This window comes from Calyptranema fuscum S582 (genome assembly GCF_055793305.1).
In genome coordinates this window covers 1-57,671 of the sequence record NZ_JBSLYH010000045.1, presented here as the reverse complement: position 1 = coordinate 57,671, position 57,671 = coordinate 1, and the positions used below count along the sequence as shown (strand labels likewise).

At 48.4% G+C, this 57,671-nt stretch carries 44 protein-coding genes (1 of these 44 running past the window's edge); 26 read left to right on the top strand and 18 right to left on the bottom strand.

What is annotated here, in order from left to right:
* The 3 genes from ACR6Z4_RS24720 to ACR6Z4_RS24710 all read left to right on the top strand — a co-directional run.
* Nucleotides 1-129, top strand: partial view of a hypothetical protein gene (locus tag ACR6Z4_RS24720; RefSeq protein WP_479720002.1) — the 3' portion only. It extends 282 nt beyond the left edge of the window; the window shows 129 of its 411 coding nt (coding positions 283-411); its start codon lies off the left edge, out of view; the stop codon is at nt 127-129.
* Between the two features lie 482 nt (nt 130-611).
* Nucleotides 612-1,400 (top strand): pentapeptide repeat-containing protein, encoded by a 789-nt coding sequence (locus tag ACR6Z4_RS24715; RefSeq protein ID WP_479720001.1) that lies wholly within the window; start codon nt 612-614, stop codon nt 1,398-1,400.
* Nucleotides 1,401-1,576: 176 nt separating this feature from the next.
* Nucleotides 1,577-3,028 (top strand): RecQ family ATP-dependent DNA helicase, encoded by a 1,452-nt coding sequence (locus ACR6Z4_RS24710; RefSeq protein ID WP_479720000.1) that lies wholly within the window; start codon nt 1,577-1,579, stop codon nt 3,026-3,028.
* A 9-nt stretch (nt 3,029-3,037) separates the two neighbouring features.
* Here ACR6Z4_RS24710 and ACR6Z4_RS24705 read toward each other — a convergent pair whose 3' ends face one another.
* Nucleotides 3,038-3,616: a DUF3611 family protein gene (locus ACR6Z4_RS24705; RefSeq protein ID WP_479719999.1), complete on the bottom strand. Its 579-nt coding sequence runs from the start codon at nt 3,614-3,616 to the stop codon at nt 3,038-3,040.
* 520 nt (nt 3,617-4,136) lie between these two features.
* Between ACR6Z4_RS24705 and ACR6Z4_RS24700 the strand changes: the two genes are divergently transcribed.
* The 4 genes from ACR6Z4_RS24700 to ACR6Z4_RS24685 all read left to right on the top strand — a co-directional run bounded on the left by ACR6Z4_RS24700 (nt 4,137) and on the right by ACR6Z4_RS24685 (nt 8,206).
* Nucleotides 4,137-4,898, top strand: coding sequence for a winged helix-turn-helix domain-containing protein (locus tag ACR6Z4_RS24700; RefSeq protein ID WP_479719998.1), 762 nt, complete (start codon nt 4,137-4,139; stop codon nt 4,896-4,898).
* A 95-nt stretch (nt 4,899-4,993) separates the two neighbouring features.
* Nucleotides 4,994-6,436 (top strand): ATP-binding protein, encoded by a 1,443-nt coding sequence (locus ACR6Z4_RS24695; RefSeq protein WP_479719997.1) that lies wholly within the window; start codon nt 4,994-4,996, stop codon nt 6,434-6,436.
* A 141-nt stretch (nt 6,437-6,577) separates the two neighbouring features.
* Complete coding sequence (locus tag ACR6Z4_RS24690) at nt 6,578-7,333, top strand: pseudouridine synthase (RefSeq protein WP_479719996.1); 756 nt, start codon at nt 6,578-6,580, stop codon at nt 7,331-7,333.
* A gap of 45 nt (nt 7,334-7,378) precedes the next feature.
* On the top strand, nt 7,379-8,206 hold the full coding sequence (locus tag ACR6Z4_RS24685) for a helix-turn-helix domain-containing protein (protein WP_479719995.1): 828 nt from the start codon (nt 7,379-7,381) through the stop codon (nt 8,204-8,206).
* A gap of 239 nt (nt 8,207-8,445) precedes the next feature.
* Here ACR6Z4_RS24685 and ACR6Z4_RS24680 read toward each other — a convergent pair whose 3' ends face one another.
* Nucleotides 8,446-9,492: an alcohol dehydrogenase catalytic domain-containing protein gene (locus tag ACR6Z4_RS24680; RefSeq protein WP_479719994.1), complete on the bottom strand. Its 1,047-nt coding sequence runs from the start codon at nt 9,490-9,492 to the stop codon at nt 8,446-8,448.
* 43 nt (nt 9,493-9,535) lie between these two features.
* Between ACR6Z4_RS24680 and ACR6Z4_RS24675 the strand changes: the two genes are divergently transcribed.
* A complete protein-coding gene (locus tag ACR6Z4_RS24675) occupies nt 9,536-10,219 on the top strand; it encodes an SAM-dependent methyltransferase (protein WP_479719993.1) in 684 nt (227 codons plus the stop codon).
* Between the two features lie 63 nt (nt 10,220-10,282).
* A complete protein-coding gene (locus ACR6Z4_RS24670; RefSeq protein WP_479719992.1) occupies nt 10,283-12,097 on the top strand; it encodes an FAD-dependent oxidoreductase in 1,815 nt (604 codons plus the stop codon).
* On the opposite strand, the gene ACR6Z4_RS24665 is transcribed toward ACR6Z4_RS24670, so the two are convergent.
* From ACR6Z4_RS24665 to ACR6Z4_RS24655, 3 genes are all read right to left on the bottom strand, one after another.
* The gene (locus ACR6Z4_RS24665; protein ID WP_479719991.1) at nt 12,033-14,660 is read right to left on the bottom strand and encodes a hypothetical protein; all 2,628 of its coding nucleotides are present in this window, start codon (nt 14,658-14,660) and stop codon (nt 12,033-12,035) included. The two genes, ACR6Z4_RS24670 and ACR6Z4_RS24665, sit on opposite strands and share 65 nt — an antisense overlap.
* 3 nt (nt 14,661-14,663) lie before the next feature.
* Nucleotides 14,664-15,890, bottom strand: a complete 1,227-nt coding sequence (locus ACR6Z4_RS24660; protein WP_479719990.1) for a glycosyltransferase family 4 protein — start codon at nt 15,888-15,890, stop codon at nt 14,664-14,666.
* 192 nt (nt 15,891-16,082) lie between these two features.
* Nucleotides 16,083-19,724, bottom strand: a complete 3,642-nt coding sequence (locus tag ACR6Z4_RS24655; protein ID WP_479719989.1) for a tetratricopeptide repeat protein — start codon at nt 19,722-19,724, stop codon at nt 16,083-16,085.
* Nucleotides 19,725-20,536: 812 nt separating this feature from the next.
* On the opposite strand from ACR6Z4_RS24655, the gene ACR6Z4_RS24650 reads away from it, so the two are divergent.
* From ACR6Z4_RS24650 to ACR6Z4_RS24635, 4 genes are all read left to right on the top strand, one after another.
* On the top strand, nt 20,537-20,827 hold the full coding sequence (locus ACR6Z4_RS24650; RefSeq protein ID WP_479719988.1) for a hypothetical protein: 291 nt from the start codon (nt 20,537-20,539) through the stop codon (nt 20,825-20,827).
* Between the two features lie 561 nt (nt 20,828-21,388).
* Nucleotides 21,389-22,231, top strand: a complete 843-nt coding sequence (locus ACR6Z4_RS24645) for a sulfotransferase family protein (protein ID WP_479719987.1) — start codon at nt 21,389-21,391, stop codon at nt 22,229-22,231.
* Between the two features lie 5 nt (nt 22,232-22,236).
* The gene (locus ACR6Z4_RS24640) at nt 22,237-23,661 is read left to right on the top strand and encodes a sulfotransferase family protein (protein ID WP_479719986.1); all 1,425 of its coding nucleotides are present in this window, start codon (nt 22,237-22,239) and stop codon (nt 23,659-23,661) included.
* Nucleotides 23,662-23,996: 335 nt separating this feature from the next.
* On the top strand, nt 23,997-24,416 hold the full coding sequence (locus ACR6Z4_RS24635; RefSeq protein WP_479719985.1) for a hypothetical protein: 420 nt from the start codon (nt 23,997-23,999) through the stop codon (nt 24,414-24,416).
* A gap of 98 nt (nt 24,417-24,514) precedes the next feature.
* Here ACR6Z4_RS24635 and argF read toward each other — a convergent pair whose 3' ends face one another.
* From argF to ACR6Z4_RS24610, 5 genes are all read right to left on the bottom strand, one after another.
* Entirely contained in the window at nt 24,515-25,438 is a 924-nt protein-coding gene (gene argF, locus ACR6Z4_RS24630) for an ornithine carbamoyltransferase (protein WP_479719984.1), read from the bottom strand.
* Between the two features lie 167 nt (nt 25,439-25,605).
* Entirely contained in the window at nt 25,606-26,568 is a 963-nt protein-coding gene (locus ACR6Z4_RS24625; RefSeq protein WP_479719983.1) for a hypothetical protein, read from the bottom strand.
* Between the two features lie 852 nt (nt 26,569-27,420).
* The gene (locus tag ACR6Z4_RS24620) at nt 27,421-29,097 is read right to left on the bottom strand and encodes a CocE/NonD family hydrolase (protein ID WP_479719982.1); all 1,677 of its coding nucleotides are present in this window, start codon (nt 29,095-29,097) and stop codon (nt 27,421-27,423) included.
* Nucleotides 29,098-29,456: 359 nt separating this feature from the next.
* Complete coding sequence (locus ACR6Z4_RS24615; protein ID WP_479719981.1) at nt 29,457-29,912, bottom strand: cupin domain-containing protein; 456 nt, start codon at nt 29,910-29,912, stop codon at nt 29,457-29,459.
* A gap of 121 nt (nt 29,913-30,033) precedes the next feature.
* Nucleotides 30,034-30,798 carry a cysteine hydrolase family protein gene (locus ACR6Z4_RS24610; protein WP_479720007.1) on the bottom strand — a complete coding sequence of 255 codons (765 nt, stop codon included), beginning with the start codon at nt 30,796-30,798 and terminating at the stop codon, nt 30,034-30,036.
* Nucleotides 30,799-31,461: 663 nt separating this feature from the next.
* On the opposite strand from ACR6Z4_RS24610, the gene ACR6Z4_RS24605 reads away from it, so the two are divergent.
* From ACR6Z4_RS24605 to ACR6Z4_RS24585, 5 genes are all read left to right on the top strand, one after another.
* Complete coding sequence (locus tag ACR6Z4_RS24605; protein WP_479719980.1) at nt 31,462-32,865, top strand: amidohydrolase; 1,404 nt, start codon at nt 31,462-31,464, stop codon at nt 32,863-32,865.
* A gap of 873 nt (nt 32,866-33,738) precedes the next feature.
* Nucleotides 33,739-34,905, top strand: a complete 1,167-nt coding sequence (locus ACR6Z4_RS24600; RefSeq protein WP_479719979.1) for a hypothetical protein — start codon at nt 33,739-33,741, stop codon at nt 34,903-34,905.
* Between the two features lie 244 nt (nt 34,906-35,149).
* Complete coding sequence (locus ACR6Z4_RS24595; RefSeq protein WP_479720006.1) at nt 35,150-35,893, top strand: cytochrome c biogenesis protein CcdA; 744 nt, start codon at nt 35,150-35,152, stop codon at nt 35,891-35,893.
* A 9-nt stretch (nt 35,894-35,902) separates the two neighbouring features.
* Nucleotides 35,903-37,348, top strand: coding sequence for a cytochrome c biogenesis protein (locus ACR6Z4_RS24590; RefSeq protein WP_479719978.1), 1,446 nt, complete (start codon nt 35,903-35,905; stop codon nt 37,346-37,348).
* Nucleotides 37,349-37,996: 648 nt separating this feature from the next.
* Nucleotides 37,997-38,191 carry a hypothetical protein gene (locus ACR6Z4_RS24585; RefSeq protein WP_479719977.1) on the top strand — a complete coding sequence of 65 codons (195 nt, stop codon included), beginning with the start codon at nt 37,997-37,999 and terminating at the stop codon, nt 38,189-38,191.
* A 520-nt stretch (nt 38,192-38,711) separates the two neighbouring features.
* On the opposite strand, the gene ACR6Z4_RS24580 is transcribed toward ACR6Z4_RS24585, so the two are convergent.
* Nucleotides 38,712-39,950 (bottom strand): urease accessory protein UreH domain-containing protein, encoded by a 1,239-nt coding sequence (locus tag ACR6Z4_RS24580; protein ID WP_479719976.1) that lies wholly within the window; start codon nt 39,948-39,950, stop codon nt 38,712-38,714.
* Between the two features lie 774 nt (nt 39,951-40,724).
* Here ACR6Z4_RS24580 and ACR6Z4_RS24575 point away from each other — a divergent pair.
* Together ACR6Z4_RS24575 and ACR6Z4_RS24570 are read left to right on the top strand one after the other, a co-directional pair.
* Complete coding sequence (locus ACR6Z4_RS24575) at nt 40,725-41,144, top strand: BlaI/MecI/CopY family transcriptional regulator (protein ID WP_479720005.1); 420 nt, start codon at nt 40,725-40,727, stop codon at nt 41,142-41,144.
* On the top strand, nt 41,144-41,989 hold the full coding sequence (locus ACR6Z4_RS24570; protein WP_479719975.1) for a M56 family metallopeptidase: 846 nt from the start codon (nt 41,144-41,146) through the stop codon (nt 41,987-41,989). The genes ACR6Z4_RS24575 and ACR6Z4_RS24570 overlap by 1 nt, the downstream gene beginning before the upstream one ends.
* On the opposite strand, the gene ACR6Z4_RS24565 is transcribed toward ACR6Z4_RS24570, so the two are convergent.
* From ACR6Z4_RS24565 to ACR6Z4_RS24555, 3 genes are read right to left on the bottom strand one after another with little or no spacing between them, the layout of a single operon-like run.
* A complete protein-coding gene (locus tag ACR6Z4_RS24565) occupies nt 41,986-42,807 on the bottom strand; it encodes a cobalt-precorrin-6A reductase (RefSeq protein WP_479719974.1) in 822 nt (273 codons plus the stop codon). The two genes, ACR6Z4_RS24570 and ACR6Z4_RS24565, sit on opposite strands and share 4 nt — an antisense overlap.
* Nucleotides 42,808-42,838: 31 nt before the next feature.
* Entirely contained in the window at nt 42,839-43,570 is a 732-nt protein-coding gene (locus tag ACR6Z4_RS24560) for a class I SAM-dependent methyltransferase (protein ID WP_479719973.1), read from the bottom strand.
* Nucleotides 43,571-43,585: 15 nt separating this feature from the next.
* Nucleotides 43,586-43,765, bottom strand: coding sequence for a hypothetical protein (locus ACR6Z4_RS24555; RefSeq protein WP_479719972.1), 180 nt, complete (start codon nt 43,763-43,765; stop codon nt 43,586-43,588).
* A gap of 891 nt (nt 43,766-44,656) precedes the next feature.
* Here ACR6Z4_RS24555 and ACR6Z4_RS24550 point away from each other — a divergent pair.
* The 3 genes from ACR6Z4_RS24550 to ACR6Z4_RS24540 all read left to right on the top strand — a co-directional run bounded on the left by ACR6Z4_RS24550 (nt 44,657) and on the right by ACR6Z4_RS24540 (nt 48,399).
* The gene (locus ACR6Z4_RS24550) at nt 44,657-47,227 is read left to right on the top strand and encodes a sugar phosphate nucleotidyltransferase (RefSeq protein WP_479719971.1); all 2,571 of its coding nucleotides are present in this window, start codon (nt 44,657-44,659) and stop codon (nt 47,225-47,227) included.
* 67 nt (nt 47,228-47,294) lie between these two features.
* The gene (locus ACR6Z4_RS24545; RefSeq protein WP_479719970.1) at nt 47,295-47,744 is read left to right on the top strand and encodes a DUF3531 family protein; all 450 of its coding nucleotides are present in this window, start codon (nt 47,295-47,297) and stop codon (nt 47,742-47,744) included.
* Nucleotides 47,745-47,973: 229 nt separating this feature from the next.
* Entirely contained in the window at nt 47,974-48,399 is a 426-nt protein-coding gene (locus tag ACR6Z4_RS24540) for an NUDIX hydrolase (protein ID WP_479719969.1), read from the top strand.
* Nucleotides 48,400-48,424: 25 nt separating this feature from the next.
* On the opposite strand, the gene ACR6Z4_RS24535 is transcribed toward ACR6Z4_RS24540, so the two are convergent.
* A complete protein-coding gene (locus tag ACR6Z4_RS24535) occupies nt 48,425-48,907 on the bottom strand; it encodes a type IV pilin-like G/H family protein (RefSeq protein WP_479719968.1) in 483 nt (160 codons plus the stop codon).
* A gap of 47 nt (nt 48,908-48,954) precedes the next feature.
* On the opposite strand from ACR6Z4_RS24535, the gene ACR6Z4_RS24530 reads away from it, so the two are divergent.
* Both ACR6Z4_RS24530 and ACR6Z4_RS24525 read left to right on the top strand, forming a co-directional pair.
* Entirely contained in the window at nt 48,955-49,182 is a 228-nt protein-coding gene (locus tag ACR6Z4_RS24530; protein ID WP_479719967.1) for a hypothetical protein, read from the top strand.
* A 128-nt stretch (nt 49,183-49,310) separates the two neighbouring features.
* Complete coding sequence (locus ACR6Z4_RS24525) at nt 49,311-51,212, top strand: tetratricopeptide repeat protein (RefSeq protein ID WP_479719966.1); 1,902 nt, start codon at nt 49,311-49,313, stop codon at nt 51,210-51,212.
* A gap of 235 nt (nt 51,213-51,447) precedes the next feature.
* On the opposite strand, the gene ACR6Z4_RS24520 is transcribed toward ACR6Z4_RS24525, so the two are convergent.
* The gene (locus ACR6Z4_RS24520; RefSeq protein ID WP_479719965.1) at nt 51,448-51,675 is read right to left on the bottom strand and encodes a hypothetical protein; all 228 of its coding nucleotides are present in this window, start codon (nt 51,673-51,675) and stop codon (nt 51,448-51,450) included.
* A gap of 964 nt (nt 51,676-52,639) precedes the next feature.
* Complete coding sequence (locus ACR6Z4_RS24515; protein WP_479719964.1) at nt 52,640-53,746, bottom strand: protein kinase domain-containing protein; 1,107 nt, start codon at nt 53,744-53,746, stop codon at nt 52,640-52,642.
* 880 nt (nt 53,747-54,626) lie between these two features.
* On the opposite strand from ACR6Z4_RS24515, the gene fba reads away from it, so the two are divergent.
* A complete protein-coding gene (gene fba, locus ACR6Z4_RS24510; RefSeq protein ID WP_479719963.1) occupies nt 54,627-55,706 on the top strand; it encodes a class II fructose-bisphosphate aldolase in 1,080 nt (359 codons plus the stop codon).
* A gap of 269 nt (nt 55,707-55,975) precedes the next feature.
* On the opposite strand, the gene ACR6Z4_RS24505 is transcribed toward fba, so the two are convergent.
* The coding region (locus ACR6Z4_RS24505; protein ID WP_479719962.1) for a hypothetical protein at nt 55,976-57,671 on the bottom strand (1,696 nt) is incomplete at its 5' end.

The following is a 57,671-nucleotide window of genomic DNA, read 5'->3' as shown; positions in this document are numbered from 1 at the left end:
CCCCAAATTTCGAATGAAGCTGAACTCGATCAATATATTCACCAAATTTTGTACGATCGCACAGGCTACGTGGGTGAAGCTTACCGGGTCAACTCTGACAACAAACTAGAGCTAAGGATTGCAGATTAAATAGCATCAGAGAGCGATATTCCAAAACTGACTCGCAAACGTTCTGAATAAATAGCCATCTTTTTTGATTTGTGAACGTGATCAGCTGTGAAAGCGCCCACCTATTCATGCAGGCACTTTCACAACCCACCTGGGGGTTGCTATAGCGATCTCAAACGGGCGATGAGAAATGCGGTTTCTCTAGTTGTGAAGATTTTCACGAAACACCCCTGTTTTTTTTAATATTTTCAGTACACTTTGATAGATAATTTCAATCCAACTTTAAAAAAACTGCCTCCAAACAATTTCTCTCCAGAATCAAAGATCAATTAACCTGTCTTTTTTTTTGAGAGAGCCATGGCAGAGCCATGGCTCTCTCAAAAAATTAGGTTTTATAGAAATCCCCGATCCTCAGGAGTTGAAGGAACATTCAGCCATCAACCGCATCATAAAACTTCGATATATTTAAGTTATTTCATTCAACTGCACCACTGGAGTATGGTATGAAGTCCAGCATTCTTGCCGCTCTCACCTTCATTACAGTCTCGGCTATAGCCATCCCTGTTCGGGCGGAAAACTTAGTCCACACCCAGCAATTGATTAACACTCGCGCCTGCCCACAATGCGACTTGAGTGAAGGTGGCTTTGTTCTCACTAACCTGGCAAATGTTGACCTCAGTGGTGCCAACCTAACTCGGGCAAACCTCAACCGAGCCAATTTACAAAATGCCAATCTCAGAGGCGCAAATTTAGTCGGTGCCGTCATGTTTAGTACCGATCTGAGTGGTGCTGACCTGAGTGGTGCCGATTTACGGGGTGCCGATCTGCGCGAAGCCAATCTCTCGGGCGCAAATCTGGAAGGAACCAACTTCGACGGGGCTAACTTGCTCGGAGCCATTGGTTTGCCGACCCAAATTGCCACACCCGAACAACTTTATCTCTGGGGCTTAGCTGAAACCCAGCGCGGCAACTTTCGTGGAGCGATCGACTACTACAACCAGGCACTTAGCTTAAAACCCGACTTTGCCCATGCCCTTTTAGCCCGTGGGGTGGCACGGTTCCAGATCAGTGACCCCAATGGAGCCATTCGAGACGGACAACAAGCGGAACAACTTTACATTACCCAGGGCAATGAGCAGGGCTTCCAGACCGCCGTTCAATTTTATGAAGGCGTAGAAGCGATTCAAGAAGGTCGAGAAGCGGCTGCCCGACGAGCTGCCAATGGCGGGGGTGGAAATTTTGTCAATTTCCTGGGCGGTATAACTTCTCTGCTGTTGCGCATGATGCTCTAATTCAAACCCGGCTAAATCCCCGCAGGACATTGACCGTGAAACCGAGGGTTTCACGGTCAATGTTTTATTCAAACATCATCTGTCCATCGCGCAGGCAAAATTTCTCTATCCCAATAACACTGGGTTATTTGATATTTCTCCTGGGAACTCTATAACCAGAGTATTAGGATGCACGGATGGATGGTTCAGCACAAATCGCCTGGGAGCATGTTCGGTCTGAATTCCGAAAGATCTGGGGATATGACGACTTTCGCTCTCCTCAAGGTGAGATTGTTAGTAGTTTATTGGATCACAAAGATGCCCTGGTAATGATGCCGACCGGGGGTGGAAAGTCAATCTGTTTTCAGCTTCCAGCTCTTTTGCGGAGTGGATTAACGTTAGTTGTTTCGCCCCTGGTCGCGTTGATGGAAAACCAGGTGCAGGAATTACAGCGGCGAAATTTGCCAGTTGCCTTATTGCATGGTGAAATTCCGGCATACCAACGCCGACAAACCCTGTTAGCGTTAGAGCGGCAGCAGTTACGGTTGTTGTATTTGTCGCCCGAAACGTTGTTGAGTGAACCTGTATGGAAAAAGTTGTGTTTACCCTGGCTAAAAATTAATGGGCTGATCTTAGATGAAGCCCATTGTTTAGTTCAATGGGGCGATAGCTTTCGTCCAGCGTATCGACGCTTAGGGGCGGTTCGTCCGGCATTGCTAAAAACCAAAGCACCCAATACCAAAATTGCGATCGCCGCTTTTACAGCTACAGCCGATCCCTATGCTCAACAGGTAATTCATCAATCCCTTCAACTGCAAACTCCCGATACATTTTTAGTCAATCCCTATCGATCGAACCTTCACCTCTCTGTGCAGATTGCCTGGACGCCCAGAGGGCGACGGCAACAGTTGGTCAAATTTATCCGCCAGAAAAAAGGGGAGACAGGGCTGGTCTACGTGCGGACTCGTAGCGATAGTGAAACACTGGCGGCATGGCTGAGAGATCAAGGACTGGCAGCCTCGGCTTATCATGCTGGTCTCAGCCCCGATGAGCGCCGCGCCATCGAAACGGCGTGGTTAAACGATCGCCTGCAATTTGTTGTCTGTACGTCAGCCTTTGGCATGGGCATCAACAAGCCCGATGTTCGTTGGGTGGTGCATTTTCATGCCCCGGCGCTGTTGTCTGAATATGTGCAAGAGGTGGGTCGTGCGGGTCGCGATGGCAAACCTGCCGAAGCCCTGACGTTGATCAGTGAACCGACCGGATGGCTGGATGCAGACGATCGGCAGCGACTGCAATATTTTGACAATCGGATGCGATCGCAACGTCAGACGGCACAAAAGCTAGTCCATCAACTGCCTCAATCAGGAGAGGTCAGTTCTGTCTCTAAACAATTTAAAGATGGTGCGATCGCCCTGGCACTTCTAAACAGTAGTGGGCAACTGGAGTGGAAAGATCCATTTCACTATATTATTCATCCAGATATTGAACCCGACCGTTCGGCAAATGACTCTGGAACCTTGCAAATGGCACAATATCTCCGGATTAAAACCTGTCGCTGGCAATTTCTGTTAGAAGCGTTTGGCTTTCACCATGACGCATCGCAAATGCACTGTGGTCATTGCGATCGCTGTTTGCAACGACCCTGACATCATCCCCTATTGCCGACTCATCGACCGAATCAGCCAGAGCGAAGCAACGACACCGATAAAGTGCGCCAGGATGGTATTGATATTGGCTTGTACCAAAAAAATATCTAAGGGTTGAACAAACTGCGTCACCCGCTCTGCAAATATTGCCCCCCCTTGAGGTTGCGACAGCGATTTCGCCAGCAATGCCCCCACAATCGCTTGCCCACCCAATAGGGTCGATAACATCCCAACCAGATTAATCAACAACCCAACACGCAAGGCTTGAATGGCATCTCGTGGCGTCGGTCGTACTTTTGGATCGGGCGATTTCAACCGTCTGGATAACTGAATATAAGAAAATGCCCAATAGGCTCCGGCATAAATGAGCAGTAAACCTGCGATCGCAAAAAACAGCCCAAAGCCCGCCCCAGGATTTCCGGCATTGCTACGCGTATTTAAGCTAAAAACGGCAAAAATAATCACTAATGTAGACACAACTCCTAGAACCAGCTGTGCCCAAAAACTAATTGCCCCAGTCAAACGAAAGGCAACCGAAACTCGTTTTACGGCGGGCGGTAAAGAATAAGGCTCTAGCTTACTCGACATGCTGTTTAATCCACACTCAAGGCAAAAATATAGCAATTCTTAATGGCGTGAGGTACTGGCTGTTGCGTGAGAGCCGCGCTCCGCACAGCTCTCACGCAACAGCCGTACTTTCTAGGTGCGAAGCCGTAAACTACGCCAGATGATCCGTTTTATAGGGTTTATATGTATCTGCTAGTGAACTGGTATTGCAAACACTAAATGTCGCAATGTGGGAGATTAAGGCTGCGCCCCCAGAAGCGGGCTTCACCCCCTTCAAAGCTTCTAGTTTTGGTGTATTCGTGATCCTGAAACAGGGACGGAGCACCCATCCGACTGGTGATTGCAGAGTGGATTGTGAGCACCCTACCAACAGTCAAAAAACGGCTCCAGATCAACTCTAAATGACTACGCCCTGTATCATAGATAACAGAAATTCGTTTGTCAGTTAATTCTGAAGCTTCAGAGTCGGTATTGCTTCAGTTTGGTACTATGGGCTTAGATTGCTGTACGCTCACCGCTTAATCCAATTCATTCACTCATTATGTCAGCGACACTCGCATTAGAACCTACCAGATCCTCGCAAACAGTCAAACTCGGTCATGTTTTGATTGTAGAAGACGAGGAGCTGATTCGAGAGACGGTTGCGCTAGCGCTTAGAGAAGAAGGATACGAAGTTTTTGCAGTCGAAGATGGTCGCCTTGCACTGGAACTGGTGCATAGTGTGGGTAACGGGCGCTACCCTGAGTTTTCCGCGTTTGATTTAATTATTCTTGATTTAATGCTGCCCTATGTCAGTGGGCTTGATTTATGCCGATTAATTCGCCATGAAGGCAATAGCATTCCCATTCTCATGCTCAGTGCCAAGGGCAGTGAAACAGATCGGGTCGTGGGTCTAGAAGTGGGAGCAGACGATTATTTAACCAAGCCCTTTGGCATGAGAGAGTTGGTAGCCCGTTGTCGTGCCCTCCTGCGCCGACATCGCCATGCTCAACCCCAGGCACAAGACGAAGCGCTTAAGTTTCAAGATATTACGCTCTATCCCCAAGAATGTAGAGTCATGGTTCGGGGAGAAGAGATTAATCTATCGCCCAAAGAGTTCCGTATTCTCGAACTGTTTATTAGCCATCCTCGGCGAGTGTGGTCACGCGAACAGTTGATCGAGCGAGTGTGGGGTCCTGACTTTATGGGAGATAGCAAAACCGTAGATGTTCACATCCGCTGGTTGCGTGAAAAATTAGAAACCGATCCCAGCCATCCCAAATATCTGCTGACCGTCAGAGGATTTGGTTATCGGTTCGGTTAGTTTGGTAGAGTTGAGTGGCAGATTGATTGGTTCTCCTGAATCGGTGTTCCAATCTGCTTTTTGCAACTCAAACCTCATGCTGCTAACTGTAAACCGTGGGATTGCTAAGCTTCTTGCTGGGATTAGGAATCGGACTACTTCTGCTATGGCGGCAGCGATTAGAGTCGAGCGAAAAAATTGAGACTATTTTACGTAGTCTGCGGCAAGAGGCTGATTCGTCGTCGTTGTCTTTGACGTCTCAGCTGAGTCTGGCGATCGCTCGTCACCAGCAAATTCAACATCAGCTAGAGCAGCAACTAGAAAGCTATCGGCAAATCCTACATAAGTCGCCGATGGGTTTTCTGCAAGTCGATGACGAAAATCGGCTCATTTGGTTTAACGCCCAAGCTCAAAAACTATTGGGAATTACCCCAGACCATGCCTCGCGTTTACCTCGGCTGCTGTTGGAGTTAGTTCGATCCTATGAACTTGATCACTTAATCGAGGAAACCCGCAACTCCGATCAGCCTCGGCAAACTGACTGGACATTGTACCCGGTCAGCTTAAACCCCTCCGACCCTTCCCAACAAAACCCCTATGCCCTGAGAGGATACGGGTTTCCCTTGCTTGATGGTCACGTTGGTATTTTTTTAGAAAATCGCCAAGAAGCAGTGACGTTAATGCAACAGCGCGATCGCTGGGCATCTGATGTCGCTCATGAACTCAAAACACCGCTCACCTCAATCCGGCTGGTCGCCGAAACCCTTCACTCACGAGTCGATCCACCGCTACAAGGTTGGCTAGAACGACTCATTGGCGAAGCAACCCGACTGAGCAATCTGGTTCAGGATCTACTCGACTTAAGCCAAATCGATCGCGGCTCTTTTAAATCGCTACACCTGAAAACGATCGATCTACCGGATCTGATCCAAGCTGCCTGGCTGAGTCTAGAACCTCTGGCACGCAAAAAGCAGTTGCAACTGGACTATATTGGGTCTTCACAATTGCACCTCCAGGCAGACGAATCTCTGCTCTACCGAGTGCTGATTAACCTCTTAGATAACAGCATTAAATACAGCCCACCCTGGCAAAGCATTCAGGTCAAAGTTTCTGCTGACGAACTGGAGCCTGACCTTACACAAAATGACACAAATGCATTACAGGCAACAAATAATACTAGCCAAATCTGTATTGAAGTCATTGATAAGGGACCTGGGTTTCCCGAAGAAGCCTTACCCCATGTATTTGAGCGCTTTTATCGAGCCGACCCAGCCCGTTCTCAACACCCCCCGGATTACAATGTTTTGAAAAAATCTTCTACGGAAGGTAATGTTACTAATATAACCAATCCTCCGATTGATCCCGGATACGATAGGTCTGATTTAAACACGGCTGAGCTTCAGCACCGAAGCAGTAGCGGTTTAGGATTAGCTATCGTTAAGCAAATCGTTGAAGTCCACGGCGGAGACGTTTATGCTAGCAATCACCCTGAAACAGGTGGAGCATGGCTGAGAGTCTACCTACCCTGGGAACACCCTGAATTATCGTCAGTAGATTAAAAGTCTTCAGGAAATTGGGGTTTTTGATTGGTTGCGATTCCTGTAATATTTGTACATATCTTGTACGTGACCCTAATCTACTTTCAAAATTGAATGGGTTGAGATTCAACCGATTCGTGTTCTACCTAGAATGTTTAGTCGATGGCTGACAGGCTTCAAAAAATTCTCTCACAATGGGGGTTTGCCTCTCGGCGACAAGCTGAGAAAATGATTCTAGAGGGTCGTGTACGACTAAATGGAAACGTTGTACAGCTGGGACAAACCGCAGATCCAGCGCAAGACCAAATTGAAGTAGATGGAGTCTTAGTCCAACCCAACAACCGACCTCAAGCTATCTACTTGTTAATTCACAAGCCTCTTGGAGTCGTCTCTAGTTGTAGCGATCCCCGGAATCGAAAAACCGTTCTAGATTTGCTACCCCCTCCTCTAAACGACCAGTACGGAATTCATCCGGTTGGTCGCCTTGACGCAAATTCCACAGGAGCTTTGTTATTGACTAACGATGGAGATGTGACTTTTGCGCTGACACACCCTTCCCATGCGATCCCCAAAACGTATCGGGTATGGGTTCAGGGTTGTCCATCTGAATCAGCTCTAGACCAATGGCGGCAAGGCGTTTTGTTGTCAGGTCAGCTCACACTCCCTGCTGAAGTTAACATTCTTAACGCACGTAACCCCGTTAAAACATTGCTGGAGGTCGTGTTACGAGAAGGTAGAAATCGCCAAATTCGCCGGGTAGCAGAACAATTAGGACATCCCGTCATTCATTTACACCGGATCTCCATCGGCTCAATTGAGCTACATCGGCTTCCCGTCGGTCATCACCGTTTCCTTCACCCAAAAGAAATACGCTTTTTAGAGAGTCAAGTTGCTTCAATGAAGCATGTTCTTGCCTAGTAGACGCAGATGAACTTATATAGATAGATGGCTAGATTAAAGGTTATGGCTAAAGAGAACGACACCCTGGAGCAGGAACAACGCCGCAAGTTGTCTGAGTTGGGTGGGTATCTTAAACAGGTTCGTGAAGAGCAGCAGTTGACACTCGAACAAGTTGCAACCAAAACGCTGATTCGACCAGCTGTGTTGGATGCAATTGAAACTGGGGCACTTCACCGTTTGCCGGAACCAGTTTATATTCAAGGGTTTATTAAGCGCTACGCAGAAGTTTTAGAACTTGACGGGTCGCAATTCTCAAATTCTTTTCCCATTCGTCTGGAGATTCGTTCTACAACCCCGTTGTGGAAAATGTCTGCGGCTGCTCAGTTGCGACCGATCCATCTCTACACCATGTATGTAGTGCTGATCATGATGGCAATCAGTGGGTTGTCTTATTTGATGGATCGTTCTTCTCCATGGTCATCGGGAAATATCGTCACCAGCCCACCGACGATCCCGCAATCGTCTACAGATACAGGGTCTAATGCAAGCGAAGCGCAAACACCTTCCACGGCAATTAGCAATGGACTGTCTGCGGTGTCAGGCAAAGCGGTGCAAGTTGAGATGACGTTGACGGCTCAGTCCTGGATACGGATCGAAGTGGATGGTAAAACTGAGTTTCAAGGGATCATGCCGGAAGGCACTCAAAAGGTGTTGACGGCAGAGACCCAACTCACGATTCGGGCGGGTAACGCTGGAGCCGTAATGTTGGCGTATAACAATGAGCAAGCACAGCCCATGGGCGCGCCGGGTGCTGTAGAAGAAAAAACATTCTCCACAGAGCAGCGAGCAGCTCGTTTGCCCAATGCCTCCTCTGATTCGGTCTTGAGGTAATCCTCACCCGTATTGGCAGCGAAGAATTCAGGATCACAGCAATACTAATTAAGAGAGCGACGGCAAAGCCATCGCTCTCTTAAATTTTAATTATGTCTTTGAGACCTCCGAGGTTTCGAAACCTCGGAGGTCTGACGCTCTGCTGCAAACACCAAATTTTGCAACACGGGGGTTGGGGGCTTCGCCCCCAAGAAGGGGTTCCACCCCTTCACCCCTTACAAAACTTTCGTTTTGCTGTACTAGGGATAAATCAGAATTTTGAAGGTCTCTGGGGTGGGTGAAACGGCACGTTCGACGGCTGCGGCGAGATCTTTAAGGGGATAGCGATCGCTCACCAGGGCATCGACATCAATCCGTTTGTTAAACACGATATCTGTCGCCAGGGCTTGCACCCGAAAAGACGAGCTATAGCTACCCATTAGATCAATTTCTCGACGATAAAGCAGATTGGGATTAATCGGGATCTCCACTTCATCGGGAAACTCCGCAAAGAATAGAATTTTGCCACCTTTGCGGGTGCAGTCGAGTGCCTGGAAGAACGCTTTTTCACTGGGAACAGCTAATATCGTCGTATCAACCCCCATCCCTGCCGTTAGTGACTGAATGTTGGTCAGTACGTTTGGATCGCGGGCATCGAATGCGGCTTCTGCGCCCAGATGTATGGCTTTTTCTAGGCGACTGGGGATCAAGTCCGTGGCGATCGCCCGTGCGCCAAAATAGTTCACCAACATAATAAACATCAAGCCAATCGGACCTGCACCCGTCACCAACACAGTCTGTCCCGGTTCGACCTGAGCTTTTTTGACGGCTTTGAGGCAACAGTTGGTCGGTTCGACAAAGCTAGCGGCTTCAAAGGTGATGTCATCAGGGATGGCAATCAGCCCCCCCTGCCGAACGATATGCCCTGGCACCCGAACATATTCCGCAAACCCCCCACCACTGGGCGCAAAACCTGCGGTCGTCGTGATCGTTTTATAGACCTCACACATCGAGAAATTGTCATTGAGGCAATACGCACAATGCATACAGGGGATGTGATGCAGCACCACTACCCGTTGACCGACCTGCCATCCTTTCACATCGGAGCCAACTGCTGAAATGATCCCGGCTGTTTCGTGCCCAAAAATGCGCGGCGGTTCATACAACGGATAGAGAATTTTTTTGATATCCGATTGGCACAACCCTACGACCTGCACCTGTACCAGTACGTCATCAGCAGCAATGTCTGGAATGGGTACTTCTTCGTAACTGAGCTGGTTGACCCCACGAAACACCTGTGCTTTCATTGATTACCTCCCTCTCTGGTGAACTATCTGGTGAACTAATTGTATGAGTGTCAAGCTAGAACACGTTGTACCCTTTGGGCGATCGCTCAGCGAGTACGAACGGATGTTTAACTTCTCTGCGGCTGATTATCACCGTCAAATTCTGGATTGTAGCGGTGGTCCCGCCAGTTTTAACGCAGAGATGACAGAACGGGGCTATTCCGTGATCTCGATCGATCCCCTCTACGAATTTTCGGGCGCACAGATCGAACAACGATTTCTGGCAACGGTCGATCAGGTCATTGCCCAGGTCGAAGCGACTCCCCACGATTGGGTCTGGAGTTTTCATCAAGATAGCCAGGACTTACGCCGTAATCGCACCAAAGCTCTACAACGATTTCTGAGTGACTACGACCAAGGACGGGCAACGGGACGCTATCGGTTAGCAGCTTTACCGACCCTGCCGTTTGCGACAGAAGCGTTTGATCTGGTGCTATGTTCTCATTTCTTGTTCCTCTATTCCGAGTTATTTCCGCTACAGTTTCATATCGATGCGATTTTGGAATTGTGCCGGGTTGGCAAGGAAATTCGTATCTTTCCGCTGCTAACCCTCGCCGCTCAGGTTTCGCCGTATATTGAACCCGTCCAGATGGCTCTAGCACAGGCAGGGTGGGCTAGTACTGTAGAAAAAAGTGGCTATGAGTTGCAAAAAGGTGGGAATGAAATGCTGAGGATCTGGCGAGAATGAGTTCAGATCCGACGTTTCCAAAAAGGCTGGGGATCTTGGTGAGGGTGGCAGGCAGGGGTAAGTATGCAGGAATTGACAACTGATGTTTTGGTCGTTGGCGGTGGCACAGGTGGCACGGCGGCGGCAATTCAGGCAGCACGACGGGGAGTGCAGGTGATTCTGGTGAGTGAGTTTTCCTGGTTGGGGGGAATGCTGACAGCGGCTGGGGTAACGGCTCCCGATGGCAATGAGCTGGCAGCCTGGCAAACTGGGATCTGGGGATCGTTCCTCCAGGCATTGCAGCAACGGCAACCGGAAGGGCTGGATCATGCCTGGGTCAGTTTCTTTACCTATGAACCCAGAGTAGGGGCAGAAATTTTTGCGGATTGGGTGCGATCGCTCCCCAACTTGAAATGGATGAGCGATCGCACGCCTCAAGCGATTCTAAAAAGTGGCGACCGGATCACAGGCGTTTGTTTTGAAGATGTCACGATTCATGCGGCGATCGTTTTGGATGGGACGGAATTGGGCGATCTCCTGGCTCTGGCAGAGATTCCCCATCGTTGGGGATGGGAATGGCGCAGCCAATGGCAAGAGCCTAGCGCCCCAGAGGCAGCCACTGACTTAACAAACCAGTATCCTGTGCAATCGCCCACCTGGGTTGTCGTGATGCAAGACGTTGGGGAAGGCAACTGTGCCCCAACCATTCCGGCTCCGCCCCTGGATGATCCCGATCAATTTATCGGCACCTGGGAGGGCTATGGACCTGAGTTGTTTCTCAACTATGGACGACTGCCGGGAAATCGCTTCATGATGAATTTTCCCCAACGAGGGAATGACTATGGCACGGGGTTGCATCGGTTGGTAGGGTCACAGGAGGAGCGATCGCAATTTCTTCAGGAAGCCCGCTGGCATTCCCAGAGCTACGCCCGATTTTTGCAAACTCACTTGGGGCAACGCTATGGCTTAGCGACCGATGTATTTCCGGATGGCAGCGCTTTTGCGCTGCACCCGTATTATCGGGAGAGTCGGCGGCTCCAGGGAATCACAACAGTCACGGAATGGGATATTTTGCCCATGGCAGAGGCAACAGTTGCGGCACTCCCCACCGACGACCACGGGCAGGTGACGGCGATCGCCATTGGCAACTACGCCAACGATCACCATTACCCCGGTTATGAGTTTGCCTTGCAGCCCAAATCAATTCGCTGGGGTGGACGCTGGACGGGCACGCCATTTACGCTGCCCTATGGCTGTTTGGTGCCTGCGGCGATCGATGGGTTGCTGGTATGCGAAAAAAATAGTTCCGTTTCTCATATTGCCAATGGGGCAACTCGGTTGCAGCCATTGGTCTTGGGCATCGGTCAGGCAGCCGGAATGGCAGCGGCATTGTGTATCGAGCAAACCTGTCAACCCAGAGACTTATCCGTTCGGGCACTACAAGATGCATTGCTCACCGATGCGATCGCCCCCACCGCACTGATCCCCTTATTCAACCTGCCACCTCAGCATCCCGATTGGCTCTACTGGCAACGCTATTACCGAGATCATCCCGACGCCTATCCCAGCAATGGCTATGCCCCAGTTGACCCGCAGGGTCAGGCATCCATGCCAACGCCGCGATCGCTGTCTTTTTCTGGCATCTTTCAGCGTCAAGGAGAGCAGGCGTATGAGTTCACAGTGGTAGAACCCAAAGCGATCGCCCAGCAGACTTTTTCTCTGGTAACACTGGATGCGATCGTCGATGGGCAACTCCAGCAGTGTCAGACGGGTCAATCGCTTCAGCTAGAGGGACGGCTTAATCACTCCGGTCAGTGGATTATAGTCAATCGCATTATTCAAAGCGCTGATTTTGAGTTGACCAGCGACGCAACCGATAAGTGTCATCCCCCCCAATGATCAGAGCAGGCATGCCGTTGTCTCCCAGATCGGCGATCGCCACGATCGCCTGCCCACTACCTGCGTCAATATCGCTGTAAATAATATTGCCTTGATCAGAAAAAATGATCGTGCGGGAATCGGGGGAAAGAGCGTGGTTAAAACTCATCTGAGTCTGATCGGTCGAGCTAGGTTGAAATAGCAGAATGGCTTCGGGTTGGCTATTCCCTGTCAGATCGATCAACTGCACTGACCAGGTACCCACCACCGCTAAATCGTCCTCAGGTTGGGCAGTCGAAACGGGCAGGGCATAGTCTGTTTGTCTAAACTCTTGCCAGAGAGCGGGTAGCATGGCATTGACCCAGGTGGGTTGCTCGGCGTATAGAGTGGACAGAGTTGTCATCGTTCCCGGTTCCAGCCACTGGATCGTCGGGGTCATGGCTAATGCCGGAAACGGTGATGTTGCCAAAGTTTCACTGGTTGAATCAGACGCTGCAATTAACAGTTGCAGACTGCCATTGCTATAGCGCGCCGCTTTGACTGTGGCTGGCAGGGTCTGAGACATGCCATCGTCGCTCCAAACCATGATTTGTACCTGGGGATCGCGACCCAACCCCAACACATTCCACAGTTGGTTAGCGGCATCGATCACAGAGAGATGCAGATCTGGAAAGGGCGATCGCTGCCACTGTTGCCCATCGTGGAAACTGGCAATCTGCACCCGATACCAGGATTGTCCAGAGGCTAACTGAAGCGACGAGTTGCCCCCCGGTCTCAGCCAATCTGCCGGATTGATGCTGGCAAGGCGATCGACGGTTCCCAGCCAACGACCATCCTCACGGATCGCATTATCAGCCGTCAACGTGTTCAATAATCCCAAGGTTTCCTGAAGCCGTGGATCGAGCGCCGTCAGTTGGGTCAGGGGATTGCCCCCACGCTCCAATTGTTGTTGTAACCAGGCGATCGCCGCTCCCCGATTTTGTTGGACAGCAATCACCAACATCCCCCAGGCTTGCACATCGGCTTGATTGGGATAGATCTGAGATGCCGCATTGATCCGTCGCCAGAGTCGCCCTGATTCATCTCGCAGCAAACTGGTGACGTCGTATCCGTCCCGACTTGCCGCTTGCAGAGACTTGAGAGCGTCCGTCCAGCGACCATCAATCAGTTTAGTGGTAATATCTTGCCCCGGACTCGACCAGGAATGACTCGCTTGTTGCTGGCTCAACTGGGCATGAAGGGCAACCAGATCGAGTTGGGCTTGAGCGGTTGCCGACCAGCTTTTTTCTCGCCCTTGCGATCGCTCTTTCGCCGTCTGAAGCAACTGCAACGCTGGCGACCATAACCCGCTCTGTGCCAGAAGAATGCCGTTTTTATACGTCGAATTATTCAGATCCATTGCGGTCAAAGGAATTGCCTCTAACCGCTGCGGATTTATCGCCGAGGCAGAGGATTTTACCTGGTAAACCTGAAAGGCAGGCTCTAGCCCAACCGTTTGGTTCACTACCAATTCTGGCACCGTATCCCCAGTGACCGCTTGCCAACCCGCCACCTCACCCGTTGGACTAGTCCACGCCGACAAAAGAGATAAGCGCGCTTGTTGGGCGTCGTAATATACCACCTGTCCATAGACCAAGCGATTGCTGCCTCGTTGCCAGTTGCCTTTGAGCTGAAGCCAATTGCCTGCTCCAGGGGGTGCAACTCCCGGAATGGGATTGATTTCCGTGAATGGTAACAGCCGGGATGAACCCTGGCTTTCTGTCGGGGTGCTGGCTAAGGGCGCAACGACAAAAAACTCTTCCGTTCCCCTGACGGCAAGGCGATCGGCTAATAATAAAACCGGGTCGTGGGCGGATTTGTGGTGAATCTGGTAAACGCGCAGTTCTGTAATTTGTCGGCATGATGCGGCGATCGCCGCCGCCGTATCACAGCTGTCTGTCTTTGCTAACACAGGCAGTAATAGATGGTCAGACTGAAGCGTAATCGGATTGCCCACCGTTAACCCCTCTTCTGCCAAACTGTCTCGAATGCTGCTCAAGGGTCTGGGTGTGCTGTCGCTGATCAAGGGCTTACGATTCCACTCGGGCATCATCCAACTTAGCCAGCTGACCGAACCGGGGTTAACAATTACGCGGATTGCCACCCAACCACTACCCACCAATAACGTGGCGATCGCCAACCAAAAGCCACTCACCAAAAAAGCAGAGACAAACCATCGCTCTAAAAACGGCACCTTCGGAGCGACCAATAGTTTGACGGCAGGTTCTTCATCCCATTCCTCATCGTCCCAATCGAGGTCATCGGCGTCCTCATCCTCTCGCTCATCGGCTGGCTCCAGGGCTGGACGACGCACCGGAGCACGGGTCTGAGGAGACACAAACACGGTGACTTTGGCAGCAGGTCGTTTGTCGGTTGGCACCGGGATCGAGGGTTGAGACGGTGCAGGTTGGGACGATGGCTGGGAAGAAGAGTCAGACGGTTGACTGAGCGGGGAGGATGTATCGACATGAGGCGATCGCTTCCCCTTCAAATGAGAGGCAACGAACAGCTTGACTTTCACCGCACGCTCCGGTTTCTTCTTCATCCTTTATCCTTTCATCAAAACCTGCTCATAGGCTCGTCCTGCCTGTTCCCAAGTATACGTACCTTCCACCAATGCTCGTCCCTCTCTGGCAAATTGATCCCGCAATGCAGCATCTTCGAACAATCGACTGATGGCATTAATGTACTCTTCTACCTGATTTGCCCGCAATGCCCTCAAAGGAACATCAGCCGTATCGACGGCAAGCCCCTCTAAACCGCGATCGCTGCCGACCACGGGTACCCCGGCTGCCATTGCCTCCAGGGTTTTATTCTTAATGCCAAAGCCAGTTCGCAGGGGTACCACACAAACGGTCGCCTGATGCAGTTGCTCGACCATTGACTCAACCCGTCCCGTGACCCGAACACCAGGGCAAGCTTGCAATGCCTCTACCTCTGGCGTTGGACGGGCACCGACGATGCTAAACGTGGCATCTGGATACCGTTGGCGTAGACCGGGCATTACATCCAGGGCAAAAAACCGAGCCGCGTCAATATTATGAGAGGCATCCATGGCTCCTACAAAAACCAGATGATGACCGCTGGGATCGCGATCGCGATAGGGAAATAGCTCCAGATCAACGCCATTGGGAATCACAGCAATCTTGCTTTTAGGGCTGAGATGGCGCATCTCGTCGCGATCGTCGTCTGTGGTCACAACAATGTGCGAAAACTTTTTGCAATAGCCTTTTTCGTACCGATAGAGCAGAGAGAGATAAAGGCGATCGCGTTGAGGATTTTGGGATGCTCCCATTTCTAAATGATTTCGAGTCCAGGCATAGACTGAGCTATGAACATCGACAACCGTTTTCACCGTCTTGCGAAACTCTGGGCGGATGTAGATTTCATTGACGCTGTGTTCGCAAGTAATCACATCGAATTTTCCAGCATTTACCCCAGCATCAATCCAGGCTTGCATCTCTGGAGCATAGCGATACAAGACATTTGGCGGGATCTGTTTGATCCAAGATTCGAGAAAATTGCCGATTTTACCGACTATTTTCTGGAGCAAGTTGGCTGGGATCGACTCGTCCGGCAACGGAAAAATGACAAGATCACTGACCCATTGCCGCAACGCCGCGATCTCTTCATCTGAGACGGCTGCATGTCGTTGCGTCACCAGGGTAACCGAATGGGTTTGGCTGAGATATTTGAGCAGATTAAACGTTCTGATCTCTGTGCCTCCCCGGCTGGGTGGATAGGGGAAGGTCGAGGAAATCATCAAAATATTCATGCAGCTACTCTTGTCAGGGCTAGTTCCAGTGAGAACGTTCAACCATCTAGTCTAATCACAGTCTTCTGAAACACCAACTGATTGACTATAGCGATCCTATTGGATTCGCAAACATGATTAGTTGTGAGAGCGCCCGCCCTTCGGGCGGACGCTCTCACAACTGATTTAGAAACGCTATGGATGGGCTAATCTTCAAAACCATTGCCCCAACTCAGAAACCGTTAATGGCATCGATTCCGCATATTCTGATCCAACTCCCGTAAAGTGGGGTTGGCTTGGTTCTTCGGGATCAGTGTTATCAGCCTCTGGAAAAACGGAGATGGGAGTTTCGTCTTCTACGTCAGCCGAGAGATGCTCAAAAAAATTGATCAGTGCGTTTTTCTCATCGGTCGATTGACTTTCACCGACCTGGGGATCGGTAGGTAATGATGCCGCGATCGCATCATCCAACGCCTTTTGATGCAGCCGTTGGGCAGCCGCATCTAATGCCGAAGCCGAAATCGCATCCACCAGTGTCTCGGCGATCGCAGGCTCTGGATGTCCATTGCTGATCGGTTCAGCATCAATGGTTTCAAATAAATCGATCAGGGTGCCGTCTCCCGACCAGCCTGTTTCTGCCAGATCCGATTCTGCATCTGGATCGTAGCCCGCTGAATCATAGAAAAAGCTGGAGATCGTCTCCGTACCAGACGCCGCGCTACTCTCCGCATGAGATTTAGCGGATGGATGGAAGTTATTCGGTTGGGTTTCCGTTCCGGACAAGGGCGTCGGTATATCGGTTGACTCTGGGGGGGCAGGCTGGTTGATTGAGGGGTCAGCGATCGCGTTTTCTTCTAGCGAGTTCAAGGTCAGCGCGTCAGGATACTCTTCAAACTCAGATGGATCTACCGACTCTTCATCGACTTCTTCAAACAGACTCGACGGATTGAACAGGTCTACAATCGCAGACTGTTCTTCGGATAAATTCTCTACACTATGCGCCGTTGCGCCGTTTTGCTCAGACTCAGCCACCTGCCCAATCGCCTGGAAAAAAGATTCCAATGTGTCGAGGGCAATCCCGTTATTCAACTCCGTCCCATGATGGCTATCAACCCCGTTACTGGACTCATGCGGATCGGCTGCCAATGCCTCACTGGTAAGGTGCTGAGGTTGTAGCGGAGATTCGATAGGCGATGATGCGATCGCTTCAGTTACAGATGCCTCGGTCGCAGGTACCTCAGGCGCAGGTGATACAGGTGTAAATGCAGTTTCCCCAGGTTCAGCCGCAGGTGCGTCTGGGATGGCAGCACTGGCTACGGAATGCAATGTGCCAACGTCTAAGCCTTGCTGGAGTCTAGATAGATTTTTGACCGCTTTATCAGCGTTCGCTTTATTGCCTCGTTGCATAAATAAATCAGCAGCTTTTTCAAAGTCAGCGATCGCTGCTTCAAAGTTTTGCAGTTTTTGCAACGTGATGCCGCGATAGTAATAGCACTGCGGTGCATCGGGAACTAACTCAATGGCAGCATTGTAATCGGTCAGTGCGCCCTGAAAGTCGCCAATTTTTTGCCCTGCTAAACCACGATAAAAGAACGCAATAGCAGAATCTGGCTGATATTGAATCGCCAGACTCAAATCGGCGATCGCGCCTAATTGGTCGCCCATCTCAGAGGCAACAAAGCCCCGGTTGCAATAAGCCGTAATGAAATTAGGATCGAGATCAACTGCGTGGCTAAAGTCAGACATGGCACTCTGGTAGTCGCCCAGGTCAAACTGCACCAATCCGCGATAGTTATAGGCGATCGCATCTTCAGCCGTAGTCCCCAAAACCTGATTAAAGTCTGCCAGGGCACCTTGCTTATCTCCCAGGTCATAGCGCGTTACAGCACGGTTCCAGTAAGCAGCCACATCATCTGCATGTAGAACTGGATGATCAAATCGATGGATCAATTGTTGAATGACTTCGCCATCGGTGGTGCGCAGTTTGAGTTCCAATTCTGGAAACAGAGATTGTTGGATCAACGAATCGTCCGTTCCCAGAACGGCAAACCGATGATCGGAAACCAGGAAGTTTTCAGATGTTCCTAAAATTTGGAACTGAAATTGCTCTGGATAGGTTTGCTTTAGGCGCAACAACCGTTGTAAAGTCGCTTGCAGCTCTTTCTGGCGCGGTTGAATCGCCCACCGCTGATTAATACTCTGAATGAAACGGTGTTCTCGTTCTGCCTGGTGGCACCAGCCCAAATCAAGCTGCCGCCCCTGAGCCAAAAATCCGTCGATCTGCTCAAACAACGCCTCATCCAATACACACTGACTCGACCAGGGCCAAATCAAAATCAACCGCTTTTGAGTCACGGCCAGCGCTTCTTCTAAGACTGCCCGACTACTATACGCGAAGCTATGCGCAGAGGCAGGTGTGGACGACGTTGATGCCTCCTCCGCCAGACTCGATTTAAAGTCAAACACTAGCTCATAGTGCGGATCAGATGGAAAGGAGCGCAGTTGCTGATTGATTTCCTGTAACTCTCGCCGCAAGGTATCTTCAATTTGCCGCTGAAGCTGAGGACCACTGGGTAGCGCTTGCAGTTGCTGCCCGATCGCTTCTAACTCCCGTTGCAATGTTTCTTCAATGCGAGCTTGAAACTGCCGCTGGGGTTGCAAAATGATCGGCTCTTCAGCCTTGGATGCAGCGACATTGGTGGGGAACTGAGCAACCTCTGTCTGGGCAACAAATGCCTGCACCTGTCGGTTAATCTCTCTCAATTCCCGCCGTAGCGTTTCTTCAACCTGCGATTGGAATACTTGTTGTTTTTGCAGCGCTTTCAGTTGAATCACAAGCGCATTCCAGTCATGCTTGGGCACCCGGTCGGCAACAATTCTAATTAACTCTGCCACTTCCTGCTTCAGAGAGCTGGGATCAAAGGGAGGCGGAAGTTTCTGAAATTGCCGATTGAGATGATTGATCTGATTTTGCAACGATGTCAGACTCGATTTTGCCGGACGAGACTGCAACTGTTGACTCAGTTCTTGCAACTTACGACGCAGACTTTCCTCATTTTGAGAATGCGACTCTTGTTGCTGATGCAACGCTTGCATCTCCGTCACCAAATTGCTCCAATCGCGTTTGGGGACTAAATCGGCAACGACCCGAATCAGTTCTGCCACCTCTTGCTTCAGAGCTGTAGAGTCAAACGGTGGGGGCAATTTTTGAAACTGGCGATTGAGATGATTGACCTGTTCTTGCAAAGACGTTAGGGTGGGTCTGGTCTGGTCGCTGAGGTTCTGTAGACCGTTCCGCAACTGATCGGTGTCTGCCCTGAGTCTGGCAATCAACCGATCAAGATCCTCAACCCGGTCGGATGTAGAGAGTTCCTGAATCCGGGCATTGAGTTGGGTAATCAGATCATTGACGTTTCTGTATTGATCTTGCAAATTAACAAGGTCGCGGCGGACATTCCCTAAATTCTGCTTTTCAATCGGGTCAAGCCGTTCTTGGAGTTCTTTTTGAACCGTTGAGATATCTTGGGAAAGACGCTCAAATACTTCACGATTTTTGATCAGCAGCGATTTTTTCACACTACCCAACGTCTCTGGTGTCGGCAGGTCAGCCACTTGCTGGTTGAGTAGCTCCATATTTTTAGAGAGCTTCTGGTCTAATTCGTGAACGGCGATCGCCCGATTTTGTTCTCCCAGTTGTATCAATCTCCGACGATTGATCAAATTAAGAACTAACACTAGCGATAATGGGGCAGAGGTATAGAGAAGTTGCGAAGAAACCGAAGCCGCAACCGTGCCCACCCCTAGTCCGACTAGTGATGCATATTCTGCAAAATCAAACCAACTACGATTCTTCAAGATAACCCTGCCCCAGATTAAACGGCTTGCAACTTGACAGGCTGAAAACGAAGATTGTCTCCTCCCAGCCCAGACAGACTTATTCGACTATTCCTTAGCTTTCTGCTGAGATCAGGAAATCCTTTTCAGAATGATCAATCCTGTAAACCGTAAATCTGCGTGTTTAGGGCACATTTTCGAGACATCTGGCGTACAAATCAAAGCTAGAGATACCGCCAATCTGAGCCTTATTTGTGCAGATTAAAGCGAACGTTTTAACTCTGATCACATATCTTCATTCGACTGAGTCCACGATTATGCCGGGGTGCCGGGGTGGAACCTCTGTTCGGGGACGTCGCCCCCGCTCCCCCTTGTCCTGACGCTGATGTGTAGGGCTGGCTATATAGCGCTGTGCAGGTTGTTCAGTACGGTGTTGTGGGGCGTGGAGCGCCCCACAACACCGTTTCTGTATTTAAAAAACTTGCACAGCACTATAAACCTATAAAATCTCAGGCACAAAATAGTCTGAAACGGGGATCTATCAATGCCGACGCCCTACATAAATTCGTCATCTCGATCCGGAAATTATCGAAATTAACAGAAAAGATAAACAGGAGTTTTCATCAACCCATCTTTAGTGCAGATCATTATCCATACCAGATCGGATTGAGGTGAAAAGGGGCTCCATCCCAGCATGGAACGCAGACACCCATTCTTCCTCAATTCCCAGACCTGCTTGATGAAAATTGCACTACACCCACCCCAGGAAGGGCATTTTTTTGCTCGTCCTCAGTGGCTCATGAGAAAAAACAGCAGCATTGATTGAGAGGCAGATGACACAGGCGATGGTTAAATCAAAGTCACTAGAGGCAATTAGCCTGAAGCTGGTCGAAATTATCAAAACTCGAGATGAAGATCAAGTAAGACACTGGATCAATGTGTTGGAAAAACAGAAAGATCCTATGGTCACGGTCAAATTGTTTAGCTTAATCTGTCAGCGCTTAAAAAAAATTGATGCCAACCTTAATGTTTGGTTTCATGAGCTTTATTTTGAAAGCGTCCATCCTGACGTCAAAAAGATGTGGCTAGATTTTGTTGATCTGTGCGCTCTCAGTCGCTCTTAATTTCATCACCCTTAGGTATATGTCTGTTCTCGCAGAACCACTTAAAATCGAGCTGAAAGCAAGCGATCGCATTCAGGTTTAACCTCCAGCTAATTTAAAAGCTGAAGATTTTCTGTGAGAAAATCTTCAGCTTTTAAGTTGAATAGGGGTAATACCCCAAAGGATAATCCTTCAATACAAGCTCAAAGTAGCAGGCCTGGAAATGTCATGATTTTTGTGGCGCGGGCGACGCCCGCGCCACAAAAATCATGTCCTGAATGCCACTACTGTTGCGAACACTAAATTCTGCAACATGGGGTGGAGGGGCTGCGCCCCTACGCAGGGGTTCCACCTCTGCACTCTGTTCAACCAGCCTCTCGGTTGCTACACATGATACTAAACGGACGTCACCGTTATATTTACGGATCTATTAAATTGTTTGGAGGTATTAATTCTTTAGCAGTTTTGTTGGAATCAACCTCAAACTGGGCAACTTAAGCTCTATATCCATACTTAAGCCGGTGTCTGCTTGTTCACAAAAGCTGTGGTTTAGGAAATCCGGTACGGCGTCATCTAACCTCTATGAACTCAAGAATCAATCAAAAAGTTTGTTTTATTGGTGGAGCAGGGCACTCAGGCTCAACCCTACTCGGGTTTATTTTAGGCAGTCATCCCGATGGTTTCTATGCAGGAGAAGCTACAAAAACTCGATTTCTGCATGACGAAACTAAAAGAATTACGAAACGAGTTTGTAAACTATGCGGAGAGAATTGCTCAATTTGGGGTGATTTTTTAATTGACGAAACCGTAGATTTATACGAACAAATTTCGATCAAAGTGCGTAAGCCATTAATTATTGATTCTGCGAAAAATGTCGATTGGATCCAACATCAGATAGATGCACTCCATCAAACATCAGCTCAACCGTTTCTCATCTTTCTACAAAGAGATGGACGGGCTGTAATCAATTCTAGGATTCGCAAATATCCAAATAAAGACGTAAAAGATTTGATTTTAGATTGGGCTGAACAAATTCGGCTAACCAACGCCTTGTTTGAAAGGTTCACCCGAAACAAAATCAAGATCCATTATGAAGAATTGGCAACCAATCCTACTCAGATTGTGGAAAAGCTCTGTAATTTTCTGGATATCAATTATTATTCTGAAATGATAAATTATAACCAACATGAGCATCATGTATTAGGTGGAAATAACGGGACTCAATTTTTGGTCGCAAAGTCTCAAACAACTCAGTTAAGTCAGCCTTTTGTATCCCTATCTGATAAGAATAAATACTATTACGAAAAGCATGACTCAGCGATCGCTCTAGATTTGAGATGGAAACAGGAACTTGATCCAGCGATTGAAACCCTTTTCAATGAGCTCGCTGGAACAGAAAATCAAGAACTCAGATGGGATGTGTAACGATTATGAAAAAAGTTGATCTTGTTTTTAGAACGGTTGGTGAGAGAACGACTGAAATTGCCCTGAATTTAGCAATTCAAAACATTCAACCCAATCGAATTCATGTGCTTGAAAAGGTTCGTCCTTTTTCAGAAGCTGTCAATCAAATGCTTAAGATTGAATACGACTGTGATGTGGTCGTGTTCATGGATGCAGATTGCTTGATCATGGAAGACATGAACAGTTTCCTGCAACGCAACGAATATCCCTATGTTGATTGCTATGTTCTCGATAAATTTAGAGGGCAAATTCATCAAGGTGTTCATATTACGCGCATCGATTTAGTCAGAGAGATGCAGAAGGTCAAAGTACCTGAAAATGATCATAAATATGTCCTCCGTCCTGAATCGAGAATTCGTTCCATTGCTCTTTCAAAACTTGAAATGAGCAAACATTTCAAACACTTTAGAATCTTCCATGACTTTTTTCAGTATTACGAAGACATCTTCTGTAAAATTGCGTTGAGAGAGCTACGCAGCCGTACCCACCACACCCGAATTCAGCTGGATGCCGCCGAGAAATATTGGCAGAAACAGCCCGATGATCCAGAATTTCTGGTTGCTCTCCACGCCGTGCAATACGCTAGAGAAGCCAAGAAGCCCGATACAACTCCAGCAGATTTGGCTGAATTTATTGCCGCTTTGCCAGAATTGGCAAAGATTGAAGTTCCAAAACTCCACCTTCCCGAACAAATTCCTCTCACCTATCCGGAAGTGGAAGCAAAAGCTAAATGTCAATGGACGTGGCAACTTATGCACTCTGGTTCTTCCTACTCTGCCCACTCAAAACAAGGCAAGGTTTTTGGCATTGGTCTGAGCCGCACAGGTACAAAAAGCCTGACCAGCGCGCTGCATATGCTTGGCATCAAAGCTGTGCATTATCCAGATGATGAAACGACGCTAAGAGAGCTCACCGAAGGGAATTGTGATTTTTCTGTCTTACGAGAATATGACGGCATTACCGACATCACGGTTGTTCCTTACTATGCGCAGCTAGACAAACTGTTTCCCGGCAGCAAGTTTGTTCTAACGGTTCGCGATAAAAACTCATGGCTAAAATCCATGAAGGCTCACTGGAGTAACCGCCCTGCTTTTATGGACGCTGACGAAGGGAAGCCGGGTAAAGAAACCCATATGAAGATCAGACGATTTCTCCGGGCAGCGGTCTATGGGACTTATGAATTTAATTACGAGCGGATGTCCTATGTTTACGATCAGCACTACAAAAATGTGCTGGACTACTTCCAAGATCGTCCAGAGTCTCTGCTGGTGCTGAATATTTGTAATGGTCAGGGTTGGCAAGAACTGTGTGATTTCCTCGACTATCCCATGGTGCAGCATCCTTTCCCCTATACGAAAAAGCAATCTGCCTTAATGGCGTTAGTCAGTTAGACAGTGCGCTATTACAGCGCTTCGCGCTGGGATGTGTTTAGATTTTTTGTTGTGTGCCGCGCGGAGCGCGGCACACAACAAAAAATCTGTAGCTTAAGCAATTTGTAATCCTAAGCCATTGTTTTCTATTAAAAGAAGTGGAGTTGTGCCGACGGTGCAGCTTCACTTCATTTATATAGCGCTGTGCAGGTTGATTCAGTACGGTGTTGTGGGGCGCTCCGCGCCCCACAACACCGTTTCTGTACTTAACGAACTTGCACACCGCTATATAAGGGCTGTTCGAATTCAAGTTAGATTAGTGTTGGTGCGATGCGATCGCCACCAGAAGGAGTTCTATGGCTGAATCTAACCCGCTGATCCGACATGCTGACTTTGTTGAGTATGATCCGGTTTTTAAACAGCAGATACTGAGATTACATCAGCTCACCGTGTATGCCAGATGGATCGTAGTGGCAGCTTTCTGGATCAGTATCGCTCCTATCTGTCTATGGAGTCTACGCTCAGAGATAGCATTGTGGCTGGAACACTTTACCTGGACAGCGGTCAGGTTTAGCCTGGTTTATAATCCAATTCCGACCTTGGGTCTGTCCCTTTGCCTGGGAACGACGGTAAGTGTCTTATTGTGGCAAAGTCACAATATTCTATGGGGTATTTCTGATCGACAAACCCAACGCTTAGAAAAGTTGTTATTCAAAATCCATCAGCAAGGCATCAGTCATCCTCTGTGGAAATGGGTCTGTAAAGAACAATCATAAAATTCCAGTTTTAGGGTGGCGCGGCTCTGCCGCGCCACCCTAAAACTGGAATGCTGTTTTATTTCTAGTCTTGAACCTCGTGACACGAGAGCAATTTTTTAATCGGCAGCTCCGAGGAGACTGGCAAGCAATGCTTTTTGGGCATGAAGACGATTTTCTGCTTGATCCCAAACTTTAGATTGAGACCCTTCGATAACGCCCTCTGTAATTTCTTCGCCTCGATGAGCTGGCAAACAGTGCAACACGATCGCCCGTGGATCTGCCTGAGCTAACAGTTGTTCATTGATTTGATACGGTTGAAAGATGGGAACCCGCGATTCTGCCAAATCTTCTTGCCCCATGCTAGCCCAGACATCGGTATAGAGAACCTGCGCTCCTTTTACCGCCGCTTCAGGGTCGTCGGTCATCAAGACGGTTGTGCGATCGCCTGCAATATCCTTCGCGCGTGCCACAATCTCAGCATCTGGTTGGTATGAAGCGGGAGTCGCCACATGAATGTTCATTCCCACTAGGGCACACCCTAAAAGAAGTGAATGAGCAACGTTATTGCCATCTCCTACGTAGGTGAGAGTTAAGCCCGCTAAACTACCAAATTGCTCTTGTACCGTCAGCAAATCAGCCACCGCTTGACAAGGATGCTCTAAATCAGTCAGCGCATTAATTACAGGTAATTTTGCATAATGGGCAAAGGTTTCAATCTCTTGTTGTTCAAACGTCCGAATCGCCACAATATCGAGATAGCGATCGAGCACTCGTGCTGTATCAATCGTAGGCTCACCTCGACTCACCTGAGTAACGCTAGCATTCAGGTCTAAAACCTGCCCTCCTAGCTGATACATCGCGACCGTAAAACTGACCCGAGTGCGGGTAGACGCTTTGCTAAACAACAGCCCTAAAACTTTTTCACAGCGCAAACTTAGCTTGCCTGTCTTCAATTGAGCAGCAAGATCTAAAAGCGATCGGACTTCATCCGCGCTCAAATCCGCCATGCTCAGAAAATCTCGCCCTTTTAGTGATGCCATGCTCACCTTAAATCAATGCCGCAGTGAATTATTCAGAAAACCCTATCAGATTTTCTTCAATTAGCCCAGATCCTTGGAACAGTAGCAGCATAACTTAATTCGTGCGAGTGAAGGAGGGCTATTGCATTTGAATACCCCTCCCTCCACTGCATTGCATTCAGACGAATTTAATTCGACGGATCGGAGTCATCTGATTTATGCGATCGCTTCATAATCAGGCTCCGGACACCCAATGCCCCCAGAGCCAGGAAACTTAAGACAGAGCTTGGTTCCGGCACGGAAACCGGATCTGGCGTGGGTGTAGGGGTTGGGGTTGGGGTTGGAGTCGGCGTTGGAGTCGGCGTTGGGGTCGGCGTCGGAGTGGGTTCCGGCGTTGGGGTTGGAGTTGGAGTGGGTTCCGGCGTCGGAGTCGGGGTTGGAGTAGGTTCTGGTGTCGGGGTTGGAGTCGGAGTTGGAGTCGGTTCCGGCGTTGGGGTTGGAGTTGGGGTGGGTTCCGGCGTTGGCGTTGGCGTTGGCGTTGGAAGTATTTCTACCAAGCTGACACTGTCGAAGAGCACTTGCCCCCCAAAACCAGTGAGGCGAATTTGTAGCGGTTGCCCAAATAAATCGATATCAGCGTCAGTTGCGGTATAAGTCAGGCTGGAGGTAACAAACCCCCCTGCAATCGGGGTGAGCAAATCTTTGATGCTAGAGAGAACAACATTCCCCGCGAGCAAGTCAATCGTATAGCCACCAAAGCTAACATCATTACGAGCACCCACATCTACCGTGAGTGTGTATGTTGCTCCGGCAATCAGAAAACCGTCGCTCAGCGTCTGCGAAAGCGTGCCGCTACTGACAAAGGCAACCCTCTCACCATCGGGGATGGATGAAATGGTTGAAGGAACCGAAGGATAGTAAAGACCACCACTTGTCACATCCCAGCCGTCGATACAACCGAATGCGAAATCACCTGTGAGTGTACAGGCACTATCCTCAAAAGATGAATTGACAATTGTTGCAGCCTGCGCGGGAGCAGATGAGATGACGCATAGTGAACCAGATAAACTGCCCAAAGCGACCAAAATGGGTAATTTGAACCCCATTTGTTGAAACAAAGTCATCTTTTCTTTTTGACTGGTAGATTCCATCAGATTCCCTGCCCTTGACCAATAACATCGAGAAATAGAGCCGAGCAATACCCAAGAATTGCGAAACTCGGAAATTGAAAATTGACAAGATTTCCCTGCAATCACTACGGACTGAGAGAAACGGTAAGTTAATTTTTCAGAAAAACAAAAAGTTCAAACTGTCTTGATAGCAAGGATCAAAAATAAGGAAACCTTAACCTCAGTTGAGCCTGACAAAAAACTGAACGCAAGCTGAAAGAACTGCTTTTACACGGTTAGACAGACCATGAAAAATTTAATGAAATTTTAATACTCGTATTTCCGTGAATAATGGCAATCGAATTAATTCAGTATGTTTCAATTTTTACATTGTTTTTCAGCACGTCTACTATAAAGGGCTCTCTGTCTTCAAAATTACTACATAGAACAATGGATAATTTTAAAGAATGTGTAAAGTTGCTATTGTTTAATGATTGTGATCAGCTTCTGCATTAAGAAAAACCTAAATTCTTTATTAACAACTTCATCGAATTAGATGAGTATTGGGATAGGTCTAAGTATTAAAATCAGTACTGGTGATGACTATGGGGCAATGGCTGCATGCCTACTCAGTGCAAATTTGGCAGCGAAATAAGAGCGTTTTAGATCTGTCAAAAACAGCTATTGCTTTTCACACGATTTACGTTGGCATGGCGTTCAACGTGGGAAATAGAGTCTTTTCTGCAACAACACTCCACTTCCGCAATTAGATCGACTTTTAGCTAGAGTTAATGACGTTTGAAAACCCAATTTGTTCAAATGAACACAGTGAAGTCGGCTCGGTTTTGTCATCTAAAGTCCACACCTTCCCATCAAAAAATTTCTCTCAATCTGTTAGAACCGTGCATCCGAACGAATGGGGAGTAGGACTCTAGAGGGGCGATCGCCACCACAGGTTACGCTCAGAGTAATCACTTGGGCATCAATCAGACGAGCCTCCTGAGCCGTTGGGGGTGTTCCGGGATTTACGGTATACGCTGGAAAACTTGCTGCACTCAGGCTGAGACGTAAGGCATGTCCCTGAGCAATACACATGCAAGTCGGCTGCATAACAATTTGAAGAGGTTGGCTGGCATTGGCAATTTCTGAATGTCTTAGATAACCCTGACTGAAGTTGTAAACCACGCCACTGGGCTGCACGTCTGATAAAGTTGCACACACATCAAAATCAGTAGAATCAGCCGTGCAATAAATTTCAACAATAATTTCCCCGGCTAAATGTAAATCTTCTATGAGGATGTTAGAGGTATAAATTAGCACATCCGTGCGGCAATCTAGACCACTCCGATCAAACGATCCAGCTGGCATCGTGGCATGACCACCCAAACTCGGAACAGGACGCCAAGGATCATGCACCCACACATCCGTCATGGTGGGCGTTTCAAGAGCTGAATTAGGGGACGTAGGCGATTCCTTTAGCAAACGCCCTTCCTGTTCGCCCATACTGGCAAGACCTGTGGTATCGAGGGGCCATGCTTGCAATGCGGGAGTCGGAAAAGACTCAAACATCTGCCATTGATTGCGTCCCATTTCAAACAATTGCACAGATGCTTCTGTTAACAAGCCAGTTTCTTCTCCCTTCAGAAATTGATTAAACCAGCGGATTTGTAGACGATCGATAGGAGTAGCAGCGGTAACTCCGTAATCAACCGCACCGACCTTACGACCCCACGGTAAATGTGCCCAAGGTCCTACGATCAGGTACTGGAGAAATGCACTGCGGGCTACCATTTCGCGATAAAACCGCAGCGTGCCGCTCATGTAAGTATCAAACCAGCCGCCAATGTGCAACATGGGCATATTGACCGATTGCATATAGCGTTTGGGCGATCGCTGCTCCCAATAGTCATCGGGCTGAGGATGCGCCAACCAATCGTGATAAAAAGACTCTGGCGCAAGGGCTTGGAGCAGGGCTGACTGAGCAGAGATGGGATCATCCAGGGGCAAATTGCGCGAAGCATTATAAAGCGCTTGATACGTAGCGATATCATTGCGCCGCCGAGCTGTTTCTGTGGCAAGTTGAATTGCCCAACCCAAATTGAGTTGATAGCGAAATGCGCCCCCTTCATAGGCCCAGTCGTGATACAAGTCATAGCCAATCATGCTGGGGCAAATGGTCTTCAACGCTGCCGGTTGCCCCGCTGCTGCATAGAGTTGGGTCATGCCCTGATAGGAAAACCCATACATGCCCACGTGCCCAGTGCTTTGGGGCAAGCTAGCTGCCCAATCCACGGCATCTCGACCATCTTCAATTTCATAGGCAAATAGATCAAAATCACCTGCCGATGAGCCTCGTCCCCGTACATCCTGGATGACAACGATATACCCATGGGCGGCATACCAGGTGGGATGGGCATACACAACCGTCGATGCGATCGCCCTGCCATAAGGTTGCCGCATTAATAAAACTGGAAATTTGCCCTCACTGTCTGGATAGTAAACGTCTGCATCTAGACGCACTCCATCACGCGTAACCATGGAGACGAGTTGTTTTGGGCGAACACGAAACATACAACGATTTATTTGATCCATTAAATTTTCTTTCCGACATCCTCACCAGGCAGCCATGGCAAGTAAGCACCCCTAAAGGACTTGCGTCATAACAAAATGCCTCTTAGTGGATCACGGCGATCGCTTAACACACTTTGCAAAGAGGGGATATATAGCAATCCTAAATCAGTTGTGAAAGCGCCCGCCCGAAGAGCGGGCGCTTTCACAACTGATCAGATTCACAAATCAAATAGGATCGCTATAGCTATTCTCAAAAGTTTGAAGTGCAAGGTGTTGAGAGAGAGCCACGCGGAGCGTGGCTCTCTCTCAACCCGTAATCTATCCAGTCGTAAAGCACTTCATTATCGATTTGCAAATTACTAGCAGGGAACTAACGCATCAGACCGTTTCAAGACAGCCATATCTTCTTCATCTAATTCAACCGGAGTGCCACTGCGAATCAGCTCTGCAAAATCTTCGTTAGGCACCATAATGCAGAGCGTATAAAGGCGACCGATCCCTATATTTTCGATCACATGAATCCCTGTGGGTGGCACCAAAATGCTATCCCCCGCTTGAATTTTGACAGTCTTGCCATCACAACTGGCTAACCCTTCTCCCTTCAACACAAAAAACATTTCTACTGCCATTTGATGACGATTGGGCGGTGTTTTTCCGCCTGCATCAAAAATTTCAACGCAATAGGTCAAAGACATATTCGCAATAACGGGATCAAACACGATCGCGAGGCGATTACTATCCGTAGGAGTGATTCGATAAGCCTGATAGTCTTTCGGTGTTTTTAAGACAGGGATCACGCAAGCATAGGGGTCCATACATCTTTCTCCCAATTTTATGAAGGGCTGTTAGCTGTTAGCTGTTAGCTGATGGCTGTTAGCTATTAGCTGTTAGCTATTAGCTGTTAGCTATTGGCTGTTAGCTAATAGCTAATAGCTGTTAGCTGTTAGCTATTAAAATAGTTGAATCTGTTACGAAGCCAAAGCATTGATTGACGTTATAAAAAGTAGCTTTCAAACAATAGTCTGGTGATGTCGTTGCGGTACAGTCGCGGAGCAAAATACAGTCGTAGCCTAAAAAATTAGCATCTTGCAAAGTTGCCATGACACATTGGTCTGCGTTAACTCCAGCAAAGAATAATGTCGTTTTACCCAGATTACGTAAGATGCTATCCAATGGGGTATCCCAAAAACCGCTCATGCGATACTTATCGACTTTAATGTCTTCAGGTTTTTGTTCGAGTTCATCCACAACGGCGGCTGCCCAACTGCCGACGGTGAGGACGGGTGCTCCATTTTTGGGTAGGCGATCGCCTAATCCAACACCTTCGCCCGTTGGGTTATAGACATGTAATGCGGCAGGGCTAATGTTTAGCAAATCGGGGCGATTTCCCCAATTTAGCCAAATGATTGGAACGTCTACATTGCGAAGCTTGGGCAGAAGGGTTTTTAGCGGATCAATTGGGGTACGAGCAGGCGTCACATCTACCCCAATATGAGCTAACCAACCATCGGCATGACAAAAGTCATTTTGCATATCAACCACGATGATGGCTGCTTTTGCCAAGTCTAGCTGTAAAACCTTGGTTTCGGTGGGTAATGTAATGACTTGGGGGGGCAGAGGTGGACGGCTGAGGTCTGCGGTTTCTGCATCCACTGCCCAGGCATTGGGGGGTATTCCTAGAGTTTTGAGAGATCGATTCATCATGGTGAAGGCAAAATCTGGCTTACGGTGATTCAGAAACAGGATTCAGAAATGGGTATATAGCGCTTCGTGCTCCGAGAAGAGAGGGCTGACAAGGCAACTGACAAGCCGTACTAGGCGAAAACTAGTGTTGCAAACACGAAATTTTGCAACATGGGGGTTTGGGGGCTGCGCCCCCAAGAGGGGGTTTACCCCCTCCACCCCCTCTAGAACTTGTAAGTTGGTGTACTAGTTTTGGCTTCCGTATTGAATGGCACAATCGAGGTCAGGGGACTGGATGCAGGATAAAGAATGACTAAGATGGACGTTTAACAGCAAAATGTAACGAGATCAAACCAGTAGCGGGCGACTCATGAACGTGTGGTCCTGAGCTACCGTGTACACACATCTCAAACGAGAAGCTACAATTCTGCTCGATCCCCCTAAATCCCCCTTAAAAAGGGGGACTTTCAAACAAATCCCCCCCTTTTTAAGGGGGGCTAGGGGGGATCAAAACAGGATTGGGTAAGCATAGAAGACTTAATGTATACACCGTAGGTGATCCTGAGGGAGATGGCGATCGCCCATTCCATTTGGGTTACGACAGTACAATTTATCCTGAGATCTACTAAATCTCCTTTGCTGTTAGCTCTGCTTAAGGTTTACGAGAAAGGGTATTCACCAGTGAGCTTTACCATTCAAAACGCAGTACTACCCACTCACAATGGGTATGAAACTCTAGATGTAGAAATTACAGGCGATCGCATCACCGCGATCGCCCCCCATCTTAAGGTCACTGGCACACCCATTGATGGACACAACAAACTACTCTTGCCGGGGTTCGTCAACGCACATTCCCACTCGTCGGAAATGTGGCAACGGGGAGCTATTCCACCCCGTCCTCTAGAGCTTTGGATTGCAGAACTGTACGACTTTACCCCGTTAGATGTGGATCAAATCTATATCAGTGCCTTGGGTACAGCCGTTGAGACACTGCTCTCAGGTGGAACGACCCTGGTGGATCATCTCGTTTTAATTCCGGGTAAGGAAATTGAGACGATTTCAGAAGCGGTCAGAGCCTATCGACAAGTTGGGATTCGGGCTTTTATCGGACCCCTGATTCAAGATCTGTCGATCGGTTCTAGCCTGCCCTCAGGGGGCAAAAATGTGCCGGACGAGCCGTATTTTCGTAGCACTGCCGAAACGCTGGCACTGATGCAAGCAGCCGTGGAACAATTTCATCGCCCTGATGAAGGAATTAATATCATGGTTGCCCCCACGGGCATTCAGCTTTGCTCTGATGCGTTGTTTGCAGGGTGCATCGAATTGAGCGATCGCCATTCACTTTGTCACCATTCTCACTTGCTGGAAACCAGAGCCCAACAACTGCTGGCTCACGAAAAATACGGCTGTAGTGCCGTCGAGCACCTCCAGCACATCGGGTTTCTCAATTCCAGAACCTCGTTGGCGCATTGCGTCTGGCTGACGGATGCCGACAGTGCTATTTTGGCAGCCACTCAATCTACAGTAGTCCACAATCCCCTCAGTAATCTGCGCTTGGGCAGTGGCATCGCACCGATCTTGCGATATCGGCAAGCCGGGGTAAACGTCAGCTTTGGCTGCGATGGCGCATCGAGCAACGATTCTCAAGATTTATTAGAAGCGATTAAAATCGGCTCGATTTTACACAACACAACCGACTTTGACTATCGTTTGTGGATTACCCCACGGGAAGCCGTAGAAATGGCATCTTTGGGTGGTGCAACTGGCTTGGGTATGGCAGAGCAAATGGGATCGCTAACGGTAGGAAAAAAGGCAGATTTAGTCTTGTATGACTTGACCAATCTATCTCTACTGCCCCAGACCGACCCAATCGGGCTGCTGGTCTTGGGTCGCCCCACCAATGTTGTAGATAGCGTCTGGGTGGATGGAAAACCCATCGTGCAAGCCGGTATGGTCACCCACGTCAATCTAGAACAGCTCCGGCAAGAACTATTTAACCGTAGCCGTTGGGATGGCGATCGCCGTTCGCAAACCATGCAACAAATGGAGCGTCGCTACCGAAGCGTCATGGGCTTACCCACCTAGAATGCGTTTACCCGCCTATTTTTTTGAAGACCTGCCATTTTTAGCAGGGGCAAATTTCAAGATATTGTGAATCTTTGGAAATATGAACTGGGTAGCTCGCCAAACGATAAATAATGAGGAAGAGCAAAATAAACCCAGTCACCCTTAGAGCAACCCTCTCAACAAAACACCAAGGCTCAATTTTGCTTAACAAAAATGGGGCTTGGATGGGTGTCTATGGGAACGATCCAATAAGAACAAAAGAACAAGGCGATTTCTAGAACAGTATTTTCCCTTAGATATGCAGGCATAATTATTATGCTCTTGCGAAGAACAATTCTCCGGTAAAGTCTGATCTGGAACTCTTCTAAGACCGTGCAGCTTATAGACCTAAGGGTCACCCATTCAATAAAAAACTAGGCATTTATGTTCAGAAGGATGGCGACGCCATCCTTCTGAACATAAATCTTTGATTTTATTAACTCTACGCTCCTTGAGATCGTGAATTGAATAAAACCGACTCCTTTTAAAGAGAGTGACGGTTCTGCTGTGGCTCTCTCCAAAAGAATCACAGGTTATTGACGCTCCTTCGGGTTCACACGACACAAACTCAGATTTTGGTGGGGTGGAAGCGGTCATACCGATTCCTAACAACGCACCCCCGATATCGTCGTTGCAAAACTCAGCGTTTGCAGCCATTCATTTCCCGTTGCGCAAGTCGAACTGTTACAACGGTGGATTTATAATTGGCACTTCGCCCCTTAAGAGCCAGTCTTAATGGTATAAACCCTTTTTCATCCTGGGGTAGGGGGCAAGCCCTCAGGCAGGGGTTCTAACCCCAAAACGTATTAAGCGTGGGTTCACTGGTTAGTTGCTTAGGTTATGGAGAGAAGCATGGAATTGCTGGAGTGGGAAGTACAAGAACTGTTATCGATGTTGGCGATCGCCGACGAGAATGGTTTTTGGCAGGCGATCGCTTCTCTGGAAGATCGCCTGGGTGTTCCAGAAACCCACATGCGGGTCAAAACCACTCTCACCACTATCCGTGCCGATCAGGGCATTGGCAGTATGCGAGCGGCTGAAGTGTTATCTCGCATCAGCCTGGGAAAGCAAGCATTGCAGCTGCAAACCGTTGAACTGTGCCAGTTTGCCGCCCTAAACCCACCCAGCCTCCGCGAACTATTTGATAAGGGTGCGCAAGTTAACCGTCAGCAAACCACCCAACGCGTTGCAGAGTTGATCCAAATCGTCGATTGTAGCTGGGATCGCTCATCTTGCCTGAATGCTGCCTATGAACTGGCAGAACTGGGGGTGACGACCAAAAAAGCGATCGCAGAAATTGTTCATCACCTCAAACGCCAGTTTGAAGTCGTTGATTGTTGGAAAGATTTTGTCTGTCTGAAAACCATTGCCGTTTTTGATCAACGAGCGATCGTGGCATTACGAAAAATGATGGAAAGTCACCCTGTCCCGGTTATTCGTCAGGAAGCCACCCGCTATGTTGCTGAATATTACTGTCAACCCAAAGCGCCACCCGTTGCATCGTTAACCAGAAATTTTCGCTCTAGCAATTCCCAGGCCATTGACAGCCTGGAACGGATTGTGCGGAATAATCCATCTATGTTTCCGTCCATGCTGGAGTTGTTGCAAAACGAAAAAAATCTTGAATTGTATGGTTCGGTCGCCCATGCTACCTGTCGGCTGATCCAGCAGTGGCTAAAAATTGGGCGGGGCGAATGGGCATTGGCTCAATTGACTCATTTACTAGAAAAGACAGACCAAAAAGAGGTGTTTGCCGAAGTTGCTGTTTGTCTGGTGCAGTCATTAGACAGCCGAGCGGTTGTCTTGTTGGTCGAGGCGATCGCCCAAAATCCAAATCTCACCTTTCCTCAATATGTGGGCGAACGTTTGCGCTGGTCACAGGCGATCGAACCCCATCTGGATGCTTTGACAGAGGCACTGCGCCACCAACCCAGTGAAGCGGCTCTGGAGATGGCAACCCACTGGCTCAAAGATAAGATGACCGGAGACGATGTCCGCCAACTCGTGACCCAGAGCTAAGGCGATTTCTAGAAAAGGTCGTCCCAGAACATCGTAAGGGCGCATCGCGATGCGCCCTTACACGAGATCGATGTACCGTAGAGTCTGTTTAAATCGGTATAACGAATGTTTCGCCCTACAGGGGTAACATCTTTTTCTGTGCTCAATTCCCTTCCCCCTAGTTCGGTAGAATGAACCAGGAGGCTCCATAGATCGCAATTTGATCCACTGGCTCAAATACCTTCCAGGCGATCGCCCTGCTGATATGCTGGAAACCCTACAATTCCAACTCTACCGATTAGGACATTTCGCCGATACGTTAGTGTCTACACAGTTGACCCACTTGACCGGGATCAGTGTGGGCATCATTTTTCTTGCCGGTTTGTTGACCAGCCTCACTCCCTGCATGTTGTCCATGTTGCCTATTACCATTGGCTACATTGGCGGCTATGAAGCCAAAACTCGCCTTCAGGCTGCCATCCAGTCCACCTGGTTTTCGCTGGGCTTGGCGACCACGCTGGCAGCATTGGGCATCGTAGCGGCGATCGCCGGACGAATTTATGGTCAGGTCGGCATCGGGCTCCCTATCGTCGTCAGCCTCATTGCCATTCTCATGGGGCTAAATCTGTTAGAGGCACTGCCCCTGCGTCTCCCCTCTTTTACAGGATTGGATTGGATTTCTAAAGATTTACCCGAAGGAGTTCGGTCGTACTTGCTGGGGTTGACCTTTGGTCTGGTGGCGTCACCCTGTAGCACCCCTGTTTTGGCAAGCCTTTTAGCCTGGATCTCGGCAACCAAAGACCCAGTTTTGGGCAGCATTTTGTTGCTGGCGTACACGGCTGGATATGTTGCGCCTTTGATTTTGGCAGGCACCTTCACAGCATCCATCAAAAAACTGTTGGAATTGCGCCGCTGGTCGGGATGGATTACACCTGCCAGCGGCGTCCTGTTGATCGGATTTGGCGTATTTTCGCTACTGTTTCGTTTGGTTCCTTCGGGAAACTTTTAAGATCGATTCATGACTCCAAACTTTTCAGAACCCTCTGCACCCACACCCTCTAGCCTGCGGACGCAGATAAAACATTATTTTCAGAAAGAGTTATTGCCGTTGCTGGCAGATCTGCGACTGGCAATTATGTTATTGCTGGCGATCGCCCTCTTTAGTATTTCTGGTACGGTGATCGAGCAAGGTGAATCCCAAGCGTTTTACCAGGCTAATTACCCGGAGCATCCGGCACTGTTTGGGTTCCTCAGCGGAAATATCATTTTGACCCTGGGGTTAGACCATGTCTATCGCACCTGGTGGTTTTTGGCATTGCTGATTCTGTTTGGCTCTAGCCTGACGGCCTGTACGTTTACCCGACAGCTGCCGACATTCAAAGCGGCGCAAAAGTGGCAATTTTATACCCAGTCTCGACAATTCCAAAAGTTGGCACTGAGTACAGAACTCACCAGCGGTTCCCTTGACCAGCTTGCTACCCTATTGACTCAAAAGCGCTATCGAATTTTTCGCGATGGCAATAGTCTCTATGCTCGTAAAGGCTTGATAGGACGGATTGGGCCGATCATCGTCCATGCCAGTATGCTCATCATTTTGCTGGGGTCGATTTTGGGCGCAATGACTGGATTCTTTGCGCAGGAAATGGTTCCGAGTGGCGAGGAATTTCGCATACAAAATATTTTTGATGCGGGTCCCTGGGCAAAAAGCCAAATTCCTAACGATTGGTCTGTCAAGGTCAATCGCTTTTGGATCGATTATGCGCCTAATGGATCGATCGATCAGTTTTATTCTGACCTATCGGTACTGGATAAAGACGGTAAAGAGGTCGATCGCAAAACCATTCATGTGAATCAACCCCTGCGCTATCGTGGGGTGACGCTGTATCAGGCGGATTGGGCGATCGCCGCCGTTCGCATCCGGTTGAATAATAGCCCGGTCTTGCAACTGCCCATGGGACAACTCAGTACCAACGGTCAAGGTAGGCTGTGGGGCACCTGGATTCCGACCAAACCGGATCTGAGTGAAGGGGTGTCGGTGATTGCCAAAGACCTTCAGGGCACCGTGTTGATTTATGACAATGCAGGGCAACTGATCTCGACTGTTCGCCAGGGTATGTCTACCCAAGTCAATGGCGTAAATCTCTGGATTGACGAAATCGTTGGCAGTACAGGGCTACAGATCAAAGCAGATCCGGGCATTCCCATCGTCTATACCGGGTTTGGGTTGCTGATGCTGAGCGTGATCATGAGTTATGTGTCGCACTCGCAAATTTGGGCGTTGCAAGAGCCAGAAAATAACGGCTCTTCCGAAAACACCCGCCTATTTGTCGGTGGCAGAACCAATCGTGCCCAGGTTTCGTTTGAGCGAGAGATCGTCAGCGTATTAGATCAACTGAGTCAGCCGACCCACCCATCTTTACCGCCTCATTCTCCGCAATCCCTGCATCCCCTTAAGTCTTTGTGAGACTTTACGCCAACTCGATTTGCCAGGTAGATAATAGATGAGACGGGCGATTCTGGTGGGGTAAAGTTACGCTTTACGACGCTATCAAGTCAGGATCAGATTAGGATTAACCGTCCTGTTTGTGTTGAACGGGTCTTAGATGTGGCATTCGCCATCAGGCTCTTATTTAGTAATGAGGGAAACGTATGGAAATGCATGATTTGATGACCTTGATTTTGCTATTAAGCCCGGGTTTGCTGCTATCGATTTTGATTATGTCTGTCTTTGCAGCAGGGGGCTGAGCCTCATGTAGACGTTACTTAAAAAGTAATGATGGTCTGGTGCGCGGGCGTCGCTCGCGCACCAGACCATCATTACTTTTTGGGACGACCGATGATGGATGACTGACAGGGGGCTTCAGACCAGTTTTGCAACACCAGGGCCTGGCAGGTGGGTGAGATACAACCATTTCTACGCCTGCTCCGGATAAAACTTGACTGAAGATAGAAAACTTGCCAACGATCGCCCGGAGTATTTTTTCAACTGTTGTAAGAATATTTATAAAATACTCATATTAGATATTGCAGCAGTAACATTGCTCAATATGGTGGGTTGATCTACTAACTGTCTCCCTGGCTGGGGCGATCGCTTATGGCCCAGTTGTCTCTAATGCAGTCTATTGAAATTCCTCAACTGATTAAGTACAGCGTGACGCAAAAGAGTGGAGCCATTCTCTTGCGCATTTGGGAACCCGCGCCTGTTACCAATACCAGAGTCAAGCCATTTTTATTTATGGCACGATATCGTCTGAATTCAGAAGAGGAAGTTGCTGAAATTTTGGAATACTATCGCACCGTTCGTTAGCAAAACCTAATTCGTGTATCGCGTTGGGATGGTTGTGCCGCAGCTTCGCTGCGGCACAACCATCCCAACGCGACATTGATTGCTCGGTTCATTTCGCCCCGGTACCCAAACTCTCTCAATGCAACAAAAAACCTCCCAGAAAAACTGGGAGGCTTAAAATCAGGGTGCATCTACCAATTTATTCATTCGGGAACGGGGGGATGGATCCGGACAGTTTACTGGGAATCTCATACCGATTTAAACAGACTCCACGGCACATCGATCTCGTGTAAGGGCGCATCGCAATGCACCCCTACGGTATCTGGTGCGATCGCTAATTAAATTGGTATCAGCAAGAATTTCTATATCTCTTTCAAGCGGTGTGTGGGCAGTATCCACACCACCGTTTCTGTTCTTAATGAACTTGCACATCCCATATACGGGCAATAAAAAACCTCCCAGTTTTGCCGGGAGGCTTAAAATCAGGGTGCATCTACCAATTAATTCATTCGGGAATGAGGGGATGGATCCGGACAGTTTGCTAGGAATTTTGGCGAGACTCTTTAGGCGCAACATAGAGCTTTTCGAGAGCGCATAGTTGCCAGAACCAACGGTTTCGCAGCACAACAACACTCAGTGCTAACAGCCCCAACAAGCTGGTGCAAAGGTAATTGAACCCGGTGAACTGGACTCCCCCCAGATAATAAGAACCCAGCCCAATGGTGTGGAGGATTGCTAAGAGCATGGCTGGGATCGTGAGCAAATGCACCCTGCGCCACAAATAACCCAGTTGTTTTTGTGCCCAGTCAAAACTGGTGAGGGCAGCAGGTGCCATAAAAACCAGGGCGATCGCCCCAGCAACTAAGCTCCACCGATATTGAGGCAGCATAAATTCAAGGGATGCTACATTCCAACCCAGATTATGTGCCAGCATATGGACAGTATGGGCGATCGAGAGAATAAACGCACCCACCCCTAACACTCGCCGATAGCGGAGTGGTGCAGACCAAATTCGGCTGATCGGACGCGCAATTAAAGCGAGCATCAGACAGATGAGGGCAGAATAGCCTGTGTAGTCGGTCATGTCATTGCCAGTTCTCAGCAGGGTCAACACCCCGATGATGACCGTCAACCATCCGCCTGCTCGAAACATCTGACTGCGGCGATCGCCACTCATCAGTGAGGTGGAAATGCCCACAGCTAACATTGAGGGCAACGTGCCTAACCCAAATGCCAGCATCGTCGCACATCCCATCCAGAGGCTTCCGGTTTGAGCCGCTTTGATCTGAGCTGCATATAAAAATCCACAGGGAATCAATCCCCAAACGGCACCCAGCAGGGCAGGCGTCCACCAGTGCGATCGCAACGATAACGTCACCATGCCGGAGGTCAAACGACTGTGTAACTTACCTTGCAATAAAGGATGGAGGAACGGAATATGCGGCAACAAACCAGGTTTGACTTGCGCCAAACCTGCCCAAATCAACAAACTACCTGTCAACAGAGCCATTGCCCGACGCAAACCACTACCGAGACCTGCCATTTGTCCCCCGGCAATCAGCACCGATCCCAACGCACCGATCGTGGCACCAATCAAGGCATAGCTGAGGATGCGTCCCACATTCAGCAATCCATGAAAACAAAATTGTTGCCACCAGGAGGGTTTTTCAGCAGGGTGATCGGACAGTGAAAACGCCACTGTAATAGGACCACACATCCCTACACAGTGGGCAAAACTGCCTAAAAATCCGAGTCCGGCAATCAGGAATAGATCTAACATTGTGCAACCCTTGGGGGTAATAGCGGCAGGCGCTATCACCAAAACGTCATACTATAGCGCTTCGCGCTCGGCTAGAACCAGATTATTTTTTTGAAAGCCATGCTCTGCATGGCTTTCAAAAAAATAATCTGTCCTCTACTCGATTAAAAATAATGACGGTTGTTGTGTGAGAGCCTCGCTCCGCAAGGCTCTCACACAACAACGTGTATTTCACGCTATTGAGAATGCTATATCGCATACTGCCTTTAGAGATGACTGTGACGCGTTGGTTTCACCATCACAGTCATCTCTCTATTACAGCGCGCTGCGCTTAAAGCAACCTTTTACCCTTTTATATCTTCCAAGGCGTCTGCACGATTATCTTGCTGAATCCATGCTGTTTCAGGGTAGCAGTAATTCTTATTGGCACCAGGGGAAGCAGTGGGTTGAACTGGAATCAGCGACCTGACATACTTTAAATAGTGAACTGGCTAAGCCCGTTCAGGCTCAGCCAGATGACGAGATTCAACTTGTTTACTATCTTTGGATACCGTGCCAGAGGTTGTCAAAAGACAGGCTGTCGAAGTACCCAGATTTTGCACCTGCGCCTGTGCCCAATCATCTGCAAACCGAATGGATTAATGTATGAACTACTCACCCATTAATCCTGATCTTTTAGGATCACAAATTAATTAATCTGAAGTTCTGTTTGAGTGAGCGATGGCGGAGCCATCGCTCACTCAAACAGAATCGGGGTTTATTAAATCCACAATCGTTTATCAGCAACTAACTCTAATGACCTTTTTGCCAACCCATCGCCCCAAACACCTATCATTGGGACCGCTGGAAACAGAAATCCTGGAAATCATCTGGGATTTAGGTGCTGCTACGGTTAAAGACATTCATGATCAGATTTTGTCAGACCCCAATCGGGAACTGGCTTACACCTCTGTGACGACGGTGTTAAACCGCCTCACCCAAAAGGGATGGCTCGTTTGTAACAAGCAAGATCGGGCGTTTCGGTGGTGTCCGCTGGTCTCCCGACAGGAAGCAAAAATTTTGAAGGCGCATGAGCAATTGCAACAATTTTTGGCGGTGGGCAATCCCGATGTGGTCGCCGCGTTTGCAGATAGTCTGGATAGCGCCAGTTTAGAAAAATTGGATGCGATCGCCCAACGGTTAAAATCAATTCGTCAAGCGAGAGAGGAGCAATAATGCACTTTTATATGCTTGTGGTTGCATTTAGCTTAACGGTACTGCACCGCATTCTGTGGCACAGACCGACGGGTGCCTGGGCAGACTGTTGGCAAAAGACCCTTCTGGCTTTCTTGTTTCCGCCGTTGTTAATGGTGTCCACTGCCCTATCGGTTTTGTGGATGGGCACCCAGGGGCAAATGTTTGGCATCTCCGTCGGTTGGATTGGGTACTCTCTAGCTTTACTCTTTTTTCTGGGAATATTTGGGCTATTGATCTATCTCGCCGCCCAGGGTTGGCGATCGCTGCAAACGGTTCGTACCTTGGAGCTATTCAGTTGGCAGCAACAGCAAGGACGCATCTTAGAAACCCCTACTTTGTTTGCCGGACAAATTGGCTTTTGGCAACCTGAGTTAGTTGTGAGTCGGGGTTTGCTGACCCAGGTGACGCCCGAACAACTAGAAGCCGTGCTAACCCACGAAAAAGCACACTGCTACTATCACGACACCTTCTGGTTCTTTTGGTTGGGATGGCTGCGCCGATTGACGGTATGGATGCCCCATACCAACACCCTCTGGCAAGAACTTTTATTGCTCAGAGAAATCCGAGCAGATCAATGGGCAGCCCAACAAGTAGACGCGTTAGTGTTGGCTGAAACCTTGTTAATGGTGGTGCGATCGCCCTTAACCGAACGGCTCAACCTGAGCGTTGCCCTGGATGGCGAAGAACCCATGTATCGCTTAGAAGAACGGATTGACGCACTCTTGATAAATAATGCTGCACAGATGCGATCGCCCCACTGGCTGCAATGGTCGTGGCTGTCCCTGGGGTTGATCCCGTTGCTTACCATCCCTTTTCACGGTTAAAGAAACTGAGCACAAAACTCTACGGCAACCTTTAAATCACTGGTTTGTTGAGGATAAGCAACAGCTGGTCGCTCAATCATCACCAAACGAATTCCTAGCTCTGCGGCGAGTTGGCGCTTCACCGCTTCACCTCCAGCTACTCCAGATGCTTTTGTCACCACCATTGAAATTTGCCAGTGTTGCCACAACGATCGCTCCAAGTCTATTGGAACAGGCGGTCGAAGGGCGATTAAACGATCGGGGGTAAACCCGGCAGCTAAAGCGGCTTCCAATGCTGTAACAGATGGCAAAATTCGAGCAAACAGGGTGCCATGGTGTTGCCAGGATTGAAACTGCGCTAATGGGCGATACCCGATGGTGAGTAACACGCGCGCTCCACGCAGCAAATTGCTGGAAATCAGGGTTGCAAAATTCTCTAGATACAATGGCTCAGCGGCGATCGCCGTTCCATCTCCATCTACCCTCTTACTCTCCGGCTCCCTGGCTCCCCCGGCGACCATAGGACGTTCGTAGCGCAGATAGGGCAGTGAATAGTTGCAGGCTGTGGCGATCGCCAGGGTTGAAATGTCTGTGGCAAATGGATGAGAGGCATCTAAAATGCAACCGATGCGTTGCGATGCGATAAAGGGTTCGATCTGCCCAGCCACAAGACGACCGACCCAAACTTCAACGAAAGGGATCAAGCAAGGATCGGTATAGAGGAATGCCGCCGTTTCCGTTGTCACCGTGACAATACAAGGGATCTGGGCTTGAGCAAGAGCGATCGCTAATGCTGCGCTTTCTTGAGTGCCACCAATTAACCAGACACGTTTACCCATGGAACGGAACGAAACGTTTTGCGTTTTCCTATCAAAACTTCACCCGATAGAGATGAAACAATTCACCCGGACGTTTTTTAGTAATCTGGGCACCCGTTTCTTGAATCGTTTTCTGCCAATGGCTGAGAGGTTCTAGAAAGACTTCGGCACCTAAGTAGGTTTCTAAAATTGCCCAATTTTCTGCCAGAGGTGAGTCCGGATCCAACACATCGAAGACGAAGACGCCATCGGGTTTTAATACTCGCTTGACATTGGTTAAGACGGCTGACCAATAATCTAATGAGTAATAGCAGCTAAAGCCTGTGGCGATCGCAATATCAAACTGATGATCTGGATAGTTGAGTTGATGAGCCGCCCCCAGTTGCACACCCTTAAATAATTTAGAATTCAGCTGTGACCCTCTGGCATTCAGCGTTTCCTGGGCAACTGTACTAATTTCATGCCCGTAAAAGAAAGCATCCCAATCTCGCCAAGGATAGATCAAAAAACTCACACCACAGCCCAAATCCAGCACCCGTTGCCCTTTCTTGGGCTTTGCCAGATCCCAGAACGGCGACGCAATTTTTGCCCCCAGCGCCCCCGATGCCCACTCTCGAAAAATCGGCATCGCTTCGATTTCTTCGGGCAGCTCAAATGCTTCTCGCCGATATTCCTGGTTAAACCGAGCCGCAACCGCCGTTAGTTGACTATCCCACGTTGCCACCGTACGATCGCCCAACAGGTTCGATAGCTGATGTTCTTGAGGATTCTGTTTTTTAGGCATCTCTCAGTCTCAACATTATCCTTTCAACGCCCGAGTAAAATTTTCTCGATATGATTTATTGAGAATCAAGACGGGCCACAGCAAGGACAAATACAGCTTTCCCTGGCTAAAGTTGGTACGGTTAAACCCTGTCCAAAATTTGAAGATGCCACCGCCATAAAGTCCCAAAATAATAATCCCAACCAAAGTAGACATTTCTAACCTCCCAAATAATCGCCAGAACGGGGTAATAGAGTTGACTGCTTCATGACTCCAGGAAAATAATGCTAGACCGTGTAATCTTGCAACTTAATAACAAAGGTTCCTTAACCGAGTCAGTCAGGCTTACTATTCAAGTGTAGGGTAGTGCGTCGGGTTCTGCTATGTCCCAGAATATATCCAAACATTCGCATTCACTCTGGCAACCGGGTGGTGTTTTAGGAAAGCATCCAAAACGTAATAGGCAACGTATCGTAACCGTTTTTCAATACACATCCATGTTGCAAGGTGATGCTCTAGTTATTAAATAACGGTTTTGAAACGCTCAGGCAGTGAGTTGTTCAAAAAAATAATACTGCCATTAAATCCACGATTCTCAACAAAAATCTGGGTAAAGAGTTAAGGGAGGATCACCAACGGGTTGAGGAGCCAACCTCACACATCCTCGATAGGGGTATGTGCCTGGAATTGGATGCGCTCAGAAAGCGCGATATCTACCTTGAGTTTTGTTTCAATCGATATCGATTCTCATACCATTTTTTCAACATCTCACGACCCATCTTAAACCATCGGGCGAAGCTCCTTGCCCTTGCATAGACTGGGTTTGAGGAATTGGCATGAGAAATACAGCATGAAAACCTGTCTAAATTGGGAACGTTTATCGCAAAACCCGAGTGGTTCAAACCTTTTTTTGCCCTATCAGGGTTTAAGACTGCGCCCTGATTCGGAGATTGAACCCTCTTTCCTGCCCTTGCAAACGTTTGACTTGGGTCTACAGTTGCCAAAATAGATTTGTTTAAACAAGGGTGAAACAGCTTTGTATACGAAATATTTGCCACCCCATGATGGGCAACAGGTGGTAGTGATGGTTGATGGTAAGGAGGATCTATGCGAGCAGTGTTAATGGCTGGTGGTTCGGGGACGCGCTTAAGACCGTTGACCTGTGATCTCCCAAAACCGATGGTGCCTATCCTCAATCGCCCAATTGCAGAGCATATTATCAATTTACTCCGGCGACACCATATCAACGAAGTCATTGCAACTCTCCACTATCTGCCGGATGTCATGCGTGACTATTTCCAGGATGGCAATGATTTTGGCGTTCAGATTACGTATTCGGTCGAAGAAGATGAGCCACTCGGAACAGCGGGCTGTGTCAAAAATGTTGCCGAACTCCTCGACCAAACGTTTGTGGTGATTAGCGGCGATAGTATTGCTGATTTTGACTTAACGGCGGCAATTCAATTCCATAAAGCACGTCGCTCAAAAGCAACCCTGATCCTGGCACATGTTCCCAATCCGCTTGAGTTTGGGGTTGTGATTATGGATGAAAATCAACGGATTCGACGGTTTTTGGAAAAACCGTCGAGCAGTGAAATTTTTTCGGACACGGTGAATACGGGCACCTATATTCTGGAACCGGAGGTTCTGGACTATTTGCCTGCTAACCAGGAATCTGATTTTTCTAAAGATTTGTTTCCGTTGCTTTTAGAAAAAGATCTGCCCATCTATGGATTCGTTACACAAAGCTATTGGTGTGATGTCGGACATTTAGATGCCTATCGAGAAGCTCAGTATGCCGCCTTGCAGCAGCGGGTACATCTGGATGTGCAATATGAAGAGCGATCGCCCGGTTTGTGGGTGGGGCAAAACACCGATATTGACCTGACTGCCCATATCGAAACCCCCAGTTTAATCGGCAACAATTGCCGCATCGGTCCGCGTGTGCAAATCGAAGCAGGAACGATCATTGGCGATAATGTCACGATCGCCGCTGATGCCGATCTGAAACGTCCGATCCTTTGGAATGGCGTCATTGTGGGTGAAGAAGTACACCTGCGAGCCTGTGTTGCCGCACGCGGGGTGCGCATTGATCGTCGTGCCCATGTACTCGAAGGGGCGATCGTTGGCTCTCTATCCATCGTGGGTGAAGAAGCCTTGATTAATCCAGAGGTGCGCATTTGGCCGAGCAAAACCGTAGAACCCGGTGCCATTCTCAATATCAATTTGATCTGGGGTCATGCTGCCCATCGCAATTTATTTGGGCAACGGGGTGTTTCGGGTTTAGCCAATGTTGATATTACCCCTGAATTTGCCGTGCGATTGGGAGCAGCCTTTGGCTCAACCTTGAAAACGGGATCTCAAGTGACCGTTTCTCGGGATCAACGCAGTATCTCCCGCATGGTATCGCGATCGCTCATTGCAGGGCTGATGTCTGTCGGTGTGGATGTGCTGAATTTAGAAGCCACCGCCATTCCAGTTGCCCGGACAGTCGTGCCAACGATGGCAGTTGCCGGAGGAATTCATGTTCGGGTTCACCCCGATCGATCCGATCAAATTCTGATTGAGTTCTTTGATCATGACGGGATCAACCTTTCTAAAGCTAAAGAGAAAAAAATTGAAGGCGCTTACTTTAAAGAAGACTTTCGTCGCGCCCAAATTCAAGAAATTGGCAATGTCGTCTACATGACCCAGGCAAACGAGATTTACAACACCAGTTTTGCTCGACGGTTGAAAGTAGATGCCATTCGCCGCAGCAGTTCTAAAGTCGTGATTGACTACGTTTACGCCGTATCGGGTGCCGTATTACCGCTGTTATTGGGTAAATTTGGTTGCGATGCCGTGGTGTTAAATGCCAGCCTCAGCCAATCTGTCTTATCAGCATCCGATCGAGAAGTCTTACTCGACCAACTGGGACGAGTCGTAGAAGCGCTCAAAGCCACCTTAGGAGTGCAAGTTGCTGCCAATGGCGAACAACTGATCCTGGTGGATGAGTCGGGCAGTCCCATTCGCGGGGAAGCCTTGACAGCATTGATGGTGCATATGGTGCTGACCGAAAACCCCAGAGGCACGATTGTGGTTCCGGTGAATGCCTCCAGTGCCGTCGAACAAATTGCCCGTCGCCACGGCGGCAAAGTTATTCGCACCAAGGCAAATCCGACAGCATTAATGGAAACCTGCCACAGCAACCCCAATGTAGTGTTAGGCGGCAGTGGAGAAATGGGGTTTATTTTTCCGCAACTCCATCCCGGCTTTGATGCCATGTTTTGCATTGCCAAGCTGATCGAAATGTTGACCTTGCAGCAACAAGACTTTAACCAAAGTGCGCCCAAGAGTTTGGGACAGATCCGGGCAGATCTACCACGCGTCTGCCATCGATCGCTAACCGTACGGTGTCCCTGGACAGTAAAAGGGGCATTGATGCGACATTTGGTTGAAACCCATCCGTCCGATACGATCGAGCTGATTGATGGGGTCAAAATCGTTAACCCTCAACACGACAGCTGGATTTTGATTTTGCCAGATGCTGGAGAACCCCTGGTTCATCTTTATGCCGACAGCAACGATCGGGGATGGGTCGATGAAACCCTGAGAGAATATCGGGCTTGGGTACAAGAATTTGTGGATCACGACCAAAGTATGGAGAGCAGCACCGTGAATTTGGGGGAGTTGGTCTAGCCGACCGACTATGAGGCGAACCTCAAAACCTACAATAGTGAATGAATCCGTAACAGCTAAAACGTCTATGATTGTTGAATTTCGAGAGTGCAATTTCTTTGATCTATGGATCTGGATGGAGTTCACCAACCCACCCTCCATGATGGAACAACAATACATTGATGAGGTTTTAGATTCCTGGTTCTTATTAGGGAAACTGGGAGGGTTTAATGCAGAAAACCTCCAGGTACAAGAAACCGGGCTGGATATCAGTTATATGAACTACGACGATACTTCAGCGGAAAGCGCTTTTATGGCGTTGATGCACAACATGAGTGAGGTGGAATATGAGGGGCGTTGGGCACGGTGCTGGTTTGATTTGGGAACATCAGATGCGATCGCCCTTGATGTGTTAATTAATACCCTGAAACAGTTCAGCAAAGAGTATGTCGTGATCGAGCGGTTGATTATTGGGGGCGAAAACCCAGATTGGGAAATTCCGACGCACAAACGCCCCATGCTAGCAGAGAATAATTGATCGCTCCTCCAGGGAGCAGGTCTGCAAGGTCGATTGGCATTGTTTAATCCAACTATATAGCGGCGCGCCAGTTCGTTCAGGACAGAAACGGTGTTGTGGGGCGCGGAGCGCTCCACAACACCGGACCGAATTAACCTGCACAGCAAGAATATCCAGCTATAAAATTTGGTGTGGGTGCCGCGCGAAGCGCGGCACCCACACCATTAAGTTACTGAACGACAAGAATAAGATGAAAAAGCCACGAATTCGGGTAATTGCGTTGGGATTGGTGCAAAATAACGGTCGCATTTTTGTGTCCGAAGGATTCGATCCCACGAAACAACAAACCTTTTATCGGGCGTTGGGTGGGGGAGTTGATTTTGGAGAAACCAGCCTGGATGCCCTAAAACGCGAATTTTGGGAAGAGATCCAAGCCGAGTTGACCCAGATTGACTATCTCGGATGTATCGAAAATATTTTTGTCTATGATGGGCAACCCGGTCATGAAGTGGTTCAACTTTATCGCTGTAATTTTACGGATCCCGCCTTTTACCAGTTGGAATCCATGACCTTTCAGGAAGGCGATCGCTCCCATTTAGCCCTGTGGGTTGACATCAAAAAGTTTCAATCGGGTGAGCTAACGTTATATCCCGCAGCCGTGATGAACTATCTCTAAGTTAGGCGTTCAGGAAGGCGATCGCCTATGGACATACCGTACCTGTAATCAACGGTACTGTACTAGCCGTTCCTTCACAGACAATTGCCCACGTAGTTGCATCACCATCATTCAACACGCTCAGCCACACACGACCCGCATAGCCCTTAACCGTTCCAACGGGCACCGCTGTTGTATCTGCAACCGCCGTCATTGCCGAACCCGATGGTAAAGAACTATAGGTATAGTTTGCCGAGTTAGAAATACCCAACTCTAGATTTGTGATGTAGCCAAAGGTGCCTTTTTCCAGAAAATAAGCTTGCTGCGCCCGGTTAATGGCACCGATATAAGTTTTTGCTTCTGATTCTCTCGCTTTATTGCTCTGGCTCAGCATCGAAGGCATGGCGATCGCAGACAAGAGCCCAACAATGAAAACCACCACGAGTAACTCAAGGATCGTAAATCCCCCGTGCTGCCGGTTGGTGCGAGCCAAATGCAATAGCAATCTCACCCGAAGTTCCGCATTCATGGGTGATACTCCTTAAAAAATCTGCGATAGTAGGTGTTGAATGCAGCATGCAACCATCCAGTCAGTACGGTCATAGTCGTGCCAGAAATTTTGAAAAACGCTTACCCAGCAAGCATTTCAGAAAATTATCTGCTCTGTTAAACCGCAACCAACTCAGGGTTCAGTTACATCCTGTTTCACTCTTCCTGAACGGCGATCCGTCTCCGGAATTGGCTCACTGTGCGATCGCTGTTTCAGGACAAGATTTACAAAAAATTCATGCAGCCAAAGAATAGAAGCTGTAGAAAATCGAGAATTTCTTTCATGTGGAGTAAGACTCCGTAAAACTCCGTAGAGAGAGGCTCTGGTTCCTATGCCATAATCAACAGGGGGCTAAGCTAACTGAAGCCAGGGTGTAGAGACTGTGAGTCAGCTACTCAATGGACACTACCAACTAATCAAAGTTCTCGGTTCAAATTCGCTCGGGCAAACGTATCTGGTTCGCGACACACAGATACCACAGCATCCCGAACGAGTCATTCGACATTTGCAACTATCCAACCAAACACCCAGGACGCTTAAGTTTGTCATGGCACTTCTCCGCAAAAAAGCGGAGTCTCTAACGAAACTGAGCCATTACGACCAGACGCCGAAGATTTTAGATTGCTTTGAGCATGAGAATAGTTTTTATTTAGTTGAAGAGTTTATTGCCGGCCGCTCCCTTGAAGATGCTCTTTTGCCCGGAGAACCCCTACCCGAACACCAGGTTGTTCAGCTTTTACGCGAGATCTTAGACGTTCTCGTTTTAGTGCATGGCTGGGGTCTGGTGCATCGTTGTATCAAACCCTCCAGTTTGATCCGGCGGCAATCGGACGGCAAATTGGTTTTGACAGGGTTCGGTATTTTCCGAGAGCTGAGCGCCCAGATGCTTCAGCCTTCCAGTGAACCGTTGTCTTACCAAAAAAATGGTGCATCGGTTTATCTTTCGCCTGAACAACCGCAACAACGACAGGTTCAATTTAATACCGACCTCTATGCCGTTGGTATGATCGGCATTCAGGCACTAACCGGGCTGAGTACAACAGAGCTGATCGATTTACCCAGCGGCGGCTATCGTCATGCAGACTCGTTTTCATGGCACGAGCAAGCTAAAGTCAGTCCCGCTCTAGCCAGCATTCTCAACAAAATGATCCATCCAGATAGCAAACAACGCTATCAAACCGCAACGGAAGTGTTGGATGATCTTGGCAAACTAAAAGTTGTCAAGGGAGCTGCCGCTCCGTCGCCGTTGGGGGCACCTCTTTTGCAGCAAAAATCCAATCGCCATCTGGGAACTCATGGCTCTTTCAAACCCTGGTTGATGGTTTTAGCGATCGCTGCGGCATTGGCAGCTTTATTGTTGGCACAAGTTCCTCAAGCGCTGTTAGCTCGCTATTTAACCCAGCAGGGTGAGCAGCAGGCTCGGCAAAATCTCAATGACCAGGCGATCGCCAGTTATACGCAGGCAATTCGTGCCCATCCCAGTAGTTCTGCTTATTACAATCGGGCGATGGCAGCCCTCAGTCGTGAGGATCAGCAATCTGCTTTACAAGATTTATCGCAGGCGATTGAACTCGACTCCAAATATAAAGAAGCCTATTATCAACGGGCAAATCTGCGCTTTGAGTTAGGCGATAACCAGGGTGCGCTGGCAGACTATACCCAGGCAATTCGGCTCGACCCCAACTATATTTCTGCTTATGTGAATCGCGGGAGTGTGCGGGCAGAGTTAAGTGATGAACAGGGTGCCGTAGACGACTATACGTTAGCCATTCAACTAGACCCCAATTTGGCGGCGGCTTATCTCAATCGCTGTTTATCGCGGTCTAATTTAGGTGAACATAGAGCGGCGATCGCCGACTGCACACAAGCCATTAATCTACAACCCAGTTCCGTACTGGCATACCAAAATCGAGGCCTAGTCAGACGTCGGATTGGGGATTTTGCCGGAGCGATCGAAGATTTCAATATTTCGATTCGGCTGGATCCCAATGATCCCGATCCCTATTACAATCGAGGGCTTGCCCGGATGGATCTAGGCGATCGCCCAGGTGCGATCGCTGACTATACCGAAGCCCTCCAAAGAGACCCTCAGCACGTTTTTGCCTACTACGATCGGGGGTTAGCCCGTGTCGAAGCAGGAGATATAGAAGGGGCGATCGCTGATTTCCAACAATCAGCCACTTTATGCCTCGATTCGGGGCGCATGGGCTGCTACCAGGATGCGCAATATCAACTCGAACAGCTTCAAGCACCGACTCAGCCCGTTGCCGATTCACCTGGCTAAAAACCCGGCGCAACATTGATCGCAACATTGGCGCAACATTGATCGTGTATGACCTTCGGGTACGAAAATTAACCCTTGTCACCCCTATCGAACGTCGCGCTTAGATAAATTGCATTTGCTGCGTGAGAGCCGTGCGGAGCGCAGCCCTCACCCAATAACCTGATTACCTAAAAAACGTTCTGATGCAGGTTGGTGTTAAACAAAGTAAAACCCAACATCAACACTATTTTAGAACTTAACTGATTGGTTCAAAGGATTCTGGCGTCGTTCCGGGTGATGCCATAATTTCTCTGCGACCACTGCCGCGATAAGACGTTCTGTCACGACCGCCATTGCCAACCAATACTGGATGTTCAGAACCTGTAAGTTGAAATCCGGTTAATTGCACATTGATTCCCTGATCTGCAATGACCAACCCAATAAAGCACAAACCAGAAACAAGAGAAAACGTCAAAACCCGCATTGGAAGTACCTGTACTCGAAATACTATTCCCCTATACAGGCATTCAATTGTTTGTCCGGAATGGGTCTATTTTTGAAGTATTAGTTTATAGAATAATATTAATTCGATCGTGCTGAAGAGCGACGCATCCTGAGGAATGGGAATTAAATAACTTCGATGATTTGTTGCACGGACGAACAACCGTTTGCCCCTTCAACCGATTCAATAGTCGATCTGATTTAATCCACGATCCTAAGCATATTCACGGTTTTAGAAAACAGATATTGATAGATTCACTGACTTATCCGTAAAATCAACTAGACTGATCAATAAGAAATTAGAAGTTCTTAAATCAAGCTTTTCTCAGTAGACAACAGATAGTTAGAGCTGATTTAAAGCACTATTTTTTTGTATCTTTTTAACCTGAAAAACCAGCGGTTCTCATCACGATTGAGATAGCGTTTTAGATGATTCATTAGATGATTCATTAAAGTCAATTAGCTATAGCAATCTTAAATCAGTGATGAAAGCGATCGCCCTTCAGGTGGGCGCTTTCATCACTGATCATTTTCATGAATCCAATAGGATTGCCGTGTTAGAAATACAGATCATTGATGTTCTCTACATTGATGAATCACCGTTCTTCAATTAATGCTGCTCCTTTTGTCATAAAGGCTATTGCCGCTCGCGCGCCTCGTTAATAGCCACCGAGTTGGAATGATTTGCCAAGCGAATGTTTAGGGGAGACGAACCTTCGGTTCGTCTCCCCTAAACATTCGCTTGGCAAGTGAAATACGGGTGCAAGCTATGTAATGCTGTGCGGTTGATCCAGGACGGTGTTGTAGGGCGCGGAGCGTCCTACAACACCGTTTCTGCACTTAACGAACTTGCCACGCCACAAGAACAAAGCTGCCCATTTTTTGCAAAACAGACCGCCTTGATTGCTTCATGTAATTGACTTTCGACCCTTTGGATCTTGCCCGGTTTAACTACAACAATCGGACGTCATCACCAAGTTTTCGGGGTTCCAGTTTTGTTTTTGCTGTTTGGCATGGAGACGGCTTCGCCAGGTACGAATTTCTTTGGCAGTTCGAGCGATCGGGGTCAAGTAAGCACTGTTGCTTTCTGTGTCAGAGGCGATCGCCTGTGCAGACGCAGACGGTTTCTTGTGCATACAATCTGCCAGGTTATCGAGATACGGCTCTAAATCCAATGCTCTCAATACCTGTTCAACTGATTGGTAGCGATCGCGTGGGGAAATCTTGAGCATTTTGCGCAAGATCTTTTCAAAATGTTCGCTGACATCCACAAACTCTTGCCAGAGGATCTCTCCTGTACGGGAATCGATTTCAAACTCCATCGGCGGCTTACCCGTCAGCAAATAGAGGCAGGTAACCCCAATCGCATAAATATCACTGGCATAGAGGGGGCGTAATGCTAACTGCTCGGGCGGAGCAAACCCGACTGTTCCGACAAATTGCGTAGTAGGAGCTTTCTGACCATCATCGTCGAATTCTGCGATCTCTTCTTTCACCGCACCAAAATCGATCAGCACCAACCTGCCATCATCCTGACACCGAATAATGTTCGGGGGCTTGATATCTCGGTGGATCACTTGATTCTGGTGAACGTACTCCAGAACTGACAAAATTTCTTTTAAGAATCGCTTGACGCCCAGCTCTGACAGAGGTCCATTCTGCCGAATCTCTTTGGCTAAATTAGAACCACTGACATATTCCTGCACCAGATAAAATGAACCTTCAGACTCAAAATAGTCTAGCAACCTGGGGATCTGAGCGTGGCTGCCTAACTGAGCTAATGCCTTCGCCTCTCGTTCAAATCGTTCAGAAGCTTTCCGTAAAACTGCGGGGTTTGTCGTCTTGGGTGACAGCTGTTTGATCACACATTCCGGCTCTCCGGGCAGAGACACATCCCTTGCCAAAAAAGTTACACCAAACCCACCTCGACCTAGAGATCGGATTACCTGATAGCGATCGCGAAAAATCTGATCAGATCCACACAACCCAGTCAGCAACAGTTGTGGCTGATCTATAAACTTACGGTTTGGCAGATTGACGACTGAGAGATTCATTGAAAGCCTTCAGTAGGGTGTAGGTAAGCTATTCAACTTCTAAGAGATTCGCTTTATACAAAGTTTACATCACCCATTCGCAATAAAACAGTTGCGATGGAGACACTCTAACCCTTGATATAGCTTCTGGTGTTATCTTGAAATGTTTGCTCAGTCTTACGGCAGACCCGATGACTGATGTATGCCTGATCCCGTTGAAGCTTTACAAATCCATTATACAGTTTCACTTCTTGGCTCTACCCAAGATTCTCCAACGCTCCCTCCCTGATCAACCTCAGTAATTCCCAGGATTTATCAAGAGAGCCTTATTAAAGCGCAGGTTAAGAAGCGCGCCAAAATGTATTGGTAAATTTATTGGTAAAGGTTAATTTATATATTTTTGAGTAATACAGAAGTCCTACAGCAGCAAGTACAGCCCTGGCGGAGCCTGTATTTTTTGAACAGCCCATTTCGCCGGGTCTGCTCGTCTCTGCCTGTTGTCCTCCCCTGTCGTCAGGATCGTAGATTTAATACGCCCAATGGTTTGTTTTCCAAAGCGCTGCGATGTGCCGCTTCGGAAAATAAACTTGCCTATCTGAATCACTCCCCAGCTTTTTGTAAAGATTAACAACGAAATGTAAAGTTAAGTCCAGTTATTTTAAGTTAGGTTGGCTATCAGCTGACTGCGTCCAAGCGCTATGGCTAAGGAGGTTAACGGCTTGAGAGCAATTTTGAGGTGGACGGGAAGCACCAGGCGATCGCCCAGGTCTAGCTTTCTAGTAGAGATAAATACCTAAGGCATTTGACTTTTGACGGGTTTTTAAAGGAATATTATCGTAAGCATTAAATTATTCTGTTTAAAGCTAAACCCGCTGATCACAACAATTCAGGAGGAATTTTTATGGCGCTTGTGCCGATGCGACTGCTTCTGGATCACGCAGCCGAAAATGGCTACGGCATCCCTGCTTTTAACGTTAATAATATGGAGCAGATTCAAGCAATCATGCAGGCTGCCCACGAAACGGATAGCCCTGTGATTCTGCAAGCCTCTCGTGGCGCTCGCAAGTATGCTGGTGAAAACTTCCTCCGTCACCTCATTCTGGCTGCGGTTGAAACCTATCCTCACATTCCCATTGTGATGCACCAGGATCATGGTAACGAGCCTGCTACTTGCTACTCTGCTATCAAAAATGGCTTCACGAGCGTCATGATGGACGGGTCTCTGGAAGCAGATGCGAAGACTCCGGCTAGCTATGAGTACAACGTTGCGGTCACCAGCGAAGTTGTTAAGGTTGCTCATGCCATTGGTGCGAGTGTTGAAGGTGAATTGGGTTGCCTCGGTTCTCTGGAAACTGGCATGGGTGAAGCAGAAGATGGTCACGGATTTGAGGGTAAATTGGATCACTCTCAACTACTGACTGATCCTGACCAGGCCGTAGACTTTGTTGAGCAAACCCAGGTTGATGCTCTGGCAGTGGCGATCGGAACGAGCCACGGTGCTTATAAATTTACTCGTAAGCCAACGGGTGAAATTTTGGCAATCAGCCGCATCGAAGAAATCCATCGTCGTTTGCCCAACACCCATTTGGTCATGCATGGTTCTTCGTCCGTTCCTGAAGATCTGCTGGCTCTGATCAACCAGTATGGTGGTGCCATCCCTGAAACCTACGGTGTACCTGTAGAAGAAATTCAGAAAGGGATCAAGAGCGGTGTTCGTAAGGTCAATATCGACACCGATAACCGTCTGGCTATTACGGCTGCGGTGCGTGAAGCGTTGGCTGCCAATCCTAAAGAGTTTGACCCCCGTCACTTCCTCAAGCCTTCGATCACTTACATGCAAAAAGTTTGTGCCGATCGCTATAAAGAGTTTGCGACCGCTGGCAATGCAAGCAAGATCAAGCAAGGCTCTTTAGAGTTGTATGCCTCTAAGTATGCTAAGGGTGAACTGACTCAGTTGACCAAGAAAACCATTTCTGTCTAGGTTTGATTGACTTATCAGTTCTAAGTCAATCGATTTAGAACCAAGAATCGTGAATTGGATAAACCCGGAGATTTATTTTTGGAAGCGTGGCGACGCCGCGCTTCCAAAGGTAGACTTTCGGGTTTTATTGATAGCAGCGAGTAATCTGGTTACGGACAGAAACGGTATTGTGAGGCGCTCCGCGCCCCACAATACCGGACTGAATTACGTAAAGCAACAGGTCAGGGGCGATCGCCCCTGACCTGTTGTTGTTGAAATACGCTGTGTAGTTAATTCGGGTGTGATTGGAAGAGGGCTTTTGAGCTAGATTCTCCGGCTCTGCGTAATTGACGAGTGATTTGCAGATTAATCAAAATCGCCCCAGTCCATTGCCCTAACAGTGTGAACCCCATCAGGGTTAAGGATGGCGTCAACACATTAGTCAGTATCAGAATCGTGGTTGGTAGAGGTGAAACCATGAGAGCAATCTGGGATAAGGCATTTTGATGAGCAACACCGGCAACGACTGCTACAGCAAAGGGCAAGACTCCCAGAAAGCTAAACGTCAAAACGACCCAAGTCTTGCGATGTTTGCTTTGAATAAAAGATAACCATTGGGCGATCGCACTATAGATCGCCAACATATTCAAGGTCATCAAGAACAATAGCAACGGACTAACGATAGACCAGTGAGGAACTTGGGTTAAAAACCAGGGCAAAAATGCGATCGCCACAATGCCCAAATTTACGAGCATCGTCATCACAATCGGACTCTTTTCTGATCTCAACAAATCTCCGATAAATCCTCTTTTTGCAGCACGACGAGAGTCTAAAGCACTCGATATTTCCAGGGTTTGCATATGGCGAAAACGTGCCCAGTCTAGTAAGGTTTGGCGTTGGGGTAATAACAAAATCGTTAACAGAAACATCCCCAGCACAAGGACAACCGATAGAAAAAAGACCTGTCCTTCAAGGAATTCTTTGGAAGGAGACGAGGAGCGTGTATGCTCTGGTATCCAGACAAAGCCCAAGATTAAAATGGCGCTGTAGAGGGTAGTGCTATAGCTTTGAGTTTTACTCAGTAACGTGGCATTGGGGTTATGAAATCGACGTTGCAGTGCCTGCCAGACCCAATAACTGCCTAACCCCAAATTTACCAGAGTAAAAAGATTGCTGAAGATGAAATGGCGATCGCCTAACACAAACCAAAACCAAGATATGCCTACTGTAGATACCGAATCAAGCCCTACAATAGCGTCAGCAAACAGCGGATTGGTGCGGATATTCCAAATTAAATACACCGGAATAAAGCCGATCACGATCAGCGCTGCTACCAATAAGGTAGGATTGCCGACAAACTCGGAGTTAGCCGGTTGGCTGGTCTGAGATTTGCTCCACAATCCACTCAACAATGCACTACTAAACAAAAAGAAGCAGCCAGTAATCAGCAGCGTGTAGTAGCTGAGAAACGACGCGATAGGGACGTCAGCATTCAGCCCAGCGATCGCATGAAGCGGCACCAGTGACATGGCAAATACATAGACCAAGATCGGCACACCCAGCATCTTACCCATCAAAATGCTGTGACCCGATTGGGGGCTGAGGCGAATAAAGTTTAAAGTCCCCTGTTTTTCTTCTTGATAAATATCGTTGACCAGTAGATAAGCGCCCGCCACAGTCAGCGACAGATACAAAACCCAGCTCAACGTCATCTGAATATCGCGCCACCATTCATCCCAACGGATGATGAACTTCCCAAATTCATCGACTCGACATCTCGTATAGCCCAAACTGTCAATCGGCGGTGTATTTTCTAGAACACAATATGAGTTGGGATCATTACTGAGTTGGGAATGAAACAGCCACAGGACTAGCATCTGAAACCCGATCGATATGGCGATCGCCCCCAACATATTGCGAGGAGTAAAACGCCCTTTCAGTTCGCGAAAGAGTTGGGGATTCCAATGTCCAATTCGATCCAGTAGC

What these genes read in the sequence shown, in the direction of transcription:
- argF (WP_479719984.1), bottom strand. Translation starts at nt 25,438, where the DNA reads ATGGCATCACTAAAAGGGCGAGATTTTCTGAGCATGGCGGATTTGAGC.
- ACR6Z4_RS24675 (WP_479719993.1), top strand. Translation starts at nt 9,536, where the DNA reads ATGAGTGTCAAGCTAGAACACGTTGTACCCTTTGGGCGATCGCTCAGC.
- ACR6Z4_RS24685 (WP_479719995.1), top strand. Translation starts at nt 7,379, where the DNA reads ATGGCTAAAGAGAACGACACCCTGGAGCAGGAACAACGCCGCAAGTTG.
- ACR6Z4_RS24620 (WP_479719982.1), bottom strand. Translation starts at nt 29,097, where the DNA reads ATGTTTCGTGTTCGCCCAAAACAACTCGTCTCCATGGTTACGCGTGAT.
- ACR6Z4_RS24595 (WP_479720006.1), top strand. Translation starts at nt 35,150, where the DNA reads ATGCTGGAAACCCTACAATTCCAACTCTACCGATTAGGACATTTCGCC.
- ACR6Z4_RS24575 (WP_479720005.1), top strand. Translation starts at nt 40,725, where the DNA reads ATGACCTTTTTGCCAACCCATCGCCCCAAACACCTATCATTGGGACCG.
- ACR6Z4_RS24555 (WP_479719972.1), bottom strand. Translation starts at nt 43,765, where the DNA reads ATGTCTACTTTGGTTGGGATTATTATTTTGGGACTTTATGGCGGTGGC.
- ACR6Z4_RS24640 (WP_479719986.1), top strand. Translation starts at nt 22,237, where the DNA reads ATGAAAAAAGTTGATCTTGTTTTTAGAACGGTTGGTGAGAGAACGACT.
- ACR6Z4_RS24660 (WP_479719990.1), bottom strand. Translation starts at nt 15,890, where the DNA reads ATGAATATTTTGATGATTTCCTCGACCTTCCCCTATCCACCCAGCCGG.
- ACR6Z4_RS24610 (WP_479720007.1), bottom strand. Translation starts at nt 30,798, where the DNA reads ATGAATCGATCTCTCAAAACTCTAGGAATACCCCCCAATGCCTGGGCA.
- ACR6Z4_RS24580 (WP_479719976.1), bottom strand. Translation starts at nt 39,950, where the DNA reads ATGTTAGATCTATTCCTGATTGCCGGACTCGGATTTTTAGGCAGTTTT.
- ACR6Z4_RS24635 (WP_479719985.1), top strand. Translation starts at nt 23,997, where the DNA reads ATGGCTGAATCTAACCCGCTGATCCGACATGCTGACTTTGTTGAGTAT.
- ACR6Z4_RS24700 (WP_479719998.1), top strand. Translation starts at nt 4,137, where the DNA reads ATGTCAGCGACACTCGCATTAGAACCTACCAGATCCTCGCAAACAGTC.
- ACR6Z4_RS24650 (WP_479719988.1), top strand. Translation starts at nt 20,537, where the DNA reads ATGACACAGGCGATGGTTAAATCAAAGTCACTAGAGGCAATTAGCCTG.
- fba (WP_479719963.1), top strand. Translation starts at nt 54,627, where the DNA reads ATGGCGCTTGTGCCGATGCGACTGCTTCTGGATCACGCAGCCGAAAAT.
- ACR6Z4_RS24665 (WP_479719991.1), bottom strand. Translation starts at nt 14,660, where the DNA reads ATGAAGAAGAAACCGGAGCGTGCGGTGAAAGTCAAGCTGTTCGTTGCC.
- ACR6Z4_RS24560 (WP_479719973.1), bottom strand. Translation starts at nt 43,570, where the DNA reads ATGCCTAAAAAACAGAATCCTCAAGAACATCAGCTATCGAACCTGTTG.
- ACR6Z4_RS24670 (WP_479719992.1), top strand. Translation starts at nt 10,283, where the DNA reads ATGCAGGAATTGACAACTGATGTTTTGGTCGTTGGCGGTGGCACAGGT.
- ACR6Z4_RS24705 (WP_479719999.1), bottom strand. Translation starts at nt 3,616, where the DNA reads ATGTCGAGTAAGCTAGAGCCTTATTCTTTACCGCCCGCCGTAAAACGA.
- ACR6Z4_RS24585 (WP_479719977.1), top strand. Translation starts at nt 37,997, where the DNA reads ATGCAGTCTATTGAAATTCCTCAACTGATTAAGTACAGCGTGACGCAA.
- ACR6Z4_RS24535 (WP_479719968.1), bottom strand. Translation starts at nt 48,907, where the DNA reads ATGAATGCGGAACTTCGGGTGAGATTGCTATTGCATTTGGCTCGCACC.
- ACR6Z4_RS24565 (WP_479719974.1), bottom strand. Translation starts at nt 42,807, where the DNA reads ATGGGTAAACGTGTCTGGTTAATTGGTGGCACTCAAGAAAGCGCAGCA.
- ACR6Z4_RS24715 (WP_479720001.1), top strand. Translation starts at nt 612, where the DNA reads ATGAAGTCCAGCATTCTTGCCGCTCTCACCTTCATTACAGTCTCGGCT.
- ACR6Z4_RS24530 (WP_479719967.1), top strand. Translation starts at nt 48,955, where the DNA reads ATGCAACCATCCAGTCAGTACGGTCATAGTCGTGCCAGAAATTTTGAA.
- ACR6Z4_RS24600 (WP_479719979.1), top strand. Translation starts at nt 33,739, where the DNA reads ATGGAATTGCTGGAGTGGGAAGTACAAGAACTGTTATCGATGTTGGCG.
- ACR6Z4_RS24645 (WP_479719987.1), top strand. Translation starts at nt 21,389, where the DNA reads ATGAACTCAAGAATCAATCAAAAAGTTTGTTTTATTGGTGGAGCAGGG.
- ACR6Z4_RS24625 (WP_479719983.1), bottom strand. Translation starts at nt 26,568, where the DNA reads ATGGAATCTACCAGTCAAAAAGAAAAGATGACTTTGTTTCAACAAATG.
- ACR6Z4_RS24590 (WP_479719978.1), top strand. Translation starts at nt 35,903, where the DNA reads ATGACTCCAAACTTTTCAGAACCCTCTGCACCCACACCCTCTAGCCTG.
- ACR6Z4_RS24615 (WP_479719981.1), bottom strand. Translation starts at nt 29,912, where the DNA reads ATGGACCCCTATGCTTGCGTGATCCCTGTCTTAAAAACACCGAAAGAC.
- ACR6Z4_RS24520 (WP_479719965.1), bottom strand. Translation starts at nt 51,675, where the DNA reads ATGCGGGTTTTGACGTTTTCTCTTGTTTCTGGTTTGTGCTTTATTGGG.
- ACR6Z4_RS24690 (WP_479719996.1), top strand. Translation starts at nt 6,578, where the DNA reads ATGGCTGACAGGCTTCAAAAAATTCTCTCACAATGGGGGTTTGCCTCT.
- ACR6Z4_RS24550 (WP_479719971.1), top strand. Translation starts at nt 44,657, where the DNA reads ATGCGAGCAGTGTTAATGGCTGGTGGTTCGGGGACGCGCTTAAGACCG.
- ACR6Z4_RS24545 (WP_479719970.1), top strand. Translation starts at nt 47,295, where the DNA reads ATGATTGTTGAATTTCGAGAGTGCAATTTCTTTGATCTATGGATCTGG.
- ACR6Z4_RS24540 (WP_479719969.1), top strand. Translation starts at nt 47,974, where the DNA reads ATGAAAAAGCCACGAATTCGGGTAATTGCGTTGGGATTGGTGCAAAAT.
- ACR6Z4_RS24710 (WP_479720000.1), top strand. Translation starts at nt 1,577, where the DNA reads ATGGATGGTTCAGCACAAATCGCCTGGGAGCATGTTCGGTCTGAATTC.
- ACR6Z4_RS24680 (WP_479719994.1), bottom strand. Translation starts at nt 9,492, where the DNA reads ATGAAAGCACAGGTGTTTCGTGGGGTCAACCAGCTCAGTTACGAAGAA.
- ACR6Z4_RS24515 (WP_479719964.1), bottom strand. Translation starts at nt 53,746, where the DNA reads ATGAATCTCTCAGTCGTCAATCTGCCAAACCGTAAGTTTATAGATCAG.
- ACR6Z4_RS24570 (WP_479719975.1), top strand. Translation starts at nt 41,144, where the DNA reads ATGCACTTTTATATGCTTGTGGTTGCATTTAGCTTAACGGTACTGCAC.